The 41469-nt window shown below is 52.9% G+C and carries 39 protein-coding genes and 1 tRNA gene; 17 read left to right on the top strand and 23 right to left on the bottom strand.

From position 1 onward, the window contains the following. Positions 1-236: 236 nt before the first annotated feature. The 6 genes from xdhC to QVF11_RS24455 all read right to left on the bottom strand — a co-directional run bounded on the left by xdhC (position 237) and on the right by QVF11_RS24455 (position 6928). Positions 237-716 (bottom strand): xanthine dehydrogenase iron sulfur-binding subunit XdhC, encoded by a 480-nt coding sequence (xdhC, locus tag QVF11_RS24480; protein ID WP_287859965.1) that lies wholly within the window; start codon positions 714-716, stop codon positions 237-239. Then, on the bottom strand, positions 713-1591 hold the full coding sequence (xdhB, locus tag QVF11_RS24475) for a xanthine dehydrogenase FAD-binding subunit XdhB (RefSeq protein ID WP_287859962.1): 879 nt from the start codon (positions 1589-1591) through the stop codon (positions 713-715). The genes xdhC and xdhB overlap by 4 nt, the downstream gene beginning before the upstream one ends. Before the next feature lie 4 nt (positions 1592-1595). Further along, positions 1596-3899 (bottom strand): xanthine dehydrogenase molybdenum-binding subunit XdhA, encoded by a 2304-nt coding sequence (gene xdhA / locus QVF11_RS24470; protein ID WP_287859960.1) that lies wholly within the window; start codon positions 3897-3899, stop codon positions 1596-1598. Positions 3900-4113: 214 nt separating this feature from the next. Then, a complete protein-coding gene (locus QVF11_RS24465) occupies positions 4114-4830 on the bottom strand; it encodes a DUF554 domain-containing protein (RefSeq protein ID WP_287859957.1) in 717 nt (238 codons plus the stop codon). Positions 4831-4844: 14 nt separating this feature from the next. Beyond that, positions 4845-5423: a UbiX family flavin prenyltransferase gene (locus QVF11_RS24460; RefSeq protein WP_287859955.1), complete on the bottom strand. Its 579-nt coding sequence runs from the start codon at positions 5421-5423 to the stop codon at positions 4845-4847. An 11-nt stretch (positions 5424-5434) separates the two neighbouring features. Beyond that, entirely contained in the window at positions 5435-6928 is a 1494-nt protein-coding gene (locus tag QVF11_RS24455; protein WP_112217141.1) for a UbiD family decarboxylase, read from the bottom strand. Between the two features lie 216 nt (positions 6929-7144). On the opposite strand from QVF11_RS24455, the gene QVF11_RS24450 reads away from it, so the two are divergent. The 5 genes from QVF11_RS24450 to QVF11_RS24425 all read left to right on the top strand — a co-directional run bounded on the left by QVF11_RS24450 (position 7145) and on the right by QVF11_RS24425 (position 12840). Beyond that, positions 7145-8041 carry a LysR family transcriptional regulator gene (locus QVF11_RS24450; RefSeq protein WP_112217142.1) on the top strand — a complete coding sequence of 299 codons (897 nt, stop codon included), beginning with the start codon at positions 7145-7147 and terminating at the stop codon, positions 8039-8041. A 90-nt stretch (positions 8042-8131) separates the two neighbouring features. After that, positions 8132-8857 carry an amidase activator ActS gene (gene actS, locus QVF11_RS24445; RefSeq protein WP_287859951.1) on the top strand — a complete coding sequence of 242 codons (726 nt, stop codon included), beginning with the start codon at positions 8132-8134 and terminating at the stop codon, positions 8855-8857. An 80-nt stretch (positions 8858-8937) separates the two neighbouring features. Beyond that, positions 8938-9011, top strand: a tRNA-Gly gene (locus tag QVF11_RS24440). Positions 9012-10006: 995 nt separating this feature from the next. Then, positions 10007-10738: an arginine ABC transporter substrate-binding protein gene (locus QVF11_RS24430; RefSeq protein ID WP_287859949.1), complete on the top strand. Its 732-nt coding sequence runs from the start codon at positions 10007-10009 to the stop codon at positions 10736-10738. 548 nt (positions 10739-11286) lie between these two features. Further along, complete coding sequence (locus QVF11_RS24425; RefSeq protein WP_287859946.1) at positions 11287-12840, top strand: peptide MFS transporter; 1554 nt, start codon at positions 11287-11289, stop codon at positions 12838-12840. Positions 12841-12880: 40 nt separating this feature from the next. Here the strand turns inward: QVF11_RS24425 and QVF11_RS24420 are convergent, their stop codons facing one another. Next, on the bottom strand, positions 12881-13660 hold the full coding sequence (locus tag QVF11_RS24420; RefSeq protein ID WP_110276384.1) for an acetoin reductase: 780 nt from the start codon (positions 13658-13660) through the stop codon (positions 12881-12883). A gap of 162 nt (positions 13661-13822) precedes the next feature. Here QVF11_RS24420 and QVF11_RS24415 point away from each other — a divergent pair, with 162 nt between their 5' ends. From QVF11_RS24415 to QVF11_RS24405, 3 genes are all read left to right on the top strand, one after another. After that, positions 13823-16555, top strand: coding sequence for a LuxR C-terminal-related transcriptional regulator (locus tag QVF11_RS24415; protein ID WP_287859942.1), 2733 nt, complete (start codon positions 13823-13825; stop codon positions 16553-16555). A gap of 76 nt (positions 16556-16631) precedes the next feature. Then, positions 16632-16862 (top strand): 4Fe-4S mono-cluster protein YjdI, encoded by a 231-nt coding sequence (gene yjdI, locus QVF11_RS24410; RefSeq protein ID WP_112217148.1) that lies wholly within the window; start codon positions 16632-16634, stop codon positions 16860-16862. 11 nt (positions 16863-16873) lie between these two features. Continuing rightward, positions 16874-17146, top strand: coding sequence for a GNAT family N-acetyltransferase (locus QVF11_RS24405; protein WP_110276387.1), 273 nt, complete (start codon positions 16874-16876; stop codon positions 17144-17146). A 28-nt stretch (positions 17147-17174) separates the two neighbouring features. Here QVF11_RS24405 and QVF11_RS24400 read toward each other — a convergent pair whose 3' ends face one another. From QVF11_RS24400 to QVF11_RS24350, 11 genes are all read right to left on the bottom strand, one after another. After that, the gene (locus QVF11_RS24400) at positions 17175-18611 is read right to left on the bottom strand and encodes an EAL domain-containing protein (RefSeq protein ID WP_287859968.1); all 1437 of its coding nucleotides are present in this window, start codon (positions 18609-18611) and stop codon (positions 17175-17177) included. Positions 18612-18639: 28 nt separating this feature from the next. Next, positions 18640-19602: a fimbrial protein gene (locus QVF11_RS24395; RefSeq protein WP_112217151.1), complete on the bottom strand. Its 963-nt coding sequence runs from the start codon at positions 19600-19602 to the stop codon at positions 18640-18642. 14 nt (positions 19603-19616) lie between these two features. Further along, positions 19617-20117, bottom strand: a complete 501-nt coding sequence (gene fimG / locus QVF11_RS24390) for a type 1 fimbrial minor subunit FimG (protein WP_112217152.1) — start codon at positions 20115-20117, stop codon at positions 19617-19619. A 12-nt stretch (positions 20118-20129) separates the two neighbouring features. Next, positions 20130-20660, bottom strand: coding sequence for a type 1 fimbrial adaptor subunit FimF (gene fimF / locus QVF11_RS24385; RefSeq protein ID WP_112217153.1), 531 nt, complete (start codon positions 20658-20660; stop codon positions 20130-20132). A gap of 10 nt (positions 20661-20670) precedes the next feature. After that, positions 20671-23307, bottom strand: a complete 2637-nt coding sequence (locus QVF11_RS24380; RefSeq protein ID WP_287859937.1) for a fimbrial biogenesis usher protein — start codon at positions 23305-23307, stop codon at positions 20671-20673. Positions 23308-23380: 73 nt separating this feature from the next. Further along, a complete protein-coding gene (locus QVF11_RS24375) occupies positions 23381-24067 on the bottom strand; it encodes a fimbria/pilus periplasmic chaperone (RefSeq protein ID WP_376767775.1) in 687 nt (228 codons plus the stop codon). 73 nt (positions 24068-24140) lie between these two features. Then, on the bottom strand, positions 24141-24680 hold the full coding sequence (gene fimI / locus QVF11_RS24370; RefSeq protein WP_130624348.1) for a type 1 fimbrial minor subunit FimI: 540 nt from the start codon (positions 24678-24680) through the stop codon (positions 24141-24143). 72 nt (positions 24681-24752) lie between these two features. Beyond that, entirely contained in the window at positions 24753-25298 is a 546-nt protein-coding gene (gene fimA / locus QVF11_RS24365) for a type 1 fimbrial major subunit FimA (protein WP_112217156.1), read from the bottom strand. 462 nt (positions 25299-25760) lie between these two features. Then, positions 25761-26387 (bottom strand): tyrosine-type DNA invertase, encoded by a 627-nt coding sequence (locus tag QVF11_RS24360; protein WP_287859933.1) that lies wholly within the window; start codon positions 26385-26387, stop codon positions 25761-25763. A 450-nt stretch (positions 26388-26837) separates the two neighbouring features. Further along, a complete protein-coding gene (locus tag QVF11_RS24355; protein WP_287859931.1) occupies positions 26838-27443 on the bottom strand; it encodes a tyrosine-type DNA invertase in 606 nt (201 codons plus the stop codon). Between the two features lie 517 nt (positions 27444-27960). Beyond that, positions 27961-28572, bottom strand: coding sequence for a LysE family translocator (locus tag QVF11_RS24350; RefSeq protein WP_287859928.1), 612 nt, complete (start codon positions 28570-28572; stop codon positions 27961-27963). 150 nt (positions 28573-28722) lie between these two features. On the opposite strand from QVF11_RS24350, the gene QVF11_RS24345 reads away from it, so the two are divergent. Beyond that, positions 28723-29184 carry an Lrp/AsnC family transcriptional regulator gene (locus tag QVF11_RS24345; protein WP_287859925.1) on the top strand — a complete coding sequence of 154 codons (462 nt, stop codon included), beginning with the start codon at positions 28723-28725 and terminating at the stop codon, positions 29182-29184. Positions 29185-29304: 120 nt separating this feature from the next. Here QVF11_RS24345 and QVF11_RS24340 read toward each other — a convergent pair whose 3' ends face one another. Continuing rightward, positions 29305-29811, bottom strand: coding sequence for a MarR family winged helix-turn-helix transcriptional regulator (locus tag QVF11_RS24340; RefSeq protein WP_287859922.1), 507 nt, complete (start codon positions 29809-29811; stop codon positions 29305-29307). A gap of 80 nt (positions 29812-29891) precedes the next feature. Here QVF11_RS24340 and QVF11_RS24335 point away from each other — a divergent pair, with 80 nt between their 5' ends. Continuing rightward, a complete protein-coding gene (locus QVF11_RS24335; RefSeq protein WP_287859919.1) occupies positions 29892-30776 on the top strand; it encodes an EamA family transporter in 885 nt (294 codons plus the stop codon). A 224-nt stretch (positions 30777-31000) separates the two neighbouring features. On the opposite strand, the gene QVF11_RS24330 is transcribed toward QVF11_RS24335, so the two are convergent. Then, positions 31001-31210, bottom strand: a complete 210-nt coding sequence (locus QVF11_RS24330; protein WP_004105360.1) for a YdgH/BhsA/McbA-like domain containing protein — start codon at positions 31208-31210, stop codon at positions 31001-31003. A gap of 383 nt (positions 31211-31593) precedes the next feature. On the opposite strand from QVF11_RS24330, the gene QVF11_RS24325 reads away from it, so the two are divergent. The 7 genes from QVF11_RS24325 to QVF11_RS24295 all read left to right on the top strand — a co-directional run bounded on the left by QVF11_RS24325 (position 31594) and on the right by QVF11_RS24295 (position 38876). Next, complete coding sequence (locus QVF11_RS24325) at positions 31594-31911, top strand: antibiotic biosynthesis monooxygenase family protein (RefSeq protein ID WP_287859916.1); 318 nt, start codon at positions 31594-31596, stop codon at positions 31909-31911. Between the two features lie 39 nt (positions 31912-31950). After that, the gene (locus tag QVF11_RS24320) at positions 31951-32658 is read left to right on the top strand and encodes an ArsR/SmtB family transcription factor (RefSeq protein WP_112217165.1); all 708 of its coding nucleotides are present in this window, start codon (positions 31951-31953) and stop codon (positions 32656-32658) included. A gap of 673 nt (positions 32659-33331) precedes the next feature. Next, positions 33332-33940 carry a type 3 fimbria major subunit MrkA gene (gene mrkA / locus QVF11_RS24315; RefSeq protein WP_112217405.1) on the top strand — a complete coding sequence of 203 codons (609 nt, stop codon included), beginning with the start codon at positions 33332-33334 and terminating at the stop codon, positions 33938-33940. An 85-nt stretch (positions 33941-34025) separates the two neighbouring features. Next, entirely contained in the window at positions 34026-34727 is a 702-nt protein-coding gene (locus tag QVF11_RS24310; protein WP_112217404.1) for a fimbrial biogenesis chaperone, read from the top strand. Positions 34728-34738: 11 nt separating this feature from the next. Continuing rightward, the gene (locus QVF11_RS24305) at positions 34739-37225 is read left to right on the top strand and encodes a fimbria/pilus outer membrane usher protein (RefSeq protein ID WP_287859912.1); all 2487 of its coding nucleotides are present in this window, start codon (positions 34739-34741) and stop codon (positions 37223-37225) included. Continuing rightward, entirely contained in the window at positions 37216-38211 is a 996-nt protein-coding gene (locus QVF11_RS24300; RefSeq protein WP_287859910.1) for a fimbrial protein, read from the top strand. Before QVF11_RS24305 ends, QVF11_RS24300 begins: the two co-directional genes overlap by 10 nt. Before the next feature lie 14 nt (positions 38212-38225). Further along, positions 38226-38876 carry a fimbrial protein gene (locus QVF11_RS24295; RefSeq protein ID WP_112217401.1) on the top strand — a complete coding sequence of 217 codons (651 nt, stop codon included), beginning with the start codon at positions 38226-38228 and terminating at the stop codon, positions 38874-38876. 80 nt (positions 38877-38956) lie between these two features. Here the strand turns inward: QVF11_RS24295 and mrkJ are convergent, their stop codons facing one another. From mrkJ to QVF11_RS24280, 3 genes are all read right to left on the bottom strand, one after another. Continuing rightward, positions 38957-39673: a cyclic-di-GMP phosphodiesterase MrkJ gene (gene mrkJ / locus QVF11_RS24290; RefSeq protein WP_287859907.1), complete on the bottom strand. Its 717-nt coding sequence runs from the start codon at positions 39671-39673 to the stop codon at positions 38957-38959. Between the two features lie 140 nt (positions 39674-39813). Further along, positions 39814-40398 carry a helix-turn-helix transcriptional regulator gene (locus tag QVF11_RS24285; RefSeq protein WP_287859905.1) on the bottom strand — a complete coding sequence of 195 codons (585 nt, stop codon included), beginning with the start codon at positions 40396-40398 and terminating at the stop codon, positions 39814-39816. A 5-nt stretch (positions 40399-40403) separates the two neighbouring features. Beyond that, entirely contained in the window at positions 40404-41105 is a 702-nt protein-coding gene (locus QVF11_RS24280) for a flagellar brake protein (RefSeq protein WP_112213990.1), read from the bottom strand. Between the last annotated feature and the right edge of the window lie 364 nt (positions 41106-41469).

Raw genomic sequence — 41469 nt, 5'->3', positions numbered from 1 at the left:
CGCCATCAGAGAGAACTGGCCGGTTCTTTCTGACGGAGTCATCATACAAGCCCGGGCAAGGCGCTTTGCGCCGCCCCCGGGAGAAAGACCACAGAATCTTCCCGGAGGCGATGCTGCGCATCTGTCCGGGCTACAAGCCTTCAGTCGTCTGCGTTTCCGTAGCCCGGGCAAGGCGCTTTGCGCCGCCCCCGGGAGAAAGACAGCAGAATCTTCCCGGAGGCGATATCCGACGCGCGTTATTCCTGCTTCTCGCAGGCCTGTACGGCCTGGAGGATCATCTGATAGCCGGTGCAGCGGCACAGGTTCCCCGCCAGCCCCCGGCGAATCTCCAGGACGGTTAGCGGTTGGCTGCGCGGCCTGGCGAGCATGGCTGTGGTCGCCATAATCAATCCCGGCGTGCAGAACCCGCACTGAACGGCCCCCGATTCTGCATAGGCTTTTTGCACTGGTGACAGCCGCCCGGCCTGCTGCTCTCCCTCCAGCGTGCGAATCTCCTTGCCTGCGGCCCAGACGGCGAGATACAGACAGCTGTCTATCGCCGTTCCATCAATCAAAACGGTGCACGCGCCGCACTCCCCGACACAGCAGCCGTGTTTCACGCTCAATAACCCCTGTTCGCGCAGCAGCTCGGAGAGCGGCATACCCGGTGAGACGCTTAGCTGAAAGCCCATTCCGTTGATTCGACATTCGATGGTGATTCTGTCGCTGTGATTCATCGCCATTCTCCTCCCGCCGCAATAACGGCTTCGCTGACCACTTTTTTTGTCATCGTCTGGATAAGGTGTAGACGAAATGCTTTGCTGGCGCGCCAGGAGGAGCGCGGGGTGACGTCCTGCAATACCACTTCGCTCAGTGTCTCAAGGGTTTGCCGGGTTAATGGGGCATTTTGCGCGCTCTGTTCAGCGTGTTGGCAGCGGATGGGCGTGGGGGCGGCGACTCCGAAGGCCAGCCGCAGCTCGCGAATGCGACCCTCTTCCAGACAACAGCGCGCGGCACAGCCGATGGTGGAAATATCCATGGCATCGCGCATGGCATATTTATAGTGTGCGCTGCCGGTAGATGAGGTGGGCTGGGCAGGAAAGTGAAACGCCACCACCAGCTCGTCGTGCTCAAGAGACACCTTGCCGGGACCTGTGTGGAAGCCGTTGATCGGCGTAAAGCGCACGCCCTTAGACGAATGGATCTCCAGCGAGGCCTCGTAAATCAGCGTCGGGGTGGCAGAGTCGGCGCTGGTCGCTCCGTTGCAAATATTGCCGCCGTAGGTGGCGACGTTACGAATTTGCGGTCCGGCGATTGAAGCGGAAGCCGCGCTGAGAGCAGGAAGATGGCGCTGGACTAAGGGATGGTCGATAAGCTCGCTAAAGGTGGTGGCGGAGCCGATGCGAATCCCGCCGTGCTCAGTGAGGGTAATGCCGCGCAGCTCCGCTAAGGCGTTGATGTCCACAATATGGCGATAACGAGCGTTGTGATGGTGAAGCTGAATTAAAACGTCAGTGCCGCCCGCGAGCAGTTTCGCCTGCGGATTGTTTGCCAGCAGCGCGATGGCCCCGACGATATCCGGGGCGCGATGGTAGGTCGCGATATCAAACATAGTCTTATCCTTTAATCAAACCCGCTTCATGAAACGCCTCGAATAGCCGTTTTGGCGTCAGCGGCAGCGTATCGACAGCGACGCCCGTCGCCATTTTGACCGCGTTACGAATGGCGGCGGCAATGGGAATAATCGGCGGCTCGCCGAGCGATTTATGCCCGTAGGCGGATTGCGGCTCCAGCGTTTCAACGAACGCGCTCTCCAGTTCCGGGAGATCGAGCATGGTCGGCATTTTGTAATCCAGCAGGTTGGGGTTACGCACCACGCCGCTGTCGGCATCGATAATCATCTCTTCAAACAGCGACCAGCCGATGCCCATCCCCATTCCGCCATGCACCTGACCTTCCGCCAGCTGTGGATTCAAAATATGACCAGAGTCGTGGACGTTGAGGATCCGATTAATCGTGACTTTGCACAGGGCTAGATCGACGCTCAGGTCAACAAACGTGCAGCCGAAGGCCGGGGGATTGGTGGTGGTTTTCACCGAGCTTTCCGCCGATAGCTGACCGCCGCGTTCTGGGTGATAAAACGCGTCCATGGCCAGGTCTTTCAACGACAGCAGCGGGCGCGTGGGGCGATCGATAAGGACGATATTGCCGCCGATTAGCGTCAGGCTCATGGCCGACTGATGCAGCATGACAGCAGCGTGAGTGAGGATTTTTTCTTTCAATTCCAGCGCCGCTTTGCGCAACGCGGGCGCGGTGGTATAGCTTTGCCGCGAAGCAAACGCGCCGGGATCGAACGGGGTGACATCGGTATCCTGAGTCGAAATCACGTGGACATTGCTCACCGGGACGCCGACGGTTTCCGCCACCATCTGCGCAAACACGGTATCGGCCCCCTGACCAATTTCCGTCGCACCGCTCTGGACGTTGATCGTCCCGTCCTGATTCATCAGCAGGCGGACCCCGGCGATTTCAACGCCGACCGGCCAGGTGTTGGAGGTATAGCTAAAGCAGGCGACGCCGACACCGCGACGGATATCTCCCCACTGATTCTGATATTCAGCGCGGCGTTTATCCCATTCAAACAGTTCGCGGCCTTTTTGCAGGCACTCCGGCAGCCCGGCGCTGTAGATAATTTTGCCGGTGAGCGGGTTGGCGTCCCCTTCACGGGCGACGTTGAGTAAGCGGACATCTATCGGGTCCAGCCCCAACGCAGTGGCGGCATCATCCATCATCGCCTCCACCGCAAAAACAACCTGCGGCGCGCCGTATCCGCGCATTGCGCCCGCCGAAGGCAGATTGGTATAGCAGGTGGTTGAACGGTATCCGTAGGCGCTGCGTGGATAGAGATACGCCACTTTGTTGCCGCCCGCCGAGGCGATGGAGTGACCGTGCGAAGCATACGCTCCGGTGTTAGACAGCACGTCGAGACTGTAGCCTTTTAAGATGCCGTCGCGATTGATGCCCATTCGCCCGTCGATAGTAAAAGCATGTCGCGTGCGGGAGGCGAGGAAGCACTCTTCGCGGCTGAGCGAAACCTTCACCGGAATACCGCCGAGCTTACTGGTCAGGAAGGCCACCATCGGCTCTTCCAGCACGTCCTGTTTATTACCAAATCCGCCGCCGACATAGGGCTTAATGACCCGCACGCAGGACCACGGAATACCGAGCGCCTGACCGACGACCCGGCGCACGATGTGGGGGATTTGGGTGCTGGTGACGATGGAGATGCGGGAATCCTCTTCCATCCAGGCAAATGAGGTGACGGTCTCCATATGGCAATGTTGGATGACCGGCGTTTGATAGTGTCCCTGAATCTGCAGGTCTGCAGATTCAATCGCCTGCGCAACGTTCCCGGCGGCCATTTCACTCTGTTTGAGCAGGTTGCCGCCGGGATGGATTTCGACAGCACCCTCCGCCAGCGCGGCCTCCGGGGTGGTTATTACCGGTAAAGGCTGCCAGTCGACCTTAACCCGCAGCGCCGCTTTCTCGGCGGTCAGCTCATCTCTGGCCACCACAATCGCCACCGCGTCACCGTGATGACGGACGTGACGGGTCAGCAGATAGCGGTCGGCGGTGTCGCGTTTACCCGCCTCCAGCGTCCAGGCGTGGCCTGCGGTGGCAAACGCAATATCCGGCACGTCTTCCCAGGTAAATACTGCCAGCACGCCGGGTAAGTTTTTGGCATCGTCACAATTGATGCTGTTGGCATAGCCATGTGCTATGGGGCTGCGAACATATTTGGCATAACACATGCCTGCCATCACGTAATCATCGGTGTATCTGGCCCGCCCGGTCACCTTGGCAATGGCATCCACGCGCATACATGACTCACCGGTAACGGTCGCTTCTCGCGATTCCATAGTCGTCCCCCTGAAATGAAGATTTGGCTCGCAAGCCAATACCTAAAACAGGCAAGAATTACGCCAGAAGCGGAAATTACGGTGGGCAAGTCAAGGAACTGTGATGATGTTAAAAGTTGTAGCCGTTATGGGGAGAGGAGGGCGAAAAAACGCCGTGCGCCGCGTATCATTATGAGCTTAATCAAATCATTATGATACGCGACGATAGATCTTATCAGGCAACCAGTGCCGCCCATAAATGGGAGAACGGCATCACCAGAACCAGTCCGGGCAACATATTGGCGACCGGGAACAGCTTGATGTTACAGATACGCAATCCGGTCGCCACCATCAGCAGCCCGCCTGCACAGGAGAAATCCGCCATCATCTCAGGTGAGATCATCGGTAGGATAACCACAGCCAGCATCGCCAGCGCCACCTGAATAATGACCTGCGGGATAGCGATGGTCATCACCGCGTAACCCAGCAGCGTGGCAAAGATCCCGGCGGTGAACAGATCGAGAATCGTTTTGATGTACAAGATTGACGGGTCGCCGCTTATCCCTTCCGTCATCGCCCCGAAAATGCCGGTGCCGCTGGCGCAAAATAGCACCAGGATAGCGACAAATTTCTCCGTGAACTCTTCGTGGCACAGGCCCTGCACCGGGGGAAGCACTTTATTGATAAAGCCGCGCGTTGAGCCTGCCGCCTTACCAATGCCCTTTTCCAGATGCAGCAGTTCACCGAGAATTGCGCCGATCACCATCGCCAGCACCACGGCGGGCATATATTTCACTTTCAAAACCAACGTAATGCCAAGACCGACGGAGCACAGGCCGAAGGTCATCGGCAGCGCCGTTTTTACGCGATCGGGAAGCTTACCGCCCGCCGCTGCGCCAATAAGTCCGCCAATAATCACGGCGGCTCCATTTACATATGGGCCGATTAACATTGAATAATTTCCTGTTAATTAAAACTTAGCTCGCCCTCGCCCCAGCGAGGGATGTTGTTGACCTCAAGGTCAAACAGGTCGAGCGCGCGATTAACGCTATGAGTAATGATGTCGTCTGCCGTTTGCGGGCGTTGATAAAGCGCCGGAACCGGTGGGAACACAATCCCGCCCATTTCCGTCACCGCCAACATATTGCGAATATGGCCGAGGTTGAGCGGCGTTTCGCGGGCCAGCAGCACCAGGCGGCGGCGCTCTTTCAGCACCACGTCCGCTGCCCGGGTGAGCAGGTTGTCGGTCAGACAGTGGGCAATGGCACCTAGAGAGCGCATTGAGCAAGGGGCGACCAGCATCCCCAGCGTTTTGAATGAACCGCTGGAGATGGATGCCCCCAGATTGCCAATGGGATGCACCACGTCAGCCAGCGCCATCACCTCGTCCAACTGATAATCCGTCTCCAGTTCGCAGGTTTTCTCCGCGCCTTTTGAGACCACCAGATGGACTTCAACGGGAAGCGGGCGAAGTAACTCCAGAGCCTTCACTCCGTACTGAAATCCTGATGCTCCGCTGATACCAATGATGATGCGTGCTTTCATGGGGGTCTCCTTTATTCGAAATCCGGCAGGAAGCGCTTCACGTCCACGTCTTTAAATTTGGAACGCTGGAAGTTGTGCTTCAGGTGGAACGGTACCGTACAGTCGAAAATGGTTTTGCAGGACATCCCCTGTTGCAGGATGCTCGGGCTGTACTCCGGCACCTGGGACGGGTCGAGCGGGTGGCAGCGCACGCCGGGGATGGTAATGGTGTCGACATCGCCCTGATAGCGGGTTTGCATGGCCCACAGCACGTCGTCGCTATCGAAAATATCCACGTCTTCATCTACCAGAATCACGTGCTTGAGTTCCGGGAAGGCGGAGAAGGCCAGCAGGGCCGCCTGGCGCTGACGCCCTTCATCGGCTGGGGAGAATTTTTTAAATTGCAGCACTGCCAGCAATTTACCGCCGCCAGCTGAGTGGGCGAAAACGTTCAGCAGTTTGCCCGGCATCGCGCGTTCGACCATATCCAGAATGCTGGCTTCTGTGGGGATACCGGCCATGTTGACGTGTTCTTCGCCTGGACCGACGGTGGTGCGCCAGATGGGGTTGATGCGATGGGTCACGGCTTTCACCTTGATGACCGGGATCGCCTCTTTCGCTTCGCCGGTATAGCCTGGAAATTCAGGCATTGCGCGGCCGGTGTTGGTGTTCTGATCTTCACGTACGCGTGCGTTTGGCAGCAGTTCGCCTTCAATGACAATCTCGGCGTGGGCGATGGCTTTTTCATTAATGGTTTTACACTGCACCATTTCAACCGCTTTGCCGCGCAGCGCGCCCGCAATGCTCAGTTCGTTGAAACCCAGCGGCGTGGTCGGCGGCTCGAAGCAGGCGGCAATCTCAATTGCCGGATCGACACCAATGCTGATAGAAATCGGCAGCGGCTGTCCTGCGGCTTCCGCCTTCATGCGGAAAGCATCAATATGGCGACCGGGGGTCAGCCACATGGAGAGTTCGTCGCGGCTCTGTACGCACAGGCGGTGAATAGTGATATCGGACTCGTGCGTTTCCGGGTCCGAGGCGTAGCACAGGCCCATGGTGATATAGGGACCTGCGTCTTCTTCGGTGTTGGTTGGAGCAGGCAACAGTTTGCGCAGATCGAAATCAGCATCGCTCGCCAGATGAACCACTTCCTGACATACCGCAGCACTTTGAGCCATTACCGGTGCGATGGCGTTTTCGACCGAATCTTTTAGCAGATGCCCCAGTTTTGCCGGTTCACACTGGAGAAAATGGCTGACGCGCTGGCGCGAGCCGTTCAGGCCAATCGCCACGCTGATATCATTAAATCCTTTGATTTTATTGAAGACCATGACCGGCCCATTCTTGCGGGTCGGGCGCTGGCAGGTACCACCTGCACCCACGTAGCGATAAACCCCGGAGAGTTCAGCATGCGGGTCGACTTCGGTATCGGTTTCAACATACTCGCCGGGAAGCGTTTTCAGGAGTTCTAGCGCAGAGCGTAAATCATGCACCGTTGAAGTTTTTTTGTTATCAGTATTTGCCATGGGATGTTCCTTCAGAAAAGCAGTTTTGCTACCGGCACAATATTTTTCATTGCCCTTTTAAACAAATACCGTTTAGCGGAGGCTCAGTAGATCAAAAAAGTTTATTTTAAGAATGTGTTAACGGATGATTAATCAATATGAGATGAAGCGGCGCTGGCTTTTTATTTGGCAGCGTAAGTGTGATACTGATAAGAAGATAAATCACGGGTGGCAATGATGGATTTAAAGCGCTTACGTTACTTTTGTCGGGTGGTGGAGCACGGTTCCGTCAGCCAGGCGGCGAAATCACTGAACATGGCTCAGCCGCCGCTCAGCAAGCGGATACAGGAGCTGGAAGAGGAGCTTCAGGTGTCGCTTTTTGTTCGTCGCGGTAACCGCATTGAACCGACTGAAGCCGGCTTTTTTCTTTATCGTAAAGGCTGTGAAATATTACGCCAGGTAGAAGATACCGCCCGTGAAACAACGGATATCGCGCAGAAAAACAGAACTGAATTACGAATTGGCTTGACTCATCTTTATCAGAATTATTTTAAACCACTCTTAATGGAGCTATATCGGTGTAACCCTGAAACATCGATAAATATCTCCGTTACCGACTCCAGCCATCTTGAGGCATTATTAACAGAAGGCGCAATCGATCTGGCGTTAATACAGCGGCCCTATCGCAGCGAAGGCTTTGATTATGTCTCTTTTGACCCGATCAAGCTGGTGGCGGTGATTAATAAAAAATGCCTGTCTGGGCCACCGTCAAATCCGTACAGTTACACTTCACTGGCGGAGCTGCCGCTGGTGTTGCTGCATCGGGCAAAGGATTCAGGGACTTACGAGATGCTGATGGATCTCTTTCGTAAGTCCGGGGTAAATGCGAAGGTGATTATGCATATAACCCAGCCGGGGGTGATCCTCGACTGGCTCGAATCCGGTCTTGAGGCTGCGACGCTGCTGCCGTCTTCCGAAGTTGATGCTGACAAACTTAGCCAGTGCTACGTGGTGGAGGTATTCCCCTCGCCGCAAATATTCTATCCGGCGCTGGTGAAATTGCCATCCATGTCCTATCTGCCCGCGCTAATGGATATTATCGCCCAGGGATATCCATTTAATACTTCTGGATGAAGGGTTGAGATTGGGGATCGTCCTACGGGCTGGTATGATAATCGCCCCCTGGTTTCGAGGTGAGTGTTTGTGTTGAGTGCAGGACGCCTGATGAGAAAACGCCTTTTTATCACGATAATGTTGGTGAGCAGCCTGATCGTTGCAGGGTGCTCCAGTTCATCTGATTCCGGCTCCACGTATACCGTGAAGCGCGGCGACACGCTATACGCCATTTCGCGCACCACCGGCACCAGCGTCAGGGATCTGGCCCGACTCAACAATATTTCACCTCCCTATACCATTGAAGTAGGACAAAAGCTGAAGCTGAGCAGCAGTTCAGGAACCACCGCGAAATCGGGAACATCCAGCAAAAAATCATCAGCCAGCCGCACTGCTGCCGTGACGCCATCCTCGGCGGTACCGCAATCATCCTGGCCACCGCTCGGACAACGCTGCTGGCGCTGGCCAACCAGCGGAAAGGTGGTGCTGCCGTACTCCACCAGCGATGGTGGTAATAAAGGTATTGATATCGCCGGGAAGCGCGGCCAGCCGGTCTATGCGTCCGGTGCGGGCAAAGTGGTGTACGTGGGCAATCAACTGCGCGGCTACGGTAACCTGATTATGATTAAACATAATGAGGACTACATCAGCGCCTATGCGCACAACGATAAGCTGATGGTGAATAACGGTCAGAGCGTGAAGATTGGCCAGCAGATCGCCACTATGGGCAGTACGGATGCTGATTCCGTGCGCCTGCATTTCCAGATTCGCTATCGTGCAACGGCTATCGACCCACTGCGCTATTTACCGCCGCAGGGTAGTAAGCCTAAGTGCTAAAAGGTTATTTTATCGGCAGTTAGCGTAGTTTGGGCTTGTCAGCGAGTGCGTAAGGTCTATAATGGCCCTCGCACTTCTTTGCGGGCGTAGTTCAATGGTAGAACGAGAGCTTCCCAAGCTCTATACGAGGGTTCGATTCCCTTCGCCCGCTCCATATATTTTCTCTTATAAATCCATCGGTTACACTCAGATTTTATACCCGTAAGCAAGAGATCCATTTCGTAAAGTGGCGGAATATATAAACGTTGGAATTGCCCAATTACACCAATATTTCTGCGTCCTGTATTGATTTGGAAAGTAACCGCGATCAGCAGGTGAGCCATGGTTTTTTGCAATCCGCAGGATAGTACGCGCATCCCTTATTTCCAGGTTGCGGCTAGAGGGCCGATGATCACCAGACTTTGCTCTACGGTTACTGCGGCTTTGAAGTCTCATTATCCCCGCATTATTTGAGTGCTATGGGTGACACCTGGCTGCAAAAGGGCGGTGTCTACGTGGTCGCGAACATTCACGGTGGAGGGGAGTATGGTCCGTTATGGTATCAGGTGGCTCTGAAGTAGCATCGTCACCGTGCCTATGAGGATTTTGCTGCGATCGCGAAAGACCTGATCACGGCAGTTCACCGGAAAATAGCCAACGGGCATTTCAGCGGATCATGAAAGAAGAATTTCTGTGGCAGATGCTGACTGAGCACTCATCGTGAAAATGGCTGCAGTTGTCGGTGTAGGGCTGTCTGAGTTAAGAAGAAAAATCCCCGATCTTTAAGTCAGGGTTAGATATTTTGCGTATTGCACCTATAGTGAAATTTTTATCTCTGCTTAAACCATTACTATTCTTGCTGATATGAAACATAACCTTCAGCTTGATATATTATGCTGTGGTCAATCGCGTAACGCGTAACCTGTGGATATGATTCATTAATTTATGTCCGATAAGATGGCAGGAATCTACAGAACCGGCGCCAGTTCAAGTATAATTGTTCTCCCCGGACGGGCGGCATCTGCTATCTCGCAGGCCATAACCTGGAAGGTTTATCGATGACGAAAATTATTTGGGCGATGAATTTGATTCGATGCCTGACGGAAATAACGATCCCGACCATCTTTCAGACCGCTGAATTATTGTAGGGGTATCACAGGGAGCATTAACATGAAAGGCACTTATCTCGCTCTTGCGCTCGGTGTATTTTCTTGTTCGGCGCTGGCGGCTGAACGGGTGATCCATTTTGGTACCAGCGCGACCTATCCGCCGTTTGAATTTGTCGATGGTAATAACCAGGTGGCTGGTTTTGATATCGATATTGCCAAAGCGGTATGTAAGGAACTCCAGGCGACCTGTAACTTCACCAATCAGAGTTTTGATAGCCTGATCCCGGCGCTGCGTTTTAAGAAAATGGATGCGGTGATTGCCGGTATGGATATCACACCGCTGCGTGAAAAGCAGGTTGATTTCTCGACGCCGTACTTCAACGAACTGTCGGCGGTTGCGGTGGTGCGCAAAGATACCTTCCATACCTTTGCCGATTTGAAAGGTAAAAAGCTTGGCCTGGAGAACGGGACCTCTCATCAGCGCTATCTCCAGGATCGCCATAGTGAGATTGAATCTCAAGCCTATGATAGCTATATGAACGCGCTAATCGACCTGCGAAACGGACGCCTGGACGGGGTGTTTGGCGACGTGGCGGCGATGAAAAACTGGCTGAAGGAGAACCCGGACTTCGTCATTATGGATGAGCACGCCACCGACCCTGAGTATTATGGTAAAGGTCTGGGCATTGCGCTGCGTAAAGGGAACCCGTTGCTGGCGGAGATAAACCAGGCGCTGGAGAAGGTGATGGCTTCTTCTGAATATAGCGAAATTAAAGAACGCTGGATTAAATAATCGTCCATAACAACGCGTCAGTCTCACCTGCTGGCGCGTCATAAACACCCGCTAAAGCCGTATACGAATGCCGTCGGTTCGGCGATTTAACCCTCGAGTTGTGCAAAGTTCGGTGCTGGATTACCTACGCCCCCTGATGGCGATCCATTCACAACTTTAATTGTTAGTTTTATCGGCCTTTCCTGACATTGTGCTCATCAGACACGTATTTCTTAGGGTTATTGATTGGGCGTTGTTCACTCATATACGACCCGGTAATCATAAGAATAAATATTATTAATTATTTGTTTTTTAATGATTAAATGATTTTTTCTGTGTGTTTTACCATGTCAATCACATTTCCCCTCTCGCCAACTTTAAATCCGGAAAAGTAGACGTTTGTCGAATTTTCATCTAAAAAGTTGGGGTAAGGGACTAGACAGGACCATTTTTAGGTTATCAAATGGTTAAATATCATCACATTAAATGTGAATAATTGACCTTGTGTATAAAAGGTCAACACGCTTCCCGTGGTTTTAAATCGCTGCGGGTATCTTTTGGGAGAAGTTATGCATTCCTCTGTGAATAAAAATGAAAGTCGGACCTTTTTTGGTCATCCATACCCGCTTGGTTCGCTGTTTTTCACCGAAATGTGGGAGCGATTTTCGTTCTACGGCATTCGTCCATTACTGATCCTGTTTATGGCGGCCACCGTTTATGATGGCGGCATGGGGCTGGCGCGTGAGAACGCCTCGGCGATCGTGGGTATCTTTGCCGGTGCGATGTATCTTGCCGCGCTGCCAGGCGGCTGGTTGGCGGATAACTGGCTTGGTCAACAAAAGGCGGTCTGGTACGGTTCGATTCTGATTGCCTTGGGCCATCTGTCCATCGCGCTGTCGGCGGTGATGGGGGACACGCTGTTCTTTATCGGCCTGATGTTTATCGTGCTCGGTTCCGGCCTGTTCAAAACCTGTATTTCGGTGATGGTTGGGACGCTCTACAAGAAGGGCGATGCGCGCCGCGACGGTGGATTTTCACTGTTCTATATGGGCATCAACATGGGGTCGTTCATTGCGCCGCTGATCTCCGGTTGGCTGATTAAGTCTCACGGCTGGCACTGGGGCTTTGGTATCGGCGGTATCGGGATGCTGGTTGCGCTGGTTATCTTCCGCGTCTTTGCCGTCCCGGCGATGAAACGCTACGACAGCGAAGTCGGTCTCGACTCAACCTGGAATAGCCCGGTCGTGAAAAGAAACGGCGTGGGTGGATGGCTGCTGGCGCTGACGGTCGGCGTGGCGATTGTCATTACGCTGATTGCCCAGGGCGTTATCGTGATTAACCCTGTCGCGGTTGCCAGTATGCTGGTCTACGTTATTGCCGCCTCGGTGGTGCTGTACTTCATCTATCTGTTTGCCTTCGCCGGGCTGAGCCGCAAAGAGCGCGCTCGCTTGCTGGTCTGCTTTATCCTGTTGGTTTCGGCGGCCTTTTTCTGGTCGGCGTTCGAGCAGAAGCCAACCTCATTCAACCTGTTTGCTAACGACTACACCAACCGTATGATCGGCTCTTTTGAGATCCCGGCGGTATGGTTCCAGTCGATCAATGCTCTGTTCATCATTCTGCTGGCACCGGTATTTAGCTGGGCGTGGCCTGCGCTGGCGCGTAAAAACGTGCGTCCGAGCAGCATCACCAAGTTTGTTATCGGTATTCTGTGCGCGGCGGCGGGTTTTGGCCTGATGATGCTGGCGGCGCAAAACGTGCTGAGCAACGAAGGTGCTGGCGTTTCGCCGATGTGGCTGGTTGGCAGTATCCTGATGCTGACGCTGGGCGAGCTGTGTCTGAGCCCGATTGGTCTGGCAACCATGACGCTGCTGGCACCGGAAAGAATGCGTGGTCAGATGATGGGGCTGTGGTTCTGCGCCAGCGCGCTGGGGAACCTGGCGGCGGGCCTGATTGGCGGTCATGTGAAGGCCGATCAGCTGGATATGCTGCCTGACCTCTTTGCGCGCTGCTCCATTGCGCTGCTGATCTGCGCTGCGGTGCTGTGCGTGCTGATTGTGCCGGTTCGCCGGATGCTGGAAAACACCCAGAGCAAGAAGCCGCAGGAACCGACGGCTAACGCGTAATACCTCTAAAACCCGGCGCGTGCTGCGCCGGGTTTACTCTTTAACGGTAAACAATACCGCCATCGATCAGGATCGATTGACCGGTAACATAGTCGGAATCCGGGCCTGCCAGATACGAAACCAGGCTCGCCACATCGTCCGGCGTTTCAGCCCGACCCAACGCGATGCCTTCTACATACTTTTTATAGGTTTCGCCAACCGGTGCGCCGGTTATCTCTGCGAAGCGTTTATCGATTTCAGTCCACATACCGGTACCCACAATCCCCGGGCAGTAGGCGTTAACCGTAATGCCGCGGCTGGCGTACTCTTTTGCGGCCGCCTGGGTCAGGGCGCGCACGGCAAATTTGGTCGCGGAATAGATCCCCAGCAGCGCGAAGCCATCATGTCCGGCGATAGAGCAGGCGTTGATGATTTTCCCTTTTTGCTGACGATCGATGAATTTTTTTGCCGCCGCCTGAATGCCCCACAAGGTACCCTGAACGTTGATACGCATAATCCGATCAACCTCTTCAGGAGTCACGTCGGCCAGCGCCTGTACCTGCGCGATCCCGGCGTTGTTGACGATAATATCAAAGCCGCCCAACGCCTTTTCCGCCGCGTCAATGGCGGCATAAACCTGATCGCGGTCAGCGATATTGGCGACGAAGGTGGCTGCTTTGCGGCCCAGCGCCTCGACTTCGGCGGCGACGGCGGCAATCCCTTCAGGATTCACGTCCACCAACATCAGCGACGCGCCATCTTTGGCCAAACGCAACGCAATACCGCGGCCAATGCCCTGACCCGCGCCGGTTACCAACGCAACTTTATTTTCGATAGCCATATTCTGTACTCACCTTGTACTGATTAATAAACCTGGGATCTCTGCGACTGACGTCATATCAACGTAGTGAATTGAATTACTCTATCTGGCACGATAAGCATGGCCTACCCCCCTGATGGGGGGGATAATGACCAACGGACTGGATTAAGAGGTAATCGCGGTATGGCTTTTTTATCCTCACAGGATGATTCACTGGCGGCCTTTGTTGAGCAGGAACCTTTCCGCTTCACGCGTGCGCTGCCGCTAATCGCCACCCGCTTTACGCCGCCCCGCTCGCCGGAAACGCTATTGGCCCGGGAGCGTCTGCTCCAGCGCCTCGATGATGCGACATCCCGCCGATTGGCGCTGGTTTGCGCCCCCGCCGGATTTGGCAAAACGACTCTGCTGGCGCAGTGGTATCGGCATCGTCATCGACAAGGTGATGCGCTGGCCTGGCTGAGCCTTGATGAGGATGACAGCGCGCCGCTGCTGTTTATGCGCTATTTGCAAGAGGCGCTACGGCCGCTGTGGCAGGGCTGGAGCTCGTCTTTTCTACATGCTCTGGAAGGGGAACTGCCAGCCGATATCACTCTGTTCCTTGCCGAACTCGTCAATCAGCTCAATCAGTGCCCGCATCCGCTATATCTTATTCTCGACGACTATCAGTGCATTACCGACCCGGCGATTCAGCGGGGAATGAGCTGGTTGCTAAACCATGCGCCGTCTTCTTTACATCTGATTATCGGCAGCCGTAACCAGCCGCCTTTAGCGCTGAGCCGCCTGCAAATGCAGGACCAGCTACTGGAGGTGTATGACCCGGAGCTGCGCTTTAATCCCAGCGAAGCCAATGCCTATTTTGCTGCTTCGTCAGCGCTCAATCCGCAGGATATTCCCCGGCTGATTGCGCTGACGGAAGGTTGGGTGGCGGGGATGAAAATGGCCGCGCTATCCCATGACGCAGCCGGTTCTTCATCTGCGGCGATGGGGCTTAGCGCCAGCTCGCGGTCAATATCTCGCTATCTCGACGAGGTTATTTTTACGCCGCTTCCTGCCGAGGTATTTGATTTTCTTCTGCACACTTCGCTGCTTAACCGCTTGCATCCGGCGTTATGCGATGCGGTTAGCGGCAAAGATAACGCGAGGGAGATGCTGGCGTGGATTGGGCAGCATAACCTGTTTCTGTCGGCGCTGGATGAGGGCGGCCTCTGGTTTCGCTATCATCCGCTGATGCGTGACGCCTTACTGCACCGCCTGCAGCACAGTAGCGAGATTGATATTCGCCAACTGCACGACCGCGCCAGCGGGTGGTTTGCCTCACAACAGCTTTGGGCTGAGGCGATTCGCCACGCACTGGCTGCCGGTAAATCGGCGACGAAGGATGCCGAGGCCGGGGCGCAGTCGCTGGCGGAAGAGGGGGATATTGATACCCTCGTGCGCTGGATCCGCTATCTACCCGACAATCTTGATCCGTCGCGCATTGAACTTCAGCTCAATCTGGCCTGGGCGCTAGCGCACCGTTTCCGCTTTAGTGATGCCCGCCAACTGCTTGATGCCATTGAGGCGCAGGCAGCTGCCAGGCCTGATGTTCTGGTCCACAGTTCGCGTGTAAAGTTGCAGGTTGTGCGGGCGATTTGCGAAGCCTTTGCTGACAACATTTCGCGCAGCATTGCTATTGTCGAGCCGCTGCTGCACGAGGTGCCCTGCGGCGATATCTGGGTCGATGGTCTGGTGTGCAACATCCTCAGCTACTGCCACCTCGCGGATTCACGGCCACAGCAGGCGCTGGATGTTCAGCAGCGCGTGGCGGGGGTGAGCATCGCTAACCGCAACCTTTTTGTTGAGGTCTACCGGGCGTTCGTAATGGCGCAGGGTTATCTGCGCCAGGGGAATCTCGCCGAGGCGGAGCGGCAGGCCTCGCGTGCGCTGCGTTATGCGCAACAGCATACCGGTGCTAACTCTAGCAGCGGGGCGACCCTGGCCCCCATACTGGCGGAGATTGCCTGGGAAAAAGGCGACGTTGAGCAGGTCCAGAGCCTGCTCGCCCCACGCCTGGAGATGATTGATAACTTTTGCCCGCCGGACGGCCTTAGCCGCTGCTACATCGTGCTGGCCCGTCAGGCTCGCGAGGCAGGCGGGCGAGAAGAGGCGGAGTCGTTATTACTTCATGCCGAGGGGCTGGCCGCCCAGCGCGGCTGGCTGCGGGCGCAGGCTCCGCTGCTGGCGGAACGGCTCGCCATGTCGCTTCTCGCGGGTGACAGACCAACTGCCGAAGCGCTGCTGTGCCGCCTGCAGGGGCTTAATCAGATGCAACAGCAGGATGCGGTTGGCGGATATATCGCGTTAAGCGAGAGTCGTTTACTTTATGCTTACGGCGAGCCGCTGGCCGCCGCACGGCAGCTGGATAAACTGGCAAGCGTCCGGGAACACAACGGCGAGTGGCTGTTTGCTGTGCGTTTACGGCTGATGCAGGCGCTCTCTCTTTGGCGCGCGGGGGCTCAGGAGCAGGCTGTGGTTGTTGGCCGCCCGGCCCTTTCGCGCGCATTGCACCAGGGACTGTTGCGCAGCCTGCTGGAGGGCGGGGCGGAGATGGCTTCGCTACTGAGTGAGATACTTAAACGTAGTGGGCCGGACGACAACCTGGCCGTTGATATCCCATCTCTGTTATCGCATTTCGCGACCGCCGGGATTGCCACGGATGCGAACCGCCCGCAGCCGTCCGCGTTGCGTCTTACCGAACGCGAACAGCAAACGCTGCGTTTGATTGCCGAGGGGTATTCTAATAAAGGCGTTGCGCGCGAGCTGGGCATTTCAGCGGAAACCGTCAAATGGCATCTCAAACAGCTTTACGAAAAGCTACAGGTGAAGGGACGCATTCAGGCGGTAAATCAGGCGCGAGAGTGGCACCTGCTGAGCTAGCCCATAGCCAGCATGAGAGTCGAGGGCTATGCTTAGAGCTTACAACCATACCAATAAAAATAGCTGAGGCAATGTCATGGATAAGGAACTACTGGAAGCGGGCTATCGCGCCTATACCGGGGAGAAGATTGATGTCTACTTCAATACCGCTCTCTGCCAGCATTCGGGAAACTGCGTGCGCGGTAGCGCAAAGCTTTTCAACCTGAAGCGTAAACCGTGGATCATTCCCGACGAGGTGGATGTCGCCACGGTCACCAAGGTTATCGATACCTGCCCAAGCGGCGCATTGAAGTATCGCCACAAATAAGCGAGGAAATGATGGAAATACTGGAAGGCCACAACAAGTTTTACGTCAATGACGCCGAGGGGAATCAGGTGGCGGAAATCGTTTTTGTACCCACAGGTGAGCATCTCAGCATTATTGAACACACTGACGTAGACCCCAGCCTGAAAGGTCAGGGCGTGGGGAAAAAGCTGGTGGCGAAAGTGGTCGAAAAAATGCGTGGCGAGCAGCGGAAAATTATTCCGCTGTGCCCGTTTGCTAAACATGAATTTGATAATACCCGCGAGTACGACGATATCCGCGCCTGAAATCAATGCGCCAGTGAGCTGGCGCTATTTACCCGGCGATAAGAGTAAGATCGCGGCCTGATAAGAGTCGGTGAATAAGATCGCCTATGTTTTCTCGCTCCACCGGTACAGAGATGAAGTATCCCTGAAACCGATCGATCCCCAGCGCTTTCAATTTATTGAATTTATCCAGACTGTCCACCCCTTCAGCAATACAGCGGCTGCCGGTCAGCTGACAATAGTAGATCAGGCTTTTTATCAGCGCGAGCGCGTGTAGATCTCCCTGCATATCATTCACAATACTCATATCCAGCTTATATGCGCTGAATTTGACGGAGCGCACCGGAAACATGACGCTGCTTTGTGAAAAGCAGTCATCCAGCATAATGGTGAAGCCCTGCTTGCGTAATCGGGCGATGTTTTCAGCCACTTTGCTCTGGCGATTGATGTCGATGGTTTCAGCAAATTCCAGTACCAGCCGACAAGATACGTGTGGCTGATGCAGTTGCTGACGCGCTGTTTCCAGCATACTGACCAGATTTTCATGGCTGGCGATGGCGGCGGGGATATTGACCGAGAAATAAAAATCCCCAGGATGCTGATTGATATTCTGCACGGCCTCCTGGAGTACAAAGGCCGTCAAAACCAACCACGCGTAGTCTGAACGCAACTGCGGTAAAAAATCGCCCGGGAGCATAATGTGACCGTTTTGCCGCCAGCGAGAGAGAATTTCTATCCCTTTTAGCTGCATCTGACCATCAGTAATGGGCTGGAAGACCGGGAAAATTTGTCGGCAATGAATAGCATGGACAAAATTTCGCTCAAAAGCGGAAAGCGCAGAGTTAGGCTGTATTTTCTGTCCCTTCGTCTGGCTGCCGGGGAAATGGGCTGCCAGCTGAGGATGATGCTCCACCATTTTTTTCAGTCCTGCGGTTCGCTGGGTATAGAGCGTTTTGTGGCTAATACCGCGGTGTTTAGCTTGGGCATTAACGCTGTCACCGCTCAGAAAACCGAGAATAGCGTTCAGCTCTTGCCTGGTGAGTCCGCCAGTTTTTTTTCCGCCGATCTGCATCTCTTCGTCTACCCGCTGTTTAAGCGAAGGATATCTTTCCAGAATATAGTCCTGGAGCACTGCGGTCAGGCTGGGGACGGGCAGATCGGAGGCGGCGGCACGCACTTCAGAAAGCAGATGGTGGTCGATGACTTGATGCAGCAGGGTATGCCACAGCCAGCAGGCCGGGCTACGGCTGAGGATCAGCATCGGTAGCGGCGTGGCCGCCAGCTCCAGCATCGAGGCGACCTGCTGCAGAGTGATAAGCAGCCTGGCCGGGGCTTCGGGCAGAAATACCACAATACGGCGAATGTCAGCACCGGCAGGTAATTCCGTCGCGTCCAGCGGCAGCACCACGGGCCGCATCCCGCTGGCTACCATGACTTTTACCAGCCCGTCGGCCACCAACGAGCAGGGTGACAGGATGTAGTCCATTCCCGGTCTGCTGTTCGTCATAGACGCGTTACTGGTAAACAAAGGTCACCCCGATAATTGACTGGACGTTCCCCGCGGTGACCTGCCCGCTGGTGCGTGCATAGGTCGCGGTGAGACCTAAATTGACTGCCGAAGTGCCAACGGTTCCCATTGCGACGGTACTGTTTGACCGCATGATAGAACCATTACGCAATAGCTGAACGCCAATCCCCTGAGCCGGAGAGGCTGAGGACGTATTAGTGAAAACGGTATTGGCGGTATCAGCCGTGGTACCAGAGAGGTAAAACCCGATATTTTGATTTTGCCCACATCGTACCGTGAGTGGGATTGCGGTAGAACCGGGATAGGTAGGTAGCGTTACCGTGACGTTGCGAGCGGAAACATCACACCCGCCCGTAGGGATGATCACGCTATTGTTAGCATAAATGTGCCAGGTAAATTTTGAAGTACGAACATTACCGCCGCCGTTGATATCGGAACCGACCTGATACATCACCAGCGTTGCGATATGCGAACCGGCGCTAATCGCTAGTCCGGAGGCGGTCGATATTGGAGTCAGGTAGAGCTGCGTATTCCAGTTGGTGTAGTTACCGGAAGTAAAGTTGTGGCTGGCGGTTGGGGAGTTTAGCGGGAAATTGTAGCTGACTCCGTAGTACTTTAAAGAACCAGTGAAATTTGTCAGCAGGCCGCTATAGGCCGAGCCTTGTAGCATGCTCACCATGTCGTTACGCGTGTTCGGAGCATCATTTCTACAAAAAATAGAATTAGATAAGTCGACGACCAGGTTTTGCCCCGCACCAATACTTGGTTGTAGGTTGACATAGACGTTAGATACCTTTCCTCCGGTATCGCTGTTTAATATTGTTCCGGTGGAGTCGTAGCAGGTATAGGCTCTGACGCTGGTAGAGAATCCTGATAAAAAGATCAAAATCCACAGCGCCTTGATGAAGGTCAGGCGACATTGACCGGGGGTGGTAATCTGCTGATTCATGATTATCTCCTGCCTCAAAGCCAGGTGTAGGTGACGTTAATCACCGCCTGGATTGTTCCTTGTGTTGGTCCGCCGTTGACCGTCAGCGCTCTGACGCGCAATGGAAAGCTGGTCGACTGCGTTGCATCGTTGACGGTCATCGTTTTGGTTGAACCGTTGTTAAATCGGCTTCCGCTGGTGTCCTGTAGTTCCAGTTGAAGGTTTCCCGCCGTTCCCTGATTTTTGTAATAGCCCGTGCTGTCAGTCGTTCCGCTGAAGGTGGCGGTGACTCGTGACGTGCCAATCGGGCAGTTGCTGAGATCGAGCGTGACGTTATGCCAGCCCGATGCCGATCCGGGTGAAAGCATATTGAAGGTGTATAAATCACCCAGATCGACGGTAGCCTTCGGCGTAGATATGGTGCAGGGCCTGGCCACCACTTTGCCGTTAACGGTAATGGTCACATCGGCGGCATGGGAGGTGCTGGCGAAGGCCAGTAAACCGGCCAGCAGCCAGCGTGTATGAGTCCATTTCATATCAGCCTCCGGTTACTGAAATTCAAGAGTGAACGTCGCGGTAGCACTAACGTGTCCTGCGCTTATCGGAACGCGAGCGGTCATCAGCCGGGCGTAAAAGTTCAGCGTGTTGGCCTGACCGGGCTTCAGCGTTGTCCATGCAATATTTGACGAGGGGGAGTTGAGAACCAGAGGTACCCGGCTGCCGCTGAGTATCTGCACGCCAATTCCGGAAGCCGCCGATACCCCGCTATCGAGCTTAAGCAAACTGGTGTTGTCGCTGTCCGCTACGCCGGTAAAACCAACTTTGACCGCGGTAACGGAACCGCCACAGGGCGACAGCACGATGCGAAAAGGCACCAGCGGGGTGGTCGTGCCGATGGCATTAAACTGCTTTGCGGCGTTATTCATCAGGTCGACGGTAAAATCCTTTGATTCCCCCGCAACGGCGCAGGTGTTATCTCGCACATATCCACTAATCGTGATGGTGCTATCGGCGGCAGGCGTGCTGAAGGAGACCAGAGAGAGTATGGTGCCCAGCAGATACAGGTTTTTTCTCATCATCATGGCTTCCTTAGCGGCATACTGCCGACAGCTGGCTTAGCGCCTGGTTCTGGCTTTCCGGCGGCAGACGATAGTCGGCTTCGCAACTGGTATCCGGCCCTTCTCCCCACTTCGCATGCACCTTGCCCGTCAGCGGCATCCCGCTCAGATAGACCAGGCCATCATCGGCAACGATGCTGCTATTCTGGCTACCCACAGAGGTGACCATTGCGCCAAAGGGAACCGGTTTACCGTTGTGAGTCAGCTTCATCAGTAGCTTCATACCGACGCTGGCTTTAAATTCGGCACGCGCTATCGCTCCGTGGGTCGGCACAATACTGACCACCGCATCATCAAGGTCGACATTGTTGGCGAGCGTATTGGTATTCAGCGCCACCCGGTTTTCCCGGTATTCGGTGGCGTAGGGCAGCACGGCGTAGCCGCGCCAGTCGGTACGAACACCGGTCTGGTTTTCCACCTTCACCCCGTCTGCTCCAGGAGCTTTGATCAGCACGACGGTATCGTTCATTGGCTGGCTCAGGGTGACGCCATCGGCGTGGGCCAGTACGCCGCCGCTCAGGCCGTAATAAAGCTGCTTAATGCCGTCGCTACGGCTGTAGCCGACGTTGGCGTTGCCGTAGCCGCCGCGGTAGTTCAGCGCCGCGTAGCCGGTACTGCCGCTGTTACCTTCCCCGCCACCCGCGTAGCCGGTTTGTACGCTGTAGCTCAGGTTGTTGTCCTCCAGCAACGTGCCGTACAGGCCTGCGAGGCTGGTGGTTCGACCATTCAGATCGTTGGACATGCTGTAGCTGGCGTTACCATTTTTCCAGGCCGAGGTACTGTCGGAGCGCATCCAGTGGCTGAACGGGATACTAAAATTGAGCGCCAGCATCTGGTCACGGCCCTGCTGCCAGGCGTTTTTGGTCAGACTGTAGCTCAGCGTCCAGTTGATATCATCAATGGCGGCGTTCAGTCCGGCCTGTAGCTGTTGGTCGGCGCTGCTGGTTCCCCAGTAGGTCTGATGACTGCCGCTGAGGTAGAGGGTGGCGGTGCGTCCTAACTGCTGGGTAACGCTGAGCTGCACTTTGCCACGCTTGTTATAAGCGAGGTTGTAGTAGTCAGTGAACTTCGGCTTTACTTTAATCACGCCATCCTGAGTGTCGACGTTGTAGCCGCTCATTCGGTTATAGGTGGTGTCAGCTAAGCTGAAATAGCCGCGCGTAGAGTAGCGGTAGCCCACCAATTGAATATTTGTTCCGGTATCCGTGAGCGACTTGTTATACAGGAAGCGTACAGACTGCCCCTGGTGATCGCTGTCATCGGGCAGGGTCGCGTTGGCCTGAGTCACATCCAGCGACAAGGCACCTAACTGCCCCAGATTTTTCCCCACGCCGAGATTAAAGGCTCGGTAGCGATCTGCCAGCTGGGTGCCGCCGTACAGCGTCCAGCCTGCCGGTAGACCGTGTAAGAGAGTGCTCTGGAAAAACTTTGGCTTGTCCTGCTGATCGTTGCCACTGCGGTACTCTCCGGCGGTGACGGCATAGCGGGTATGGCCCTCGCGCTGGAGTACCGGGACGGACGAGTAGGGAACGGTGAAAAACTGGTTGCTGCCGTCGGCCTCTTTGATGGTCACCTGCAGATCGCCGCCGTTGCCTGCAGAGTAGAGATCGTTAATGGTGAACGGGCCGGGCGGCACCGTGCTCTGGTAGATCTCATAGCCGTTTTGCTTCACCGAAACCTGCGCCGTGCCGCGGGCAATACCGTGGATCACCGGAGCAAATCCTTTCTGGCTGTCCGGCAGCATATTGTCGTCGGAGGCCAACTGCGCCCCACGGAAGTTAATCCCGTCGAAAACATCACCGTTGGTATAGCTGTCGCCCATCGTCAGGCGTGAGCGTAGCGGGGTGATATCGCGCTCGAGCCAGGTATTGACGTGCTGCCACTTGTTTTCATTGGTCGATGAGCTGCCGCTGCTGCTGTAGCTCCAGGTGGTGTTATCGCGTAGACGCCACGCGCCGAGATTCAGCCCGCTTTGCAGGTTCAGATATGCATAGTTGCTGCTGCCGCCGATGTCGTTCTGGACGTTGTTGCCGGTGAAGTTGTAGTTCAGCAGCCCGGCGTTAATCCCATGATCCCAGAGTTCAGGCGGAATATAGCCGCGGGCGCGGTTGCCCATAAACGCCTGGGGAACGGTCAGATACAGCCGCTGTAAGCCAACATCAAAGCGGGTAGTGGCATCTTTGATCATCTCAGTTATCGGCACGCAGGCATCGGATGCTAACGCATTGATCCCCTCAACGGATGAGGTATTCACGCCCATTCCTGAAAGCTGCCCGCGGGTCAGGCAGGGGAGCAGCGCATGGTCGTTTTTTCCGGCATTAAACGTGACATCGCGGGTGGTCATAAAACCATCGTTAAGGTAAATATCAACGCGATAGGTTCCCGGCGGCACTTCCTGACCGCTGGCAAATCCTGATAAGTCTGCCACGGCGGCAGGGTCGTCCGCTAAAAAACGCGGATTAAAATAGAGCTCTGCCTGCACTGAAAAGATCGGTGAGGAGAGTAAAAGGGCCAGCGTGAATGGGGCGAAAGCGCGCACATTTATCGGCCCATGGCCGTTTATACGCCCGGAGCCCAGGTAGTCGAGTCCATATTTCAGATGTGACATAGTCCCTCCGGTCCAAAGTCGCCCGGCTGTCAGTTCTTATTTTTATTTCCGGGAGAACGCGGTCTCCCGTCAGTTATTGCATTGCACCTTTCGTTTTCGGGGTCAGTGCGCCGTAGTCGTTAATGGTCCGGTACGTAATCTCGCTACCTGCATCGGAAGGCAGTTTGACGCTGGTTTCTCCCATTGGCGGAACCAGGGCATTCTCCAGTATCCGGGTTCCGGCATTGAGTTCGGTGACCGTCAGATAATATGGGGTGGGGTTGATCAGCGTGAGCGAGCCTGCGCTGCGGCGAAACTTCAGCTTTTCCGGTGCCTGATCCGGCGGCAGCGCCAGTTTTGCCGGGCGATAATAGAGCTTGATACGGCTGATAATCGCCAGCTGCAGGGTGTTGTCGCTGAGCTTTGATTTATCCATTGACGGAATGGCTTTGACGTTCATCCAGAACAGGGTTTCGCGGTCCTGCGGCAGCTGGTTGTTGGTGGCATCAATGATGCGCAGGGTGTTCTCTTTTTTTCCCTGCATGGCAAACAGCGGCGGAGTGATAACAAAACGTCCGTCTTTTGCGCCATCAGCGTTTTCCACCCATGATTGGATCAAGTAAGTGCTCTTTTCGTCGTTATTGGTGACCGCCAGCTGAACCTGCTTCTGCCCGGAAGGGTAAATAACGCGTGTCGCGCCCAGCGCCACGCCTGCCTGGGCCTGAACGGTAAATCCGATAGCGGCTATCATCAGCACTCCTGCCAGTAAACCGCGCGTCATCGCCAGTGTTTTTCTCACGCTTATTCCTTTTATACTCACCGTCGTTTCCTGTTTTGGTACGTCTGCTGGTTAATTACTGGTAGGTCAGGGAGAACCAGGCTTGAGCGTTAGCCGCTCCCCCGGTGACCTGATGCCCTGTTGCCCGATATTTCGCCACAAAGTGCAATGTGGTTGGCCCGGTATACAATCTTGTCCAGGCTGCGGGAGGGCTGTTCAGTGGGATCAGGTGGTCTTCTTTATCAAACAGAGCAACGCCAATACCAGTAGCGATCCCCGGGCCCTCGCCGACCGAGAGTACGTCCGGGTTTTTACCATCGGCGACGCCGTGAAACGTCACGCCAACGCGTTGGCTGACGGCGGTGCTGCACTCCTGCAGATGAATATCGAAAGGGATCGGATTGGTATCTTCCCCGGCCGAATGAAACCGATTACTGCTGATCTGTCCCATGTTGACTGTCATCTGCTGGTCACCCGCTTCAACACGGCAGGACTCGGCAATGATGACGCCCTGAAAACGCATATTTCCCCCGGGCAAAGTGACGTTCCACTGATTGCCGGCCATCGCCAGCGGGGGGAGCAAAAAAATCAACAGACCTGACTTCATCCTTTGCATCGTTATCACCCGAGTTCCGTTATGGATAACGGGCCTTCCTGGCCCGACATGCTTCCCTGCCTGACGAATGAATTACTGGTATTGCACTTTAAAGGTCGCGTCAGCGTTAGCGGTACCGGCAGTGGCTGCGGCAGTCGCGTAGTAACGGGCCTGGAACGGGATGATATTGGTGCCATCGTTCAGGGTAGAAGCCGCGCCGAAGGTCGCGCCATCAAGCGCCAGTGGAGTACCCGTACGGTCAAGGATCTGTACGCCAACGTTTGTCGCGCTGCCTGCCGCAGAGCTTTGCAGCGCCAGTACGGTGGTGTTGGTGCTGTCAATTGCGGTACCGGTAAACGCAACAGAGGCTTTGGTGGCCACGGTGGTATCACAATCGTTCAGTTGGATATTGAAGCCGACAGCCGTACTGGTGCTGCCTGGGGTAGCGAGTTTTGCCGAACGAACCTGGCCCATTGGAACGGTCTGATCGATTGAACCTGCGTCAATTGCGCATGCTGCGTTGACGACTTCCCCTTTAAAATGCACCGTGCCGCCATTTACCGTGGTATCGGCCAGAGCCGCTGCGGAGCTCAGAGACAGAGCTGACAGTACAACGATTGCCAGTGTTTTGATTTTCATCTTGTTTTCCTTTGTACAATATCGGGATTACGAACCGATCTGGCCGTCATCATGACCTCCAGGTATTTCATGATTCAGTCGAGATTTTCGACTGCGGTTCTGCATGTTTTTCACCCAAAATATGAGACATTTGGGGCCATTTTGACTCGTTAGAATAATTAACTGAATTATCTGGTTTTGTTGTTTTCACTTGGAGTTTTAATCTTAATTGTTGTTTGTTATTGATTTAATATATTGAGAGTGTTGAGGGGATGAGCCACGGAAGGCTATCTGGAACAGCGTGGTGTGGAGCCTATGCGGCGAAGAGAAGGGAATTATTTGAAAATAACGAAAATAAAAAATGCATAATAATCAATGTGATATTGCTATCTTTGCCGTAAGGGATGCATTCTATGGTTGCAAAAGGTTACTGAATATTTTTATGATGCACACAGTTTGGCCCCAATTGACCTGTTCACTCTGTTATTTTTTCTTATTTATCAATTCATTATTCTGTATCCTTTGATTTTGTAAATTCACTTCCATGAGATTGTTTCGTTCCCATAATCCGGCGAATCGAGCAGCGTTGCTGGCGGTATAGCGCACGGTATGGCGAATATTTCTATGGCCAAGATAGTCCTGAATAAGACGGGTATCCGCTCCTCTTTCCGCCAGCTCGTAACCACAGGCATGACGTAGCATGTGCGGGTGAGTGTGCGTTGCCGTTCCTGCATCGACGCCAGCAGTGCGGATAATGCGATAGGCCTGCTGACGGGAAAGCGGAGTACCACGTCGCGATATAAACAACGCATCGCTTTTTTTTGCACCTTTCCAGGCGGTGCGTACCTGGCTCCAGCGTTTGATTGCCTCACATTCATCCACCATCAAGGGATGTATCGTTGAAAATCCATTTTTCAGACGACGGATATTAATGCGACCTTCAGCAAGATCGAGATCGCGATAGTGAAGATCGAGTAATTCGCTAATACGCATACCATGACGGAAAGCGAGCAGGATAAGGCAATAATCTCTCTCTCCTGTCTGCCCATGATGGGCGGCCAGCATCATCGCCTGCACTTCTCTACCAGTAAGAAAACGACGTCGGTTCACAATAAATTACTCCTGATATGATCTTGATAAATAACACTACCCTGCGAAGAAACAGGGGAATTTACAAATAACTCGCGATACTAAAGGCGTATTATATTAAGGGGATTAATCTCAGTTAAATGAACACAACACATTATAGTGGTATCAGACAAGAATATAGCCACATGATAAATCTTATTCTTATGGATTTTATTCATTACCACAACATAACCTCTCCGTTTATTTTTTTAGGTATATAAAACTAAAAGAAAAAATCATGGTTGATGACGTTTTAATCTGGTGATGAATGATGCATTTATATCCTGATTAATGAATGAACGTCATAATAAGATAAACTATGTGTGAAATGTGAACTTGCAGGAACAATAATCATAGTTAAAGTATGGTTAATTTTTATTAATGTTTGGTTATAGAAATATGCTATTTCGATGCCATCCATGGCATCGAGAATTACAGTAAAACAGGGCTCCGTTGTCGGTCTCTCGTTTCGTCCCAGATACCATAAAAACGGCCAGCGTTACTGGCCGTATACCATACGGTATGGCGGATGTTACGGTGACCGAGGTAGTCCTGAATGAGACGGGTATCAATGCCCATGTTGGCTAAGGCGAATCCGCATGAGTGGCGGAGCATATGCGGGTGAATTTCAAGCGATAGCCCTGCATAATCACCTGATGTGGAAATGATGTGATAAAACTGTTGGCGAGAAAGGGGATTACCTTTTCGCGATAAAAATAACCACTCGCTGTCGGACTGAGGGTAGGACTTGCGGATATCCAGCCAGTTTTTTAACGCGCGGATTTCTTTATTCAGCAAAGGATGGGTTGTGGAAAATCCATTTTTAAGACGGTGTATATAGATACATTTAGATCCGAGATCGATATCGGAAATTTGTAGGCGGCATATTTCACTAGCTCGTAATCCGTGAATGAAACACAATAATGTCAGGCAATAGTTACGCGTAGCGTGAGGTCCACTGTTCGCTGCTTTGAGCAATGACTCAATTTCATTGTGAGTCAGGAAGTTCCTTTTTCTTAAAATTACATTATTTTTCATTATGTTCCCTTTAGCATGCAGACGTATAGTACATTTTATTTAGCATCGTCGGGTAAATGATGAAGCTCGGCTGCATTTAAATTAATTATCTTTGATGCTGGTTCTAATAATAGTTTTAAGATGTAATTTTTATTGGTTGGGGGGTGCTTGTTTTTATATTTATGATGGTTTTTGGTTTTTTCGATGGAAATAGTGTCCTGCTCATTCTTTTCTCCTTGGCTATGTTTTCAGAGATACATAAATCATAAGGTCGTTAACCATACTGCAAAAACCTTGTTATGAATAGCAGTAATAAGAAATTGAATATTTCTGAGGGTCGCCAGGAATAATTTGAATACGACTAAGATGAGTCTTTCTTGTCGATAAGATGCTATTGCGGAGGAAAGATTAAAATTGATAAGTGCACCAGAGCATAGAGTCTGATTATTTTAAATGCGGTAATCACGTTGTAAAAACAGTCCTGTACTGGTTTCTACATGCTGTGGCGTGAGAGCTCGCTCACGCCTTATACCAAACGCTATTTCAATTGTTCATAGAACAGCAGGGCGGCTATCGCCACCATAATCATGCCGGAAGCAATACTGACTTTTTGTGCCATCTGGGGCCGGGTCGCCAATAGCGTTTTTGCGCCGTAGCCGACCAGTAAATAGACCAGCGTGCAGGTCACCAGATGAATGCCGCCAAGGGTCGACATTTGCTGCGCTACCGACCAGCTTCCTTTAGGATCGGTAAACTGCGGCAGCAGAGCCAGAAACAGGAGGAAAACCTTTGGGTTCAGCCCGCTGATGCATAGCCCCTTAACTGCCCAGCGGTTCCAGGTGCCCATCGTCTGTTCTTCGGCATTTGGCGTTGGCGGGTGGCGCAGAATAGCGATGCCCAGCCACATGAGGTAGCCCGCGCCCAGCAGGGTAATCGTCGATAGCGCCAGCGGATGGCTGGCAATTAAGACCCCGATACCAGCAACCACGACAAATGTCGCTAGCAGGTGACCGGACATGAGTCCGGCGACCGCCGGTATCACGCGATGTCCCTTAATCCCCGCGCTGATAGCATAGGCCCAATCGGCACCGGGGGTGATGATCAGTAGAAAAGAGACCAGCCAGAAACTGGCGATAAAGCTCATCTCCATGGATAGCCCACCTCTGCGCGATAGTGGCGATTTCCCATTGTCGTTTCCCTCATTAATTGTGGCTATTTGAGGGAAAGAATATCGGCTTTATTGCGCAATGAGCTTTCAATGTTATGCTCTTAAATATTCTTTTAAGAGAGAATCTTCCAAATGGATAGTATCGATCGAAAAATTCTTGCTGAGCTTCAGGCCGACGGGCGGCTATCGATAACCGAACTGGCCGAACGGGTGAATTTAAGCCTCTCCCCCTGTCATCGACGGCTGCGTGCGCTGGAACAAGAAGAGGTGATTACCGGCTATCGGGTGAATCTTAATCCCGCCAAAATGGGTTTCAATTTTTTGGCGATTGTCTTCGCGACGTTAAAAGAGGGCGATAAGCAAGCAGTGAGCGCTTTCGAAGAGGCAGTTGAAGAGATCCCGCAAATCGTGCTGGCGCAGCGCCTGTTTGGTGATCCGGACTATCTGATGCACGTGGTCACACGCGATCTCCCGGCGTTCCAGAAACTTTATGATGACAAGCTTTCCGCGATGCCCGGCGTGCAGCACTTACGCTCGACGCTGGTGATGAAGACGGTCGTGCAGGATCGTCCGTTTCCGCTGGGTAATGGTTAATCTCTCTCCTCCCGGAGGCGGCGCGCTTTGCCCGGGCTACCTGCCCGCAGACGGCTGTGAACCTGTAGCCCGGACAGATGCGTAGCATCGCCTCCGGGAAAATAACGGCGACAGGTTCTATCAACTCTTTTCCAGCAGGCGCATAAAGACCGCCAGCGCCTCGTCCAACTGCTGGCGCTGCGCAGTTGAGAGCCCGGCCAACACCTGATGCTCATTATCCACGTGGCTTTCCACCGCTTCATCGATCAATGTTCTCCCCTCGGGCGTAAGCGCGACCAGCAGGCTGCGCGCATCCTCCGGGTTTGGCTGGCGGCTGATAAAACCCCGTTTTTCCAGCGCCTTAAGGCGGTGTGTCATGGTGCCGGAAGTGATCATCAACGTTGAAAACAGTTGTGTTGGCGACAGCACAAACGGCTCGCCCGCCCGCCGCAGGGTGGCGAGCATATCAAACTCCCAACGCACCAGGTCGTGACGAATAAAGGCCGCTTCAATACGCGGCTCCAGCAGCATCGCGCAGCGTTTCAGCCGGCCGATTGGCCCCATTGGGCTGCAATCGAGATCGGGGCGTTCCCGTTGCCACTGTTCAAGAATGCGATCCACTGCGTCGGTCTGTGGTGATTTGTCCATTGATGCCCACCTGTCTTGATATCAAGATAATTATCGATACATACTTACACCACAATTTACCTTGATGTGAAGATAAAATCATGGCCTTTGTTTCGCGTAATCTCGTTGTTGATTTGCTGCTGACCGCGCTGGCCCCCGCCATCTGGGGCAGCACTTATATTGTGACCTCGCAGTTTCTACCGCCGGACAGGCCGTTTATCGCCGCGCTGCTGCGGGTTTTACCTGCCGGGATCGCTCTGCTTCTCTGGAGCCGCCGCTTTCCGCTGAGCAGCGAATGGTGGAAGCTGATCATCACCGGGATCCTGAATATCGGTGCGTTCCAGGCCTTGCTATTTATTGCCGCTTATCGTTTACCCGGTGGACTGGCGGCGGTGATTGGCGCTATTCAACCGCTACTGGTGATGCTATTGGCCTGGTGTGTCGATCGCCAACGATCGCCCTGGGTGGCGGTGTTGTCGGCCTGTGCCGGGATCGTGGGGATGGCGATGCTGCTGCTGTCGCCGCAAACGGTGCTCGATCCGTTGGGGATCGGCGCGGCGTTTCTGGGGGCGATCAGTATGGCGCTGGGGACCTGGCTTTCGCGACGCTGGGCGCGCTCTTTGCCGGTCATTGCGCTGACCGGGTGGCAGTTGCTGATCGGCGGTATCGTGCTGGCACCGATTGCTTTAATGGTCGATCCGCCGCTGCATCAGGTGACGCTGACACAGATAGCGGGCTATCTGTGGCTGTGCGTTGCCGGGGCAATGCTGGCGTATGGCCTGTGGTTTCGCGGAATCGGTCGTCTTTCTCCGGTGGCGGTATCGGCGATGAGCCTTTTGAGTCCGGTAACGGCGGTGATATTAGGCTGGATTTTCCTCGGACAGAAAATAGAGGGGATGGCGCTAGTGGGGTTGGTGATTGTGTTGTTAAGCGTGTTGTCGATTCAGCGGGCGTTATCGAATAAGAGAGCAGTAACCAGCAGGTAAAATCCCGGGTCGTGGCGTGAACGCCTTACCCGGGCTACCGTCCTGCAGACGGCTGGGCACTCGTAGCCCGGTCAGCGCAGCGCCACCGGGAGCTTTTCCAGATCGACAAAAACAAAAAAGCCCCATCAAGGGGCTCGACATTGCTATGTGCTTATTATGTGGCGGGAGCCAGACTTAGCCGCCTTCAGGCGACCTGTCCGGCAGCTCCCTCTGCAACCATTTGGTTATTTAGACAGCTCAGCAGTCATATGAACCTGGTTACCGGTATAAGCTTCGGTAATGTGGTAAGACTCGCCCTGGTCTTTAGCGATGGCAGCGATTTTAGCTTCTGCGTTGTCCAGAGTATCCGCGGTGACGCTAACAGGCTGAGCGAAGCTAGCGAAAGAGACCAGAGACAGCATACCGGCAGCGGCAAGTAATTTTACGTTTTTCATGGTGTTTGTCCTTTTAACTTTTATGGTGGAAAGCGTTGTTGCTTTCGATGGACTTATAATAAGTCTGCTAACTATAACGTGCGTTGCAAAAAGTGCGATTTAGATCACATTTTCATGACCATAAGATGACAGCGGAATGCACTATGTGGTTTTTATTTTCAATAAAAACAAGTTGATAAATAATTTTCATGTGCTTTTTTCAGTGAGTGAAAATTTGTGTTAACGGCGAGGATTTTCTCTATTTAGGTTATTGATTATTGTTTTTGTGAATGTATTGACCGTTTTTTACGCGCGACAGGGAGCCATACTTCGCCCGTCGACGAAGCATTAACCTCTGGTTCAAGCGACAGTGGCGTTCACACTGATTAAGCGAGGATGACACCATGATCGCAGTACTCTTTGAAGCCGAAGTCACACCTGCAAAGCAGGAACGCTATTTAGCGCTGGCGGCTGAACTGAAGCCTCTGCTTTGCACCATCGACGGCTTCATCGCTATTGAACGTTTTCAAAGCCTGACGACGACGGGGAAAATTCTGTCGCTCTCCTGGTGGCGGGATGAAGAAGCGGTGCTGGCCTGGAAACGCAACCTTTGCCATCAGGCGGCGCAGAAAGAGGGGCGGGAGAGTATCTTCTCAGGCTATCAGATTCGGGTGGCTCAGGTGCTGCGCGAGTACCGCTCAGAGAATCCCGATCTTCTATAATATGTTTGCGGTTTGCTATTGGAGAAAATAAAAGGCGCTATGTTAAAACCTGTTGAGCTGATTGAAGACGACGAGTCGCTGGCCGTGGCGATGGCGGCAGTGGCGTCGGCGATGGCTGATGCCTCCCGGCTAAAGATGCTCTGCGCCTTAATGGATGGCCGGGCGTGGACGGCCACCGAGCTTTCCACCGTTGCCGATATTTCCCCCTCGACCGCCAGCGCCCATCTTAGCCGTCTGGTCAGCAGCGGTTTATTGATATGTCTCGCCCAGGGTCGCCACCGCTACTATCGCCTTGCCGGTAGCGATGTCGCCGGGCTGCTGGAAAATATGATGACCATGGCCGGCAAGCGCGCCGTGATGTTATCTACCAGCACGCCGGTTAACCTGCGCGTCGCGCGTACTTGCTACGATCATCTGGCTGGAGAAGTGGCGGTAGCGCTGTATGATTTTCTGCTGCGCGAAGCGTGGATAACGTCTGATGGAACGGCCTTGACGTCCATTGGGGAAGCGCACTTTGCACGCCTGGGGATTGTGGTGACGTTGGGATCGCGGCGCAAAGCATGCTGCGGCTGCCTGGACTGGAGCGAACGGCGCTTACACCTCGGCGGTGCGGCTGGGGCGGCGCTGCTACTGCATGGTCAGCAAAAAGGATGGTTTACCACCACGGCAGGATTTCGCGAAGTGACGATTACTCCAGAAGGGTGGCGTGCATTGCATCGGCATTTTCAACTGACGGAAAGACCGTAGCGGCAGATTTATACCCGTCATACTTCAAGTTGCTTGTGCGTTGGCAATAACTCGGCCCATCCTTGGGCCTCGCCCTAACGGGCGCTGTGAACAGCGTTCAAATTCGTTCCTGACGAATTTGTCCTCGCTCACCCCAGTCACTTACTGGAGTAAGCTCCTGGGGATTCACTGCGTCGCCGCGTTACTCGGCCTTCGGCCTCGCCCCTTCGGGGCCAGCGCAAGCGCTGTTCAAGGCACGAGTGCCTTGTCCTGCAACTCGAATTATTTAGGGGATATTCAGATTGTTCTCTATGTAGATAAATAGCCTTTTATGACAAGATAAATAGCTATTTTGTTAATTCCATATCGCTTTCTCGCCTTCAATGTAAATAACAATAACTTTGTTTTTTACTATCAATTTTTGTTCATTAATAGTTGCAATCTATCTGTTACATTGATTAACACCTCATGAACAAATGTATATTTATCAGCGAAAAATAGCATTCTTTGACGCCGACAGCATCGACGAATTCTTTTATAGAATCCGTTCCTGACGCCTTAAATATTGCGGCTTCCGGTCAGTCGAAGTTTCTATTAACAGTTGCACAAGTGAGCATCGCATATCGCTTCTGACTTTTGTGCGAATTAACTGTTTGCTCATTGATACTTAATTCACTCTGACAAGGAAATGGCAATGAAAAAGGTTCTTCTCTCTGCTGCAATGGCGACTGCGTTTTTTGGTATGGCTGCGGCAAATGCTGCTGATACCAATGTAGGCGGCGGTCAGGTTAATTTCTTCGGTAAAGTTACCGACGTCTCTTGTACTGTTTCCGTAAACGGCCAGGGCAGCGATGCTAACGTTTATCTGTCTCCGGTGACTTTAACGGAAGTTAAAGCAGCTACCGCAGATACCTACCTGAAACCAAAATCGTTCACCATCGACGTTTCTAACTGCCAGGCTGCTGACGATACCAAACTGGATGACGTGAGCAAACTGGGCGTGAACTGGACCGGTGGTAACCTGCTGGCTGGCGCAACCAGCAAACAACAGGGCTACCTGGCGAACACCGAAGCGGCTGGCGCACAGAATATTCAGTTGGTTCTGTCTACCGACAATGCCACCGCGCTGACCAATAAAATCATCCCGGGTGACAGCACTCAGCCTACCGCAACTGGTGATGCTGCTGCCGTAGCGGATGGCGCACGTTTCACTTACTACGTTGGTTACGCGACCAGTACCCCGGATACCGTCACTACCGGCGTGGTTAACAGCTACGCAACTTACGAAATTACCTACCAGTAATAAATAAAACCGCCTCGCGCCGGGGCGGTCTAAAACAATAATAAAGCGGCCACTGCTGCCGCTTATTTTTTATTCTGAGGTCAGCATGAAGCGTATTGCCCTTTTTTTCTGTTTCATTTTTAGTTTTGCGGCCCATGCCAATAATATTATTGTTAACGGCACCCGCTTTATTTATCCAGGAAATGAAAAAGAAATAACGGTGCAGCTCTCCAACACCGCCGACCGTCCGGCGCTGGCGCAAGCCTGGCTGGATAACGGTAATGCCGACGCAACGCCGGATACTATTACGACGCCATTTATTATCACCCCACCTATTTCCCGGGTTGACGCGAAAAGCGGCCAGACTCTGCGTATTAAGCTCGGCAGCAACGCGGGACTCGCTAAAGATAAAGAAACGCTGTGGTGGCTAAACCTTCTGGAAATACCGCCGGTCGAGGCGAGCCAGAAAAATGAAGGGCAAAATATTCTGCAACTGGCGATTCGTTCGCGCTTTAAATTTATTTATCGTCCCAACGGATTAGGCAACCGCGACGCGGCAGCAGAGAAATTAGTTCTTTCCGCAAATGGCAACAATTTATCCGTCAGTAATCCGACGCCTTTTTATGTCACCGTAAGCCGTATTTCCCGCGACGGCGGCAAAGCGCTAAACAGCAAAACGGTGATGTTTGCCCCGCAGTCTAGCCAGACCATCGCTCTCTCTTCCGCGGTGAACAGAGGCGAGACCCTGACCGTTAACAACATTAATGACTATGGCGCAGATGTCGCAGTGAAAGTTGCCGTCAAATAAGGGAAACGATCATGAAGCAGAGGTCAATCTGCCCGGGAAGATTAAGCACGGCCATTGCGGTTGCGCTGTGCTGCTTTCCGCCATTTTCCAGCGGAGAGGAAAACCCGGGAACGGTCTATCAGTTTAACGATGGTTTTATCGTCGGCAGCCGCGAAAAGGTCGATCTGTCGCGCTTCTCGACCAGCGCCATCTCCGAGGGCGTCTATTCACTGGACGTGTACACCAACGGCGAGTGGAAAGGTCGCTACGATCTGAAAGTCACCGCGGGTAAAGACGGCAAAATGGGCGTCTGTTACACCAAAGCGATGCTGATGCAATACGGTATCTCGCCGGAGAAGTTCAACCCGCAACTGAGCGAAAAAGAGGGCTTCTGCGGCCGTCTGCAAGAGTGGCGTAACGAAGAAAACGTCAAGGATAGCCTGATTCAGTCCTCCCTGAGACTGGATATTTCCGTACCACAAATCTACGAAGATCAGCGCCTTAAAAACTTTGTCAGCCCGGAGTTCTGGGATAAAGGCGTTGCGGCGCTGAATTTAGGCTGGATGGCAAACGCCTGGAACAGCCACAGCTCGTCGTCCAACGGTTCTGATAACAGCAGTGCTTATCTGGGTGTTAATGCAGGTCTGTCGTGGGACGGCTGGCTGCTCAAGCATATCGGTAACCTGAACTGGCAGCAGCAGCAGGGAAAAGCCCACTGGAACAGCAACCAAACCTACCTGCAGCGGCCCATTCCGCAGATTAACTCGATAGTCAGCGGCGGGCAGATTTTTACCAACGGCGAATTCTTCGACACCATTGGCCTGCGCGGGGTAAACCTGGCGACCGATGACAATATGTTCCCGGACGGCATGCGTTCCTACGCGCCAGAAATTCGCGGCGTAGCGCAAAGCAACGCCTTGGTCACGGTTCGTCAGGGCAGCAATATTATCTATCAGACCACGGTGCCGCCGGGGCCGTTTACCCTGCAGGATGTTTACCCTTCCGGCTACGGTAGCGACCTTGAAGTTTCGGTTAAAGAAGCCGATGGTACGGTTGAAGTGTTTAGCGTGCCTTACGCCTCGGTGGCGCAATTACTGCGTCCAGGAATGACCCGCTATGCGCTCTCTGCCGGTAAAGTCGACGACAGTTCGCTGCGTAATAAGCCGATGCTCTACCAGGGAACCTGGCAGCACGGTTTAAATAACCTGTTTACCGGCTACACCGGCGTCACTGGTTTTGATGACTATCAGGCCTTCCTGCTGGGTACCGGGATGAACACCGGCATCGGCGCGCTGTCGTTCGACGTTACTCATTCACGGCTGAAGAGCGACACCCTCGACGAGCAGGGGCAAAGCTATCGCGCCACTTTTAACCGCATGTTTACCGAGACCCAGACCAGCATCGTGCTGGCGGCATATCGCTACTCCACCAAAGGCTATTACAACCTGAACGACGCGCTGTATGCGGTCGATCAGGAAAAAAATCACAACAGTAATTACACCGTCTGGCGGCAAAAAAACGGTATGACCTTTACCGTTAACCAAAACCTGCCGGACGGCTGGGGCGGTTTTTATCTGAGCGGCCGGGTGGCGGATTACTGGAACCGTTCCGGAACCGAGAAGCAGTACCAGTTTAGTTACAACAATATGTACGGTCGTCTCTCGTGGTCGGTCAGCGCGCAGCGCGTCTATACCCCGGATAGCTCTGGTCATCGCCGCGACGATCGCGTTTCGCTCAACTTCAGCTACCCGCTGTGGTTCGGTGAAAACCGTACCGCTAACCTGACGTCAAATACCTCGTTTAATAATTCACGCTTCGCCAGTTCACAAATTGGCGTCAACGGTTCGCTGGATAGCGAAAACAACCTCAACTACGGCGTGTCGACAACCACGGCGACCGGCGGTCAGCATGATGTGGCGCTGAACGGCAGCTACCGTACTCCGTGGACCACGCTGAACGGCAGCTATAGCCAGGGCGAAGGGTATCGCCAGAGCGGCGTCGGTGCCAGCGGAACGCTGATTGCCCATCGCCACGGCGTGGTGTTCTCGCCGGAAAGTGGCACCACCATGGCGCTGATCGAAGCGAAGGATGCCGCTGGCGCGATGTTGCCGGGTTCGCCGGGGACCCGCATTGACAGCAACGGCTACGCCATTCTGCCGTATCTGCGACCTTACCGGATTAACTCCGTTGAAATTGACCCGAAGGGCAGCAACGACGATGTCGCCTTTGACCGTACCGTGGCGCAGGTGGTGCCGTGGGAAGGCAGCGTGGTCAAGGTCTCTTTCGGTACCACGGTGCAAAACAACATTACGTTGCAGGTGCGTCAAGCGAATGGTCAGCCTCTACCGTTCGGTGCCACGATATTTGACGCTACCGGAAAGGAAATCGGCGTGGTAGGACAGGGCAGCATGATGTTTATCAGCGACGCCAGCGCACCGAAGGCCACGGTTAAGTGGAGCGGTGGACAATGTTCGGTGGATTTGAGTCAGGAAAAAACAAAGGAAACGCTATGTCGCTAAGTAAAAAACTGACGCTTTTTATTGGCTTAATGGCGCTGGGGACAACGTCGGCATGGGCTGCCTGTACGCGCCTTTCGCAACCGACGGTGACCTTAGATATGGTTGTTGGGCGAATTGTCGTTCCGCCAGATCTGCCTGTAGGATCAACGATCGTTTCCCGTGACTGGACAATGTCGGCACCGGGGGGGGCGAGCTACAGCTGTACGGCCGGTACCAACCGTTTTGCAGCGAAGATTGTCTCGACAGGATCCACCGATCTGGGAAATAAAATTTATTCCACCAATGTACCCGGTATTGGCTTGCGCTTTAGCCGCGGCGGCGCAACGGTGAATATTACCTATCCAGATGTTTTCTCATCCAACATTAGCCGGACCACCAGCTACTCGCTGGAGGGTTCTCGCTTCACCCTGGAGGTGATCAAAACGGCAAGCGTGACTGGCAGCGGCACTCTGGCGGCGGGTAAATATACCTCCTACGACTGGGAAAACGGTAATAACCCAATCCTGGAAACAATGCTTAGCGCCAATGCGATAACCGTGGTTTCGCCCTCGTGTACCATCCTGAGCGGCAAAAATATGAACGTTGATGTCGGCACCATCAAGCGCAGCGACCTTAGCGGCGTTGGCACGACCGCCGGGGGCAAGGATTTTAATATTGAGCTACAGTGCAGCGGCGGGTTAAGCGAGTCGGGATACGCCAATATCCAGACTTCTTTCTCCGGCACGTTGGCCACGGGGACTGCCTTGACTCGCGGGGCGCTGCTGAACGAAAAATCCGGCACCTCACTTGCACAAGGTATAGGTATTCAGGTTTTAAAGGACGGCACGCCGCTGGAATTTAACAAAAAATACAGCATCGGGAGCTTGCGCACGCAGGAAACTCGCTATATCACCCTGCCTCTCCATGCGCGGTTCTATCAATATGCGCCGACCACCAGTACCGGTGAGGTGGAGTCGCACATGATCTTTAACCTGACGTACGATTAATTCGGGAGGCGGGAATGAGTGATTCAGCACAGTATAAAAATAGCAAAAGACTCATCCAACTGACTTTGATGGGCGGGGCGCTTGTGGCCTCTTCGGCGTGGGGTTTTGAGACGAATTATGAACAAGGGCGGGTAGATTTTGCCGGTCGGGTGACCGATATCTCCTGTAGCGTGGCGCTCAACGGCGGCAACAATGCGGGCAGCGGTAGCGTCTGGCTAGCGCCGGTAAGCCTTGCGGAAGTGCACGATCGCGGCGCGGGGGCATTTATGAAGCCGCAGCCCTTCACCCTGGAGTTATCGAACTGCCAGTTACGCCATGATGGCGGCGCGGCGGATGAAAATGAAATCCGCATGGTGAACGTGCGCTGGATTGACGGATTTATGGTCAATTCCGTCAGCAATGAAAATGCCGGTTATCTGGCTAATACGCGGGCGGACGGGGCCAGCCATATTTTCCTGGCACTGGCGACCAACGATAATAATACGCTGGATAAGAGCAATAAAATTGTCCCGGCCGATCCACAGCAAAACCGGGTGCCGCTGGTGGAGAAAGCAGTCAATGGCGGCGTGTTTACCTATTACATCGGCTACGTGACGCCCGCACCCGAAAAAGCGACCAGTGGTTTGTTAACCAGTTGGGCAACCTGGGAGCTGGTTTATAATTAATTCTGCAAGTAAAGTCGGACTGGTTTTCTCCCTCTCCCTGTGGGAGAGGGCCGGGTGAGGGAAATACGTCTCTGCATTTTTTATAGCGTAATATCTTCTTTAACCAGTTGCTCAATGCTGACCTCTTTCCAGTAATGCCCCTGAATAGCAAACCATTCCATCCCTTGTAACCACTTTTTATGAGCCTCAGTTTCGACACCTTCAATAATGACATTATGGTGATTACGCGAAAGAAAGGTCACCAGCGCATCCATTAAAGGCCGACCAGAATCTTTTCGCATTAAATGCCAGAAAAAGTTTTTATCAATTTTGACATAATCAAAATGATAACCGCGGATAGCGTTAATGCCGGCATAGCCAGAGCCGAAGTCATCAAGCCACAGCGAGGTGCTTTGTGGATCGAACCAGGCGGCGAGAGCATTATTCAACAGTTTGTTGGAGTTTTCCGTGACTTCGAAATGAACGCAGCCGAGTAGTTCGACGATTTCTTTAATCTCCGGTCTTAGTAAAACGTTGAGAATATGATCATCGACATTAATTGTGGCTGAAATACCATTTTTGAGAAACCATTGCTTATGTTTTTCGATTAGTGCCAGTTGCTCCATAAATATGCTTTCTCGTAATCCCGAATTGGCATAGCGAAAGAAATTTTCAGGAGAAATAGGTATATGATCAAAACGGCTCAGACACTCAACGGCGACAAGTACGCCTTGTGGGGAGAACATTTTCTGAAAGACATAACGAACTGCTATATCGCTACGTGATAAATTATGGTCGGAAAACAGAGTTGCGTTCATTATCTCTCGTTAGAAATCAGGTCAGAGGTAAAGAGAGGATCAAATTATTATAGGTGACCTTTCTACCGATGGGAATGATTATTAAAGGCTGATTGCCAATGAATTATCGGGTTTTGATTGGTCACCTGCATATTTTGTTCTCAACAATGATACATGTTGACTATTCTTGCATGCATTATCCGTGAGCTATTCATTCCGAGTTTTTTCATAATGTGAACCTTATGGCTATGTACCGTTTTATGATCAATATTGAGGAGTACGGCGATTCTTTTATTGTTGTTGCAGGCGATAATTAACTCCAGAACCTGAAGTTCCCTGGCTGTCAGCTTTCGCTGAGTACATAAACCCTGGCTGCCGCTGGCAGTTAGAGGACGATTGATGATGGCTGAGAAATCAGATAAGGAGGATTTTTCCGTCAAAATCAATAAGTTTTCCAGGTCAATAAGCTCACGACATAAGCTGGCGAGTTCGTTTTTTACAATCAAAACCCGCATTGAGCAGTGCGCGAGGTGCATGCGTAGCGTGTTGAGTAATGCGACCGTCGTGGCTACAGAGATATCCTTATGGATGAGGTTAACAACAACGGTATCCGCCAGAGGGAGATGGGCACCCGTAACAATATCCTGGAGGCTTAGGGGGGTGACATATTTCTCATTATCAACCAGGTAATCCTGGATTGATCGCCCGATGATATTGTCATCGGTGTAAAGTAATATACTTTCCAATGTCTTTAGACTCTCTTTTTTCTCTTGGCTTCCATAATCAAGTCGAGCAGCATTTTCTCTATTCTCTTCTTGTTATCAAGATGGCGAAATGTAAATTGGCAAGAAATCTGGTAGTAGCTTTCCCGCTCCTCGTTATCATCTAAAGTCACCATAACGACATTCTTTATAACCAAATCTACGGTAATCTCACCATATTCGGCGAGTGCCAGAATGGCGTTCTTGAGAACGGCATTGTGGCTGAGGAATTTCAGATTGGGGTTTTTAGTCATTAATGCGCAACCGCCGTCTGAAATGTCTTTGATCTCGAAAAGATAGTTTTCGCCATTCTTATGTCGGCCATGGCAGAAAAACTCATGTTCGTGGCGAAGACGGAACCGGGGATCGCGGCGGCGTTGCACCACCTGGATACATTCGGGTAAGGTAAATGCGACCTTATTGCATTTTCCCTCGCTATACGCATAATTTTTCTTTAACACCGCGCTGAATTCGATTTTTCCTGAATCACTATGCAAAATAAATTTAACTTTATGCCCTGGAGGGATTTTGCTGGTGGTTGAGATATGGAATTCGGCAAAATCCACGCGCGTTAGCTGAGTAATAGTGCTTTTGTTATTAACAAATACTTCTATCTCTGCTTGCTTTCGGAGTTCTTCCCTGAAAATAGCAATGATTTCATACTTACTGGTCTTTATCGTTCCCTCTATCATGTGAAATCCTTGTGAAAGTTATTGTGTCTGGTTGATTTTTTTATATGGCAATACAAACATTCTGATTGTGTTAATCAGATGTTTTTATGAGCATTTGATGTTATTAGCTATCTTTATCGCTAAATTGATTTGTATAAACTTTGAATGAGATGTTGTTTTTCCTGTAATCAAGAGTTAGAAAAATTTGATGAAACAAAAACGACAGAAGCCTCCAATAAGGAGGCTTGTCAAAAAGTATGAAACTATGCTGTGTATACCCGTCATACTTCAAGTTGCTTATGTGTTGGCTACGCTCGTTCACCCCAGTCACATAGTTATCTATGCTCCTGGGGACTCACTCCCTTGCCGCCTTTAAGCAACTCGA

Origin of the sequence: Klebsiella sp., from assembly GCF_027492335.1 — a bacterium.
In the GTDB taxonomy this organism is placed as follows: Bacteria; Pseudomonadota; Gammaproteobacteria; order Enterobacterales; family Enterobacteriaceae; genus Klebsiella; species Klebsiella huaxiensis.
This window is presented reverse-complemented; position numbering and strand designations above follow the sequence as displayed.

Coding starts and splice junctions, on each gene's coding strand:
- xdhC (WP_287859965.1), bottom strand. CDS start 716: ATGAATCACAGCGACAGAATCACCATCGAATGTCGAATCAACGGAATG.
- xdhB (WP_287859962.1), bottom strand. CDS start 1,591: ATGTTTGATATCGCGACCTACCATCGCGCCCCGGATATCGTCGGGGCC.
- xdhA (WP_287859960.1), bottom strand. CDS start 3,899: ATGGAATCGCGAGAAGCGACCGTTACCGGTGAGTCATGTATGCGCGTG.
- QVF11_RS24465 (WP_287859957.1), bottom strand. CDS start 4,830: ATGTTAATCGGCCCATATGTAAATGGAGCCGCCGTGATTATTGGCGGA.
- QVF11_RS24460 (WP_287859955.1), bottom strand. CDS start 5,423: ATGAAAGCACGCATCATCATTGGTATCAGCGGAGCATCAGGATTTCAG.
- QVF11_RS24455 (WP_112217141.1), bottom strand. CDS start 6,928: ATGGCAAATACTGATAACAAAAAAACTTCAACGGTGCATGATTTACGC.
- QVF11_RS24450 (WP_112217142.1), top strand. CDS start 7,145: ATGGATTTAAAGCGCTTACGTTACTTTTGTCGGGTGGTGGAGCACGGT.
- actS (WP_287859951.1), top strand. CDS start 8,132: ATGAGAAAACGCCTTTTTATCACGATAATGTTGGTGAGCAGCCTGATC.
- QVF11_RS24430 (WP_287859949.1), top strand. CDS start 10,007: ATGAAAGGCACTTATCTCGCTCTTGCGCTCGGTGTATTTTCTTGTTCG.
- QVF11_RS24425 (WP_287859946.1), top strand. CDS start 11,287: ATGCATTCCTCTGTGAATAAAAATGAAAGTCGGACCTTTTTTGGTCAT.
- QVF11_RS24420 (WP_110276384.1), bottom strand. CDS start 13,660: ATGGCTATCGAAAATAAAGTTGCGTTGGTAACCGGCGCGGGTCAGGGC.
- QVF11_RS24415 (WP_287859942.1), top strand. CDS start 13,823: ATGGCTTTTTTATCCTCACAGGATGATTCACTGGCGGCCTTTGTTGAG.
- yjdI (WP_112217148.1), top strand. CDS start 16,632: ATGGATAAGGAACTACTGGAAGCGGGCTATCGCGCCTATACCGGGGAG.
- QVF11_RS24405 (WP_110276387.1), top strand. CDS start 16,874: ATGGAAATACTGGAAGGCCACAACAAGTTTTACGTCAATGACGCCGAG.
- QVF11_RS24400 (WP_287859968.1), bottom strand. CDS start 18,611: ATGGACTACATCCTGTCACCCTGCTCGTTGGTGGCCGACGGGCTGGTA.
- QVF11_RS24395 (WP_112217151.1), bottom strand. CDS start 19,602: ATGAATCAGCAGATTACCACCCCCGGTCAATGTCGCCTGACCTTCATC.
- fimG (WP_112217152.1), bottom strand. CDS start 20,117: ATGAAATGGACTCATACACGCTGGCTGCTGGCCGGTTTACTGGCCTTC.
- fimF (WP_112217153.1), bottom strand. CDS start 20,660: ATGATGAGAAAAAACCTGTATCTGCTGGGCACCATACTCTCTCTGGTC.
- QVF11_RS24380 (WP_287859937.1), bottom strand. CDS start 23,307: ATGTCACATCTGAAATATGGACTCGACTACCTGGGCTCCGGGCGTATA.
- QVF11_RS24375 (WP_376767775.1), bottom strand. CDS start 24,067: ATGACGCGCGGTTTACTGGCAGGAGTGCTGATGATAGCCGCTATCGGA.
- fimI (WP_130624348.1), bottom strand. CDS start 24,680: ATGCAAAGGATGAAGTCAGGTCTGTTGATTTTTTTGCTCCCCCCGCTG.
- fimA (WP_112217156.1), bottom strand. CDS start 25,298: ATGAAAATCAAAACACTGGCAATCGTTGTACTGTCAGCTCTGTCTCTG.
- QVF11_RS24355 (WP_287859931.1), bottom strand. CDS start 27,443: ATGAAAAATAATGTAATTTTAAGAAAAAGGAACTTCCTGACTCACAAT.
- QVF11_RS24350 (WP_287859928.1), bottom strand. CDS start 28,572: ATGGAGATGAGCTTTATCGCCAGTTTCTGGCTGGTCTCTTTTCTACTG.
- QVF11_RS24345 (WP_287859925.1), top strand. CDS start 28,723: ATGGATAGTATCGATCGAAAAATTCTTGCTGAGCTTCAGGCCGACGGG.
- QVF11_RS24340 (WP_287859922.1), bottom strand. CDS start 29,811: ATGGACAAATCACCACAGACCGACGCAGTGGATCGCATTCTTGAACAG.
- QVF11_RS24335 (WP_287859919.1), top strand. CDS start 29,892: ATGGCCTTTGTTTCGCGTAATCTCGTTGTTGATTTGCTGCTGACCGCG.
- QVF11_RS24330 (WP_004105360.1), bottom strand. CDS start 31,210: ATGAAAAACGTAAAATTACTTGCCGCTGCCGGTATGCTGTCTCTGGTC.
- QVF11_RS24325 (WP_287859916.1), top strand. CDS start 31,594: ATGATCGCAGTACTCTTTGAAGCCGAAGTCACACCTGCAAAGCAGGAA.
- QVF11_RS24320 (WP_112217165.1), top strand. CDS start 31,951: ATGTTAAAACCTGTTGAGCTGATTGAAGACGACGAGTCGCTGGCCGTG.
- mrkA (WP_112217405.1), top strand. CDS start 33,332: ATGAAAAAGGTTCTTCTCTCTGCTGCAATGGCGACTGCGTTTTTTGGT.
- QVF11_RS24310 (WP_112217404.1), top strand. CDS start 34,026: ATGAAGCGTATTGCCCTTTTTTTCTGTTTCATTTTTAGTTTTGCGGCC.
- QVF11_RS24305 (WP_287859912.1), top strand. CDS start 34,739: ATGAAGCAGAGGTCAATCTGCCCGGGAAGATTAAGCACGGCCATTGCG.
- QVF11_RS24300 (WP_287859910.1), top strand. CDS start 37,216: ATGTCGCTAAGTAAAAAACTGACGCTTTTTATTGGCTTAATGGCGCTG.
- QVF11_RS24295 (WP_112217401.1), top strand. CDS start 38,226: ATGAGTGATTCAGCACAGTATAAAAATAGCAAAAGACTCATCCAACTG.
- mrkJ (WP_287859907.1), bottom strand. CDS start 39,673: ATGAACGCAACTCTGTTTTCCGACCATAATTTATCACGTAGCGATATA.
- QVF11_RS24280 (WP_112213990.1), bottom strand. CDS start 41,105: ATGATAGAGGGAACGATAAAGACCAGTAAGTATGAAATCATTGCTATT.